At 58.4% G+C, this 57,671-nt stretch carries 51 protein-coding genes and 1 riboswitch (1 of these 52 running past the window's edge); of the genes, 27 read left to right on the top strand and 24 right to left on the bottom strand.

Features of this window, described 5'->3' with window-relative positions:
- Nucleotides 1-122: the beginning of a PTS sugar transporter subunit IIB gene (locus ACK5JN_RS06625; protein WP_416869427.1), read on the bottom strand. Its footprint begins 184 nt before the window's first position; 122 of the gene's 306 nt are visible here — the first part of the coding sequence; its start codon is at nt 120-122; its stop codon lies beyond the left edge, outside the window.
- Between the two features lie 253 nt (nt 123-375).
- On the opposite strand from ACK5JN_RS06625, the gene ACK5JN_RS06620 reads away from it, so the two are divergent.
- On the top strand, nt 376-1,464 hold the full coding sequence (locus ACK5JN_RS06620; protein ID WP_416869426.1) for a MurR/RpiR family transcriptional regulator: 1,089 nt from the start codon (nt 376-378) through the stop codon (nt 1,462-1,464).
- A gap of 76 nt (nt 1,465-1,540) precedes the next feature.
- On the opposite strand, the gene ACK5JN_RS06615 is transcribed toward ACK5JN_RS06620, so the two are convergent.
- On the bottom strand, nt 1,541-2,761 hold the full coding sequence (locus ACK5JN_RS06615) for an amino acid deaminase (RefSeq protein ID WP_416869425.1): 1,221 nt from the start codon (nt 2,759-2,761) through the stop codon (nt 1,541-1,543).
- A 200-nt stretch (nt 2,762-2,961) separates the two neighbouring features.
- Here ACK5JN_RS06615 and ACK5JN_RS06610 point away from each other — a divergent pair, with 200 nt between their 5' ends.
- From ACK5JN_RS06610 to ACK5JN_RS06590, 5 genes are all read left to right on the top strand, one after another.
- On the top strand, nt 2,962-4,401 hold the full coding sequence (locus tag ACK5JN_RS06610; protein ID WP_416869424.1) for an N-acyl-D-amino-acid deacylase family protein: 1,440 nt from the start codon (nt 2,962-2,964) through the stop codon (nt 4,399-4,401).
- Nucleotides 4,402-4,414: 13 nt separating this feature from the next.
- Nucleotides 4,415-4,810, top strand: a complete 396-nt coding sequence (locus ACK5JN_RS06605; RefSeq protein ID WP_416869423.1) for a RidA family protein — start codon at nt 4,415-4,417, stop codon at nt 4,808-4,810.
- Nucleotides 4,811-4,994: 184 nt separating this feature from the next.
- Nucleotides 4,995-6,485: a sodium:solute symporter family protein gene (locus ACK5JN_RS06600; RefSeq protein WP_416869422.1), complete on the top strand. Its 1,491-nt coding sequence runs from the start codon at nt 4,995-4,997 to the stop codon at nt 6,483-6,485.
- Nucleotides 6,482-7,357, top strand: a complete 876-nt coding sequence (locus ACK5JN_RS06595) for a 2-dehydro-3-deoxygalactonokinase (RefSeq protein ID WP_416869421.1) — start codon at nt 6,482-6,484, stop codon at nt 7,355-7,357. Before ACK5JN_RS06600 ends, ACK5JN_RS06595 begins: the two co-directional genes overlap by 4 nt.
- Nucleotides 7,344-7,952: a 2-dehydro-3-deoxy-6-phosphogalactonate aldolase gene (locus tag ACK5JN_RS06590; RefSeq protein WP_416869420.1), complete on the top strand. Its 609-nt coding sequence runs from the start codon at nt 7,344-7,346 to the stop codon at nt 7,950-7,952. The genes ACK5JN_RS06595 and ACK5JN_RS06590 overlap by 14 nt, the downstream gene beginning before the upstream one ends.
- Here the strand turns inward: ACK5JN_RS06590 and ACK5JN_RS06585 are convergent.
- Complete coding sequence (locus ACK5JN_RS06585) at nt 7,949-8,812, bottom strand: MurR/RpiR family transcriptional regulator (protein WP_416869419.1); 864 nt, start codon at nt 8,810-8,812, stop codon at nt 7,949-7,951. The two genes, ACK5JN_RS06590 and ACK5JN_RS06585, sit on opposite strands and share 4 nt — an antisense overlap.
- A gap of 165 nt (nt 8,813-8,977) precedes the next feature.
- Here ACK5JN_RS06585 and ACK5JN_RS06580 point away from each other — a divergent pair, with 165 nt between their 5' ends.
- The 5 genes from ACK5JN_RS06580 (at nt 8,978) to folA (ending at nt 13,427) form a co-directional block, all read left to right on the top strand.
- The gene (locus ACK5JN_RS06580) at nt 8,978-9,862 is read left to right on the top strand and encodes an ROK family protein (protein ID WP_416869418.1); all 885 of its coding nucleotides are present in this window, start codon (nt 8,978-8,980) and stop codon (nt 9,860-9,862) included.
- 105 nt (nt 9,863-9,967) lie between these two features.
- Nucleotides 9,968-10,201 (top strand): YgdI/YgdR family lipoprotein, encoded by a 234-nt coding sequence (locus ACK5JN_RS06575; RefSeq protein WP_416869435.1) that lies wholly within the window; start codon nt 9,968-9,970, stop codon nt 10,199-10,201.
- A gap of 196 nt (nt 10,202-10,397) precedes the next feature.
- The gene (kefF, locus tag ACK5JN_RS06570) at nt 10,398-10,931 is read left to right on the top strand and encodes a glutathione-regulated potassium-efflux system oxidoreductase KefF (protein WP_416869417.1); all 534 of its coding nucleotides are present in this window, start codon (nt 10,398-10,400) and stop codon (nt 10,929-10,931) included.
- Nucleotides 10,924-12,795: a glutathione-regulated potassium-efflux system protein KefC gene (kefC, locus tag ACK5JN_RS06565; protein WP_416869416.1), complete on the top strand. Its 1,872-nt coding sequence runs from the start codon at nt 10,924-10,926 to the stop codon at nt 12,793-12,795. The genes kefF and kefC overlap by 8 nt, the downstream gene beginning before the upstream one ends.
- Before the next feature lie 152 nt (nt 12,796-12,947).
- Entirely contained in the window at nt 12,948-13,427 is a 480-nt protein-coding gene (gene folA, locus ACK5JN_RS06560; protein ID WP_182934518.1) for a type 3 dihydrofolate reductase, read from the top strand.
- Between the two features lie 128 nt (nt 13,428-13,555).
- Here the strand turns inward: folA and apaH are convergent, their stop codons facing one another.
- From apaH to lptD, 6 genes are read right to left on the bottom strand one after another with little or no spacing between them, the layout of a single operon-like run.
- Entirely contained in the window at nt 13,556-14,404 is an 849-nt protein-coding gene (gene apaH, locus ACK5JN_RS06555; protein ID WP_416869415.1) for a bis(5'-nucleosyl)-tetraphosphatase (symmetrical) ApaH, read from the bottom strand.
- A 1-nt stretch (nt 14,405) separates the two neighbouring features.
- Nucleotides 14,406-14,783 (bottom strand): Co2+/Mg2+ efflux protein ApaG, encoded by a 378-nt coding sequence (gene apaG / locus ACK5JN_RS06550; protein WP_416869414.1) that lies wholly within the window; start codon nt 14,781-14,783, stop codon nt 14,406-14,408.
- A gap of 3 nt (nt 14,784-14,786) precedes the next feature.
- Complete coding sequence (gene rsmA, locus ACK5JN_RS06545; RefSeq protein WP_416869413.1) at nt 14,787-15,608, bottom strand: 16S rRNA (adenine(1518)-N(6)/adenine(1519)-N(6))-dimethyltransferase RsmA; 822 nt, start codon at nt 15,606-15,608, stop codon at nt 14,787-14,789.
- Nucleotides 15,601-16,590: a 4-hydroxythreonine-4-phosphate dehydrogenase PdxA gene (pdxA, locus tag ACK5JN_RS06540; protein ID WP_416869412.1), complete on the bottom strand. Its 990-nt coding sequence runs from the start codon at nt 16,588-16,590 to the stop codon at nt 15,601-15,603. The genes rsmA and pdxA overlap by 8 nt, the downstream gene beginning before the upstream one ends.
- Nucleotides 16,590-17,876 (bottom strand): peptidylprolyl isomerase SurA, encoded by a 1,287-nt coding sequence (gene surA / locus ACK5JN_RS06535; RefSeq protein WP_416869411.1) that lies wholly within the window; start codon nt 17,874-17,876, stop codon nt 16,590-16,592. Before surA ends, pdxA begins: the two co-directional genes overlap by 1 nt.
- A 53-nt stretch (nt 17,877-17,929) precedes the next feature.
- On the bottom strand, nt 17,930-20,290 hold the full coding sequence (gene lptD / locus ACK5JN_RS06530; RefSeq protein ID WP_416869410.1) for an LPS assembly protein LptD: 2,361 nt from the start codon (nt 20,288-20,290) through the stop codon (nt 17,930-17,932).
- A 183-nt stretch (nt 20,291-20,473) separates the two neighbouring features.
- On the opposite strand from lptD, the gene djlA reads away from it, so the two are divergent.
- Nucleotides 20,474-21,298, top strand: coding sequence for a co-chaperone DjlA (djlA, locus tag ACK5JN_RS06525; RefSeq protein ID WP_416869409.1), 825 nt, complete (start codon nt 20,474-20,476; stop codon nt 21,296-21,298).
- A gap of 109 nt (nt 21,299-21,407) precedes the next feature.
- Here the strand turns inward: djlA and rluA are convergent, their stop codons facing one another.
- The 6 genes from rluA to araB all read right to left on the bottom strand — a co-directional run bounded on the left by rluA (nt 21,408) and on the right by araB (nt 31,650).
- Nucleotides 21,408-22,067, bottom strand: a complete 660-nt coding sequence (gene rluA, locus ACK5JN_RS06520) for a bifunctional tRNA pseudouridine(32) synthase/23S rRNA pseudouridine(746) synthase RluA (protein ID WP_416869408.1) — start codon at nt 22,065-22,067, stop codon at nt 21,408-21,410.
- A gap of 12 nt (nt 22,068-22,079) precedes the next feature.
- On the bottom strand, nt 22,080-24,986 hold the full coding sequence (gene rapA, locus ACK5JN_RS06515; protein WP_416869407.1) for an RNA polymerase-associated protein RapA: 2,907 nt from the start codon (nt 24,984-24,986) through the stop codon (nt 22,080-22,082).
- A gap of 130 nt (nt 24,987-25,116) precedes the next feature.
- Nucleotides 25,117-27,474: a DNA polymerase II gene (polB, locus tag ACK5JN_RS06510; RefSeq protein ID WP_416869406.1), complete on the bottom strand. Its 2,358-nt coding sequence runs from the start codon at nt 27,472-27,474 to the stop codon at nt 25,117-25,119.
- A 116-nt stretch (nt 27,475-27,590) separates the two neighbouring features.
- Nucleotides 27,591-28,286: an L-ribulose-5-phosphate 4-epimerase gene (araD, locus tag ACK5JN_RS06505; RefSeq protein ID WP_416869405.1), complete on the bottom strand. Its 696-nt coding sequence runs from the start codon at nt 28,284-28,286 to the stop codon at nt 27,591-27,593.
- Between the two features lie 143 nt (nt 28,287-28,429).
- Nucleotides 28,430-29,932 (bottom strand): L-arabinose isomerase, encoded by a 1,503-nt coding sequence (gene araA / locus ACK5JN_RS06500; RefSeq protein ID WP_416869404.1) that lies wholly within the window; start codon nt 29,930-29,932, stop codon nt 28,430-28,432.
- Between the two features lie 11 nt (nt 29,933-29,943).
- Nucleotides 29,944-31,650: a ribulokinase gene (gene araB / locus ACK5JN_RS06495; protein ID WP_416869403.1), complete on the bottom strand. Its 1,707-nt coding sequence runs from the start codon at nt 31,648-31,650 to the stop codon at nt 29,944-29,946.
- Nucleotides 31,651-31,988: 338 nt separating this feature from the next.
- On the opposite strand from araB, the gene araC reads away from it, so the two are divergent.
- Both araC and ACK5JN_RS06485 read left to right on the top strand, forming a co-directional pair.
- A complete protein-coding gene (araC, locus tag ACK5JN_RS06490) occupies nt 31,989-32,834 on the top strand; it encodes an arabinose operon transcriptional regulator AraC (RefSeq protein ID WP_416869402.1) in 846 nt (281 codons plus the stop codon).
- 129 nt (nt 32,835-32,963) lie between these two features.
- Complete coding sequence (locus tag ACK5JN_RS06485; RefSeq protein WP_416869401.1) at nt 32,964-33,731, top strand: DedA family protein; 768 nt, start codon at nt 32,964-32,966, stop codon at nt 33,729-33,731.
- 22 nt (nt 33,732-33,753) lie between these two features.
- Here ACK5JN_RS06485 and thiQ read toward each other — a convergent pair whose 3' ends face one another.
- From thiQ to sgrR, 4 genes are all read right to left on the bottom strand, one after another.
- The gene (gene thiQ / locus ACK5JN_RS06480; protein ID WP_416869400.1) at nt 33,754-34,452 is read right to left on the bottom strand and encodes a thiamine ABC transporter ATP-binding protein ThiQ; all 699 of its coding nucleotides are present in this window, start codon (nt 34,450-34,452) and stop codon (nt 33,754-33,756) included.
- The gene (gene thiP / locus ACK5JN_RS06475; protein WP_416869399.1) at nt 34,436-36,046 is read right to left on the bottom strand and encodes a thiamine/thiamine pyrophosphate ABC transporter permease ThiP; all 1,611 of its coding nucleotides are present in this window, start codon (nt 36,044-36,046) and stop codon (nt 34,436-34,438) included. Before thiP ends, thiQ begins: the two co-directional genes overlap by 17 nt.
- The gene (thiB, locus tag ACK5JN_RS06470) at nt 36,022-37,005 is read right to left on the bottom strand and encodes a thiamine ABC transporter substrate binding subunit (RefSeq protein WP_416869398.1); all 984 of its coding nucleotides are present in this window, start codon (nt 37,003-37,005) and stop codon (nt 36,022-36,024) included. Before thiB ends, thiP begins: the two co-directional genes overlap by 25 nt.
- A gap of 30 nt (nt 37,006-37,035) precedes the next feature.
- Nucleotides 37,036-37,134, bottom strand: a riboswitch (TPP riboswitch).
- 35 nt (nt 37,135-37,169) lie between these two features.
- Complete coding sequence (sgrR, locus tag ACK5JN_RS06465) at nt 37,170-38,825, bottom strand: HTH-type transcriptional regulator SgrR (RefSeq protein WP_416869397.1); 1,656 nt, start codon at nt 38,823-38,825, stop codon at nt 37,170-37,172.
- A gap of 87 nt (nt 38,826-38,912) precedes the next feature.
- Here sgrR and sgrT point away from each other — a divergent pair, with 87 nt between their 5' ends.
- From sgrT to idnR, 5 genes are all read left to right on the top strand, one after another.
- Entirely contained in the window at nt 38,913-39,065 is a 153-nt protein-coding gene (sgrT, locus tag ACK5JN_RS06460) for a glucose uptake inhibitor SgrT (protein ID WP_416869396.1), read from the top strand.
- An 87-nt stretch (nt 39,066-39,152) separates the two neighbouring features.
- Nucleotides 39,153-40,331, top strand: coding sequence for a sugar efflux transporter (locus ACK5JN_RS06455; RefSeq protein ID WP_416869395.1), 1,179 nt, complete (start codon nt 39,153-39,155; stop codon nt 40,329-40,331).
- 198 nt (nt 40,332-40,529) lie between these two features.
- Entirely contained in the window at nt 40,530-41,294 is a 765-nt protein-coding gene (gene idnO, locus ACK5JN_RS06450) for a gluconate 5-dehydrogenase (protein WP_416869394.1), read from the top strand.
- Between the two features lie 58 nt (nt 41,295-41,352).
- Nucleotides 41,353-42,636, top strand: a complete 1,284-nt coding sequence (locus tag ACK5JN_RS06445) for an MFS transporter (protein WP_416869393.1) — start codon at nt 41,353-41,355, stop codon at nt 42,634-42,636.
- Between the two features lie 82 nt (nt 42,637-42,718).
- Nucleotides 42,719-43,711, top strand: a complete 993-nt coding sequence (gene idnR, locus ACK5JN_RS06440; RefSeq protein WP_416869392.1) for a DNA-binding transcriptional regulator IdnR — start codon at nt 42,719-42,721, stop codon at nt 43,709-43,711.
- A gap of 45 nt (nt 43,712-43,756) precedes the next feature.
- Here the strand turns inward: idnR and leuD are convergent, their stop codons facing one another.
- From leuD to leuL, 5 genes are all read right to left on the bottom strand, one after another.
- Complete coding sequence (gene leuD / locus ACK5JN_RS06435) at nt 43,757-44,362, bottom strand: 3-isopropylmalate dehydratase small subunit (protein WP_416869391.1); 606 nt, start codon at nt 44,360-44,362, stop codon at nt 43,757-43,759.
- Between the two features lie 10 nt (nt 44,363-44,372).
- Nucleotides 44,373-45,773, bottom strand: coding sequence for a 3-isopropylmalate dehydratase large subunit (leuC, locus tag ACK5JN_RS06430; RefSeq protein WP_416869390.1), 1,401 nt, complete (start codon nt 45,771-45,773; stop codon nt 44,373-44,375).
- 2 nt (nt 45,774-45,775) lie between these two features.
- Nucleotides 45,776-46,867: a 3-isopropylmalate dehydrogenase gene (gene leuB, locus ACK5JN_RS06425; protein WP_163448264.1), complete on the bottom strand. Its 1,092-nt coding sequence runs from the start codon at nt 46,865-46,867 to the stop codon at nt 45,776-45,778.
- Nucleotides 46,867-48,438, bottom strand: coding sequence for a 2-isopropylmalate synthase (gene leuA, locus ACK5JN_RS06420; RefSeq protein ID WP_416869389.1), 1,572 nt, complete (start codon nt 48,436-48,438; stop codon nt 46,867-46,869). Before leuA ends, leuB begins: the two co-directional genes overlap by 1 nt.
- 90 nt (nt 48,439-48,528) lie before the next feature.
- Complete coding sequence (leuL, locus tag ACK5JN_RS06415; protein WP_100249930.1) at nt 48,529-48,615, bottom strand: leu operon leader peptide; 87 nt, start codon at nt 48,613-48,615, stop codon at nt 48,529-48,531.
- A 602-nt stretch (nt 48,616-49,217) separates the two neighbouring features.
- On the opposite strand from leuL, the gene leuO reads away from it, so the two are divergent.
- The 8 genes from leuO to ftsI all read left to right on the top strand — a co-directional run.
- Nucleotides 49,218-50,189, top strand: coding sequence for a transcriptional regulator LeuO (gene leuO / locus ACK5JN_RS06410; protein WP_416869388.1), 972 nt, complete (start codon nt 49,218-49,220; stop codon nt 50,187-50,189).
- A gap of 389 nt (nt 50,190-50,578) precedes the next feature.
- Nucleotides 50,579-52,303, top strand: a complete 1,725-nt coding sequence (gene ilvI, locus ACK5JN_RS06405; RefSeq protein WP_416869387.1) for an acetolactate synthase 3 large subunit — start codon at nt 50,579-50,581, stop codon at nt 52,301-52,303.
- A gap of 2 nt (nt 52,304-52,305) precedes the next feature.
- Nucleotides 52,306-52,797, top strand: a complete 492-nt coding sequence (gene ilvN, locus ACK5JN_RS06400) for an acetolactate synthase small subunit (RefSeq protein WP_035893016.1) — start codon at nt 52,306-52,308, stop codon at nt 52,795-52,797.
- 252 nt (nt 52,798-53,049) lie between these two features.
- The gene (gene cra, locus ACK5JN_RS06395) at nt 53,050-54,054 is read left to right on the top strand and encodes a catabolite repressor/activator (protein ID WP_416869386.1); all 1,005 of its coding nucleotides are present in this window, start codon (nt 53,050-53,052) and stop codon (nt 54,052-54,054) included.
- Nucleotides 54,055-54,647: 593 nt separating this feature from the next.
- Nucleotides 54,648-55,106, top strand: a complete 459-nt coding sequence (mraZ, locus tag ACK5JN_RS06390; protein ID WP_416869385.1) for a division/cell wall cluster transcriptional repressor MraZ — start codon at nt 54,648-54,650, stop codon at nt 55,104-55,106.
- Nucleotides 55,107-55,108: 2 nt separating this feature from the next.
- On the top strand, nt 55,109-56,050 hold the full coding sequence (gene rsmH / locus ACK5JN_RS06385) for a 16S rRNA (cytosine(1402)-N(4))-methyltransferase RsmH (protein WP_416869384.1): 942 nt from the start codon (nt 55,109-55,111) through the stop codon (nt 56,048-56,050).
- Nucleotides 56,047-56,412 (top strand): cell division protein FtsL, encoded by a 366-nt coding sequence (gene ftsL, locus ACK5JN_RS06380; RefSeq protein ID WP_035893020.1) that lies wholly within the window; start codon nt 56,047-56,049, stop codon nt 56,410-56,412. The genes rsmH and ftsL overlap by 4 nt, the downstream gene beginning before the upstream one ends.
- A gap of 15 nt (nt 56,413-56,427) precedes the next feature.
- The coding region (gene ftsI, locus ACK5JN_RS06375; RefSeq protein ID WP_416869383.1) for a peptidoglycan glycosyltransferase FtsI at nt 56,428-57,671 on the top strand (1,244 nt) is incomplete at its 3' end.

Here is a 57,671-nt window from a genome sequence, read left to right as displayed (position 1 = left end):
TCGGCGACCGGATACGCGTTAATCTCGACCGCCAGCGCGCGCTTTTCGGCTTCGGTACGCATTTTCTGCACCAGCATGCTGGTGGACATCCCGGCGGCGCAGCACAACATGATCTTTTTCATGACAAAATTCCTCTCACTTGAAAACATATTTCACACATTAGCCGTTTTACGTAGCATGTATGAAAATTATTTTCATGAGTGTGATCGCGGTTAAACTCTTGCCTTATCGAATGAAAGAGGCATAAAAATGTGATCGCGATAAGATAAATGAATCTTTATCGCCTGACGCTTCGCCCATCGGCCGAATGAATTGAAAAATAATTTCAATAAATTATGATGTTTTTAATGAGCCGTATATGAGGACACTCTGGCGATGGATATTGTTTACCAACTGGTGCACGGGTTATCCGGGCTGCCCGCGCAGGAATCGCGGCTGGCGCGTTTTTTCCTCGATAATTTTGCCCAGATCCCCGAGGCGACGATTGAAGAGCTGGCGGCAAAGGCCGGCGTCAGCCCGGCGACGCTGCAACACTTCTCACGCAGCATCGGCTGCGCGGATATCAACGATTTTATTGGCCAGGTGCGCCACCAGCAGCAGGAGAGCCGCTTGAATAAAACCGCTGCGCCCATGCTTGGCGATGCGGCCTGGATGGATCCGCATACCCTGCAACAGCTGGCGAAAAATGCGGGAGTCGGTCGCGATGTGCTGGACCGTTTCTCTCATTCGATTGGCCGCGACAGCAGCGAGGATATCCTCAGCCTGATTCGCCAGCGGCTACAGGATTTCAGCCAGCAGGAGTCGCGCGTGGCGCAGACTATCCTCAGCGACGTGGGCTTTGCCGCTTCGGCGACCATCGAGCAGCTGGCGACGGCGGCGGGGGTCAGCCCGGCGACCATCACCCGTTTTGCGCGGGCCGCTGGCTGTGATGACATTCGCGACCTGCGCATGAAGCTGGCGCAGGCCAGCGCGCCGGTGACGACGGGTGATATGCCGGGGCCGTGGCGCGAGAGACTCGGCCAGATTCAGCAGTCGCTCAATACCCAGCTCAGCGAGCTGTCGCCCGCGGCGGTCGAGCGCGCGGCGAGCTTACTCAAGCAGGCCCGCGCGGTGCATATCTTTAGCGCCAGTACCGCCGACAGCCCCTTTGCCAGCCTGCTGCAGTATCGGCTGCTGACGCTCGGCTATCCGGCCAACGTCTGCCAGGATCCGGCGCTGATGGGTATCACCGCCTCAATGCTGGGGGCCGGGCAGGTGCTGGTGGTGTTTGCCGGCAGCCCGGCGGGCAGCGCGCTGGTGGCCGCCGTGCATCAGGCGCGGTGGGCCGGGGCGGAGATCGTCATTATCGGCCAGCAGGAGAGCGCGCTGAGCCATCAGCAAAACGTCACGCTACCGCTCAACGACCCGCGCTACGGATCGCTATTGGTGATTGATTTGCTCTGCGACGGCATGGCGCATCGATAACGTCCCGGCGTCGGCGCCTCGGCCGGGCTACGCCGAAAATCATCGCCCGGCCGAACGCAGTGACGCCGGGATCAAATCAGAACCCCGTTTCCAGCGTTTCCAGTACGTTATAGCTGTCATCAACCAGCAGCAGCGCTTTCCACTTATCAAACGTCAGGCACGGGTGCGAGGTGCTGAATACCAGAATATCGCCCACCTTCACGTCGGTTCCCGGCGCCAGCTTCAGCATGGCGTGTTGGTCCATAATTCCGGTCGTTTCAATGCTTTTCTCTGCCAGTTCCCGTGATTTTCCCGCACGATAATGCGCAATTGGCTGCGGTAGTCCCGCGTCGAAGGCGCTATCGCGCTTGCCGAAATTGACGATGGCGCGATCGCTTTCCGGCACCGACTGCACCATCGCCACCAGCTCCAGCGCCGACGCTAAATCGCCGCCGAGATCGCAGGCGGTTTTATCCCGCGCGAGGATCGCGTTCTGCGCCTCCAGATAAATCCCCTCATCGTGGGTGATATAGCAGCCCGGACGAATCACCAGCCGACAGTTGGCCGGTTTTGGTGCCTCCAGCCAGACGTTACAGACCACGTCATACCAGACCGACCCCGCGCCGGTGAGGATAAACTCCCCGTCGACGTAGCGTTCCAGCTCACAGGCGAGCGCCGCGGCATCGCGCAGCAGCGCTTCCACCTTCGGCTGCGGGTTGTCGCCGTGCAGCACCCCTTCATATAGCTCCAGCCCGCGCAGGCGAAGCGCCGGAAGCCGGGCAATCTCTTCGGCGAGCGTCAGCGCTTGCGCGGTGGTGCGGCAACCGCAGCGCCCGCCCGGAACCCCCAGCTCCAGCAGAATATCCAGCGTCTGGTTACGGGCGGCAAAGAAGGCCGACAGCGCGCGCGCGTTATCAAGGCTATCGACGCAGCAGAAATACTCCACCGCCGGGTAGGCGCTCTTGAGCTGGGAAATCAGCTGCATATTGGCCTTGCCGACCAGCTGATTCACCATCAGCACGCGACGGATCCCGCTCGCCATCGCCACGCTGGCCTGCCACGCGCTGCCGACGCCAATCGCCCAGGCGCCCGCCGCCTGCTGTTGCTGAAAAATCCACGGCGTCATGCTGGTTTTGCCGTGCGGAGCCAGCGAAACGCCGCGCGCGTCGGCATAGCGCTGCATCCATTGGATATTGTTTTCTAACGCCGTTTTCTTGATCACGGCGGCCGGTAGGCACACGTCTTCGTTGAGGATATTGGCGGGGGTAAACAGCGGTGCAGATTTGTGAGGTACGAGGTCACTGCTCTGGTATTTCATAACATAATTCCTTGGGGTTAGAGTTTTATATCATGATGCGTTTCATTTTTAACTTGCTGTAAATTATGTATTTTTAGTAAATTTTTATGGTTTTATGAATTAAAGTATCATTAATTCGTATGTGATTTGCGTAGTCTTTCACTGTTTTTCACGCTTGTAAATGGTTAACTTAAGCCAGAACATTAGGGGGTACGGAAGCGATGAAGTTTGATTATCTATTCAGGAATGTCACGGTGATTGACGGCAGCGGCGGCCCGCAGTATCGCGCCGACGTGGCGGTACAGGGCGATCGCATTGCGCAGATTGCTCCTGCCATTGATGCGCAGGCCGAGCATGACATTGACGGTAGCGGCAAGGTACTGGCGCCGGGGTTTATCGACGTCCATACCCACGACGACATTAACGTGATTCGGATGCCGGAGTACCTGCCAAAAATCAGCCAGGGGATCACCACCGTCATTGTCGGTAACTGCGGGATCAGCGCGGCCATGGCGACGATCAAAAACGACGTGCCCGATCCGATGAACCTGCTCGGTGAGGCGGAACATTTTAAGTATCCGACGGTCGATGCCTATGCTCACGCAGTGGAGCAGGCCTGCCCGGCGGTCAATGTCGGCACGCTGATTGGTCACACCGCGCTGCGCAATAACCAGATGGACGACCTTTTCCGTCCCGCAAATCACGATGAAATTCAGGCCATGCGCCAGCAGCTACGACTGGCGCTGGAGCAGGGGGCGCTGGGGCTGAGCACCGGGCTGGCCTATGCCAGCGCGTTCCAGTCGACCACGGAAGAGGTGATGGCGCTGGCGGAAGAGCTGGCGGCAGGGAAGGGCATCTATACCACCCATCTGCGCTCCGAATTCGAGCCGATTCTCGACGCGCTGGATGAAGCGTTTCGCATCGGTCGCCACGGTAAAGTGCCGGTGGTGGTCTCCCACCATAAATGCGCGGGAGCCAGCAACTGGGGGCGCACGGTAGAAACCCTGAAATTATTCGATAAAGTCCGCCAGCAGCAGGACGTCTCCTGCGACTGCTACCCCTATTCCGCCAGCTCATCGACGCTGGATATGAAGCAGATCACCGCCGATTTCGACATCATCATCACCTGGTCCACGCCGCACCCGGAAGTGGCCGGGCAGACGTTGAAGCAGATCGCCGACGGCTGGTCGATGACGCTGGAGGAAGCGGGGGCGAAGCTGATGCCTGCCGGGGCTATCTACTACAACATGGACGAACGTGACGTTCGTCGCGTGCTGAGCTATCCGCTGACGATGATTGGTTCAGACGGTTTGCCGAACGATCCGATGCCGCATCCGCGGCTGTGGGGCGCGTTTCCCCGCGTGCTCGGCCACTACAGCCGCGACGAGCAGCTGTTCCCGCTGACGGTAGCGGTACATAAGATGACCGGCATGTCGGCGGCCCGTTTCCAGCTGGCCGATCGCGGGCTGGTGAAATGCGGCTACTATGCGGATCTGGTGCTTTTCGACCCGCAAACCGTGCGGGACGTCGCCAGCTTCAGCGACCCGCAGCGTCCCGCCGCCGGTATTGAGGCGGTGATGGTTAACGGCGTGATGAGCTATGGTCAAAATAATAAGGTAATCGGGCGTGCCGGGCGGTTCTTACGCCATCAGGCCCAATAAGAAAGGAGCAACAATGAGTATTAAACGTTATGGCGTAGGCGGCAGTACCGGTACCGGCGGGCAGCATTTGCCGTTTGCGAAGGCGGTGGAAGCGGGCGGTTGGCTGTACGTTTCCGGCCAGACGCCGATGAAAGACGGCGAAGTGGTGGAAGGCGGGATTATCGAGCAATCGCGCCTGGCGATTCAGAACTGCGTCGACATTATGCAGGACGCGGGCTATACGCTGGCGGATGTGGTGCACGTTAAGGTTTACCTGACCGATGCGCGCTATTTCCAGTCGTTTAACAAAGTGTTCCGTGAATTCTTTGCCGACCATCCGCCCGCGCGCGTCTGCTGCGTGGCCGACCTGGTGGTGGATTGTAAAGTTGAGGTGGATCTCACCTGCTATAACAGCGAACGCGCTAAATAAGTTTCTGCGCTCTATCTCTTTTAAACGGTGGGCATAACGCGCCCACCGAAATAACTATGAAATTCAGCTACGCCCTTACGAGCGGCTACGCATTTTTGTATCGCTCATTTAATTAGATAATTTTCCCTGACCCCGAATGATTTATTTAAATCGTTCGGTGGCCATATTTTTACCGGAGCGAGTCATGAGTAATCATATTTTTCTAATCGGCTTTATTATTTATGCCATCGCCATGATTTGGCTTGGTTGGTACGTTTCGCGTAATCAAAAAAGCGGCGAGGATTTTCTCCTTGGCGGCCGCTCCCTGCCTATGTTTTTGACCCTCGGTTCCACGGTGGCAACGATGGTGGGCACCGGCTCCAGCATGGGCGCGGTGGGATTTGGTTACAGCAACGGCTGGGCCGGCATGCTGTACGGCCTGGGCGGCGCGGTTGGTATTTTACTGGTGGCCTGGTGGTTTGCGCCGGTGCGTAAGCTGCGCTTTATGACCATGAGTGAAGAATTATCATATTATACTGGCGGCAGTCATATTATTAAAAACGTCGTCGGGATTCTGATATTTATTGCTTCTATCGGTTGGTTAGGGGCGCATGTACTCGGCGGAAGTTTATATTTATCGTGGGCCACGGGGATTGATTTAACGGTTGCCAAACTTATTATTGCGCTGGCATTCGCTATTTATGTAGTGATCGGCGGATATTCCGCGGTGGTCTGGACGGATACCATTCAGGCGCTGATTTTATTCTTCGGCTTTATTCTGATGGCGATTCTGGCGGTAGTGCACGTCGGCGGCTGGGACGCCATCCAGCAGGCGATGGACCCGAAAGCGATGAGCTTCCTGGCGGTGGATAAACTGGGCGCGATCCCGGCGCTGTCGCTGGCGATGGTGATCGGCGTTGGCGTACTGGCGACTCCCTCTTATCGTCAACGAATCTACTCCGGCAAAGATGTCTCTTCTGTGCGCCGTTCCTTCGTTTATACCGGCGTGCTGTATCTGTTCTTCTCCATCCTGCCGGCGATTATCGGTATGGCGGCATACACCATGAACCCGTCGCTGGAAAATACCAACTACGCCTTCCTGTTCGCCACCAGCTTCCTGCCGAGTATTCTGGGGCTGGTGGTGCTGATTGCCGGGCTTTCCGCCACCATGTCGTCGGCCAGTTCCGACGCGATTGCCGCGGTGGCGATTATGATGCGTGACCTCTACACCATCGTGATGGGCCGCATGCCGCCGGAACACAAAGCCATTACTCTCTCGCGCTGGATGCTGGTGTTGGTGATCGGGCTGGCGCTGGTGTTCGCCCTGACCTCCAACGACATCATCAGCTATATCACCAAAATGATTGCGACGCTGATGTCCGGCCTGTTTGTCTGCTCTATTCTCGGGCGCTTCTGGCAGCGTTTTAACTGGCAGGGGGCGCTGACGGCGCTGATTGGCGGCGCGGTGGTGTCGATTGCGGTGCTGATTAACGACAGCTGGCTGGCCTTCTGGGGCAACCCGTGCATCCCATCGGTACTGGCCAGCCTGGTCAGCGCGGTGGTGGTGACGGTCCTGACGCCCGCGAATAAGTTCAGCCGTGAAGAGGCGCTGGAGATGATCACCCGCGAGCGCGAAAGCCAGCCGGAAGCGGCCGCTGCGCCGGTCGGTCAACGGGCCACGGGAGACGCGCAATGAGCGAGCGCTTTATCGCCGTCGACTGGGGTTCCACCCATCTGCGCGCCTGGCTTTACCGCGACGGCGAATGCATCGCGCAGCAACAGCAGCCTTTGGGGGTGAGCCGCCTGACCGACGTATCGCCGCGTGAAGTCTTTGAGCAGTACATTGCGCCGTGGCGCCAACAGGCGCAGACACCGGTGGTGATGGCCGGGATGATTGGCAGTGACGCCGGTTGGCTGCCGGTGCCTTATCTGCCCTGCCCGGTGGCATTACATCAGCTTAGCGCCCGGCTGTCGGAAGTTGCCGAGCAGGTCTGGATTGTGCCGGGCCTGATGCAGCAGGCCAACGGTCACCACAGCGTGATGCGCGGCGAGGAAACCCAACTGCTTGGCGCCATGGCGCTGGCCCCGGCCAGCTGCTACGTCATGCCGGGCACCCACAGCAAATGGGTACGTACCGCCAACGACGCCGTGCAGCAGTTTGCCACCGCGATGACCGGCGAACTGCACCATCTGCTGATGAGCCAGTCGCTGATTGGTAAAGGGCTGCCCGCCCAGCAGGAGAATGCGGGCGCGTTTCAGGAGGGCCTGCAAAGCGGGCTGGATTCACCCTCGCTGGTGACCCGGCTGTTCGACGCGCGCGCCGGGCGGCTGCTCGGCCATCTGCCCGCAGCACACGTCAGCGAATGGCTATCCGGCTTGCTGATCGGCGCGGAGGTGGCGGCGATGCTGGCCGAACATCCGGTCACCGAGATCGCGCTGGTGGGCAGCGAATCGCTGTGCCGTCGTTACCGTCAGGCGCTGGACATGAAGGGCGTCGCGGCCCATGAAGTGGCGGGCGACACCGCTTTCTTGCACGGCATAAGGAGAATTATCGATGCCAGAAGTTAGAACCTTAATCGCGATTTTACGCGGCATTCGGCCTGATGAAGCCAGCGGCCATATTGAAGCCTTACTGGACGCCGGTTTTCGTCATATTGAAATACCGCTGAACTCGCCGGACTGGCAGCAGAGTATTCCGCAGATGGTCAGCCGCTACGGAGACCAGGCGAAAATCGGCGCCGGAACCGTATTGCAGGTGGAACAGGTCGATTTTCTGGCGCAAACGGGGGCCTCGCTGATTGTGACGCCGAATACCAACCCGGCGGTGATTCGCCGCGCCGTCGAGGCGGGGATGCAGGTTTATGCCGGCTGCGCGACCGCCAGTGAAGCGTTCAGCGCGCTGGAGGCAGGGGCGCAGTGCCTGAAAATCTTCCCTGCGTCGGCGTTTGGCCCGGCCTATATCGCCGCGTTAAAGGCGGTTATACCGCCGACCGTACCGGTGCTGGCCGTCGGCGGCGTCACGCCGGACAACCTGGCGGATTATCTCCGCGCCGGGTGCGCGGGGGCCGGGCTCGGCAGCGACTTATATCGCGCCGGGCAGAGCGTCGAAGTGACCCGCACGCAGGCCCGACGGTTTATGGCGGCGCTCGCTGCCGCGGACTAATCGCCGAGCGGCTGTCGATCCACGCCGCCGCGATGGCTGTCGAGCGCCAGCTTGATACGGCGCAGACGGTCTTTTGCCTGGTTCTTGTTGGCCATCGCCAGTTCGGTGGCCAGCACGTCCACCATCGCCAGCATGGCGTAGCGTGAGGTGCTGGGCTTAAAGATATAGTCGTTTTCCCGTACGATCAGCGGCAGCACCTCATCGGCGTTCTCCGCCAGCGGCGTTCCCTCCGGCGTAATCGCAATCACCTTCGCGCCGTACTGACGGGCGATCGCCGCGCTCTCCACCACTTCCGGCGTATAGCCGCCGAGCGACAGCGCCAGCACCACGTCGTGGGGCGCGACCGAAGAACACATCATCCTCACCAGCAGACCGTCGCTCTGGCTAACCACCGGCAGGCCCAGACGGAACAGGCGGAACTGCACCTCCTGCGCGCAGATCGTGGAGCCGCCGCCCATGCCGATCGCCAGGATCTGGCGCGCGCCGCTCAGCCATTCGACGGCGCGTTTCAGCGTGTCGGGATTGAGCGCCCGACGGTTGATCTCCAGTACGTTGATGATTGTTTCATAGATTCCCTGCACACCTTCCAGATCCGGCACGTCGAGAATAAAGCGCTGCCCCACCGCCAGCGACTGCGCCAGCTTCACCTTCAGCTCGCGCACGTCTTTACAGCCAATCGCCCGGGCAAAGCGGGTGATGGAGGCCTGGCTGGTCTCGGTGAGCCGCGCCATCTCGGCGATGGGTAACGTCGTCGCCGTCTGCACGTCATCGAGAATAAACTGCGCGATGCGCTTCTCGGTGGCGGTCAGCTCGACGAAACGGTCGGTAATGCAGGAAATGATGTCGATGGAAACGGACATGGTAAGCCCCTGAAAATAAATAACTGGTACTTTGTACCATAAAAATCCCACGCTGCGGCTATACGTCAGGTTCATTGTTGCGAGCACGCGCAAGTTTCGGCACCGATCCCCCCGGCATAATGGCCCAATTTCTGACGCCGATAATGAGTTAACGAAGGGATATCTATGGCTATTTTATTGTTTGATTGGGGCGGCACGTCGATTAAATACGGCGTATGGACGCAGGAGACGCTGGCGGAGACCGCGTCGGTCAAAACGCCGGACAGCTGGGAAAAGATGAAAACGCAGCTGCTGGCGATTGTTGACGGCTATCGCCAGCGCTACGACATTCGCGGCGTGGCGGTCAGCGCCCCCGGCAACGTCGACCCAGAGCGCGGTGAAATTGGCGGGCTGAGCGCCATTCCGTACATCCACCGATTCCCGATCGTCGAGGAGCTGACGGCGCTGTTTGGGCTGCCGGTCAGCATTGAAAACGACGCTAACGCCGCAGGTATTGCCGAAGCGGCGATGGGGGCGGGGAAAGCGTACCGTCACGTACTGTTTATTATCGTCGGGTCCGGCGTCGGCGGGGCGATTGTGGAAGATAAGATCCTACGCCGCGGCAGCCATCGTTATGCCGGTGAGTTTGGCCTGATGACGCTGGATAACGGGCAGACCTTCAGCGAGCTGGGTACCGCAGTGGCCATGGCCAGACGCTATACGCGGCGCATGTCGCTGGCAGAAGGGAGCATCTCTGGCGCTGACGTTTTCCGTCTTGCCGAGCAGGGCGATGCCGTGGCGCGTGAGGAGGTGGAACAATTTTACCACTGGATGGCGGTGGGGCTGCTGAATCTCCAGGTGTGCTACGACCCGGACTGCCTGGTGATCGGCGGCGGGATTTCCGCCAATGAGGCGATCTTCGCCGGTATTCAGGCGCGGCTGACCGCGCTGGTGAACGAAAGACGGCTGACGGAATTTATGCCGACGCTGCTGCTTTGCCAGTACCGCAACGACGCCAACCTGCTCGGCGCGGCGGAAAGCTTCCGGCAGACATTCGGCGAAAATAGCTAATAACGCCGCTTCGGAGCTTTCTGGTTTCCCTCCCGCTTTCTGGCCGCTAACCTAAAATGGTTAGAGTGATAACGAATTTTGGCTGAAAAGCAGGAGGGAAACATGATGCAATATAAGCGACTTACCGCAGCGATTCTGACGGCCGGTGCGCTCTTTACCGTTGCTGGCTGTTCATCCAACCAGGCGCTGAAGACCACCGATGGCAAGACTATTGTGACCGACGGCAAACCTCAGGTGGATGAGGATACCGGCCTGGTGTCGTATAAAAATGCCGAAACCGGGCAGACTGAACAGATTAACCGCGATCAGGTTCAGTCGATGAACGAGCTCGACAACTAAACGTTATCCGTGGCCCCGTACCGCGCCCGCGAACGGGGCCAGCGTATAACGCTTATCGCGGCGGATGCGCAGCCGCAAATCTCTTCCTTGCGGGGCGTCCGCCCCCATTTCCTGCGGTTGTGTTAACTGATCCTGTAAGTGTCATCATTAACTGTCTAAACTCAGGAATACAATAATGAAGTAAGACAGGCTAATCATGATTCTGATTGTTTATGCGCACCCGTATCCGCATCACTCGCATGCGAATAAACGGATGCTTGAGCAGGTAAGGACGCTCGACGGAGTGGAAATCCGTTCTCTCTATCACCTCTATCCCGATTTTAATATCGACGTTGCCGCCGAACAGGAGGCGCTGTCTCGTGCCGATCTGGTCATTTTGCAGCACCCGATGCAGTGGTACAGCACGCCGCCGCTGCTCAAGCTGTGGCTGGATAAAGTGCTGGCGCACGGCTGGGCCTACGGCCACGGCGGTACGGCGCTGCACGGTAAAAGCATGATGTGGGCGGTGACCACCGGCGGCGGTGAAAGTCATTTTGAGATCGGCTCCCATCCGGGGTTTGAGGTGCTGGGCCAGCCACTGGAGGCCACCGCCGTCTACTGCGGCATGAAATGGCTGCCGCCGTTTGCCGTGCACTGCACGTTTATCTGCGACGAAGAGACGCTGCAGGCGAAGGCGCGTCACTATAAACAACGGCTGCTGGGCTGGCAGGAGGAGCACAATAATGGATAGTCATACGCTGATACAGGCGCTGATTTACCTCGGCTCGGCGGCGCTGATTGTACCGATCGCCGTGCGTCTGGGCCTTGGCTCGGTGCTGGGCTACCTGATTGCCGGCTGCATTATCGGCCCATGGGGGCTGCGGCTGGTCACCGACGCGGAATCTATTCTGCACTTTGCCGAAATTGGCGTGGTGCTGATGCTGTTTGTTATCGGCCTCGAGCTGGATCCGCAGCGCTTGTGGAAGCTGCGCGCATCGGTATTCGGCGGCGGCCTGCTGCAAATGGTGCTGTGTGGGGCGCTGATCGGCGCATTCTGCATCTTCCTCGGCCTGCGCTGGCAGGTGGCGGAACTGATTGGCATGACGCTGGCGCTCTCTTCGACCGCCATCGCCATGCAGGCGATGAACGAGCGTAACCTGACGGTGACGCAGGTGGGTCGCAGCGCGTTCGCGGTGCTGTTGTTCCAGGATATCGCGGCGATCCCGTTGGTGGCGATGATCCCGCTGCTGGCAACCAGCGGCGGCACGACCACCCTGGGCGCGTTCGCGTTTTCAGCGCTGAAGGTGGCCGGCGCGCTGGCGCTGGTGGTGGTGCTGGGGCGCTACGTCACGCGCCCGCTGCTGCGCTTTGTCGCCCGCTCCGGCCTGCGTGAAGTGTTCAGCGCCGTGGCCCTGTTCCTGGTGTTTGGCTTCGGGCTGCTGCTGGAAGAGGTTGGGCTGTCGATGGCGATGGGGGCATTCCTCGCCGGGGTGCTGCTGGCAAGCTCCGAGTATCGCCACGCGCTGGAGAGCGATATCGAGCCGTTCAAAGGGCTGCTGCTGGGGCTGTTCTTTATCGGCGTCGGCATGTCTATCGACTTCGGTACGCTGATCAACAACCCGCTGCGGATTATTACCCTGCTGGTCGGTTTCCTGGTGATTAAATCGCTGCTGCTGTGGCTGATTGCTAAACCGCTACAGGTGCCACGTTCGCAGCGTCTGTGGTTTGCGGCGCTGCTGGGGCAGGGCAGTGAATTTGCCTTCGTGGTCTTCGGTGCGGCGCAGATGGCGAACGTGCTGGACGTCGAGTGGGCAAAAGCGCTGACGCTGGCGGTGGCGCTGTCGATGGCGGCCACGCCGGTGCTGCTGGTGCTGCTGACGCGTCTGGAAAAACGCGCCAGCGCCGGGGACTCGCGTGAAGCGGATGAAATTGACGAAGAGCAGCCACGGGTGATTATCGCGGGCTTCGGGCGCTTCGGCCAGATTGCCGGCCGTCTGCTGCTCTCGAGCGGCGTGAAAATGGTGGTCCTCGATCACGATCCGGACCATGTCGATACGCTGCGTAAATTCGACATGAAGGTATTTTACGGTGACGCCACCCGCGCCGACCTGCTGGAATCAGCCGGGGCGGAAAAAGCGGAGGTGTTGATTAACGCTATCGACGATCCGCAGGCCAGCCTTGAGCTGACCGAGCTGGCGAAAGAGCATTTCCCGAATCTGACGATTATCGCTCGCGCCCGCGACGTCGAGCACTATATCAAGCTGCGCCAGGCTGGCGTCAGCGCGCCGGAGCGTGAAACCTTCGAGGCGGCGCTGAAGTCGGGCCGCCAGGCGCTGGAGTCATTAGGGCTGGGGGCGTACGAAGCGCGTGAGCGCGCCGATCTGTTCCGTCGCTTTAACGTGCAGCTGATGGAAGAGATGGTGGAAATGGCCGAAAACGACGCCACCTCGCGGGCGGCGGCGTTTAAGCGCACCAGCGCGATGCTGACCGAAATCATCAACGAAGACCGTAATCATCTGTCGGTGATTCAGCGCCACGGCTGGCAGGGCACGGAAGAGGGCAAGCACAGCGGGAATCCACAAGACGAGCCGGAAGTAAAGCCGACGCTGTCATGATGTAAAGAGTGTAATGCTGGCTGTCCACTTTGCCTTCGTGGGCTTGCCAGCAAATCTGAAAATTTTCGTATTCTTTACCTGGCTGCCAGTCGACGAAAGATTAAGCTTTCCGTATAGTGGCGACAATTTTTTTCGTATCTGGGACACACTCAATGATCAGTCTGATTGCTGCGCTAGCGGTCGATCGCGTCATCGGCATGGAAAACGCCATGCCATGGGACCTGCCGGCCGATCTGGCCTGGTTTAAACGCAACACGTTAAACAAACCTGTCGTTATGGGCCGTCTGACCTGGGAATCCATCGGGCGTCCGCTGCCGGGTCGTAAGAACATTGTGATCAGCAGCCAGCCGGGCACCGATGACCGCGTACAGTGGGTGAAGTCGGTCGATGAAGCCATTGCCGCCTGCGGCGACGCGGAAGAAATTATGGTTATCGGCGGCGGTCGCGTGTACGAGCAGTTCCTGCCGAAAGCGCAGAAGCTGTATCTGACGCACATTGACGCCGAAGTGGAAGGCGATACCCATTTCCCGGATTACGATCCGGACCAGTGGGAGTCGGTGTTCAGCGAGTTCCACGATGCGGACGAGCAGAACTCCCATAGCTACTGCTTTGAAGTGCTGGAGCGTCGTTAAGTTTTGAGCCGTCCCGGCGTCGCGTTGCTCGGCCGGGCTACCAAACAAAAAACGCCGGATACTATCCGGCGTTTTTATTGAATCATATGTAGCCCGGCCAAGCGAAGCGCCGCCGGGGATGCACCAAACTACGAAGCCACCGCCTCGCTCTCGCCCGGTGCCAGACGCCGGTTCGACGGCTGCACAAAATACGTTTTATCTTCCCAGCGCAGGCAGGTGAGATTGCCGCCCCAGCAGCAGCCGGTATCCAGCGCGTAGATATTCTCCGGCGTGCCTTTGCCTTCCAGCGACGCCCAGTGGCCAAACGCCACGCTGTACTTTTCGGTGATCGGCCCCGGCAGCATAAACCATGGCTTCAGCGGCGCGGCGACGTTCTCCGGCGACTCTTTGCTGTACATATCCAGCTGGCCGTTGGGGAAACAGTAGCGCATGCGGGTGAAGGCGTTGGTAATAAAGCGCAGGCGCGCCAGACCGGTCAGATCCCGCGACCAGTTGTTCGGCATATCGCCGTACATCGCGTCGAGGAAGAACGGATAGGAGTCGCTTGAAAGCACCGCTTCCACGTCGCGCGCGCACTGCTTCGCCGTTTCAAGATCCCACTGCGGCGTGATGCCCGCGTGCGCCATCACCAGCTTTTTCTCTTCATCCACCTGCATCAGCGGCTGACGACGCAGCCAGTTGAGCAGCTCATCGGCATCGGCGGCTTCCAGCAGCGGATTTAAGCGATCTTTCGGCTTATTGCGGCTGATCCCAGCAAACACCGCCAGCAGGTGCAGGTCATGGTTGCCCAGCACAATTTTGACGCTGTCGCCCAGCGATTTAACGTAGCGCAGCACGTCCAGCGAGCCGGGGCCGCGCGCAACCAGATCGCCCGTCAACCACAGGGTATCTTTGCCCGGCGTGAATTCCACCTGCTGCAAAAGGGCGATTAATTCATCATAGCAACCGTGAATGTCGCCAATAAGGTATGTAGACATATTAATGAATCAGCGTGGGAACAAAGAGACGGAAAACAGGAACGTCGATGGAAAACGGCACGCCGTCGACATCGACCATATCATAGTGGCCCTGCATGGTGCCGAGCGGGGTTTCCAGCACGGCGCCGCTGGTGTACTGATACTCTTCGCCAGGTTCGATGTGCGGCTGGACGCCAACCACCCCTTCGCCCTGGACTTCGGTCTCGCGGCCGTTACCGTTGGTGATAAGCCAGTAACGGCCCAGAAGCTGAACCGCGCTTCGCCCGAGATTGCGAATGGTAACCGTGTAAGCAAAGACGTAACGATCTTCTTCCGGCTGGGAGTGCGTCTCAATGTAGACGCTCTGTACCTGGACGCAAACTCGTGGCGAATCGATCATGGTTTAGCTCTCCTTGGAGGGCGCATTTTCTGACAGATAGTTGGCCATCTGGCAGTACTGCGCAACAGAGATATTTTCTGCTCGCATCGCCGGGTCAATGCCCAGCTCCGTCAACACCTCGACGCTGAACAGGTTGCCGAGGCTGTTGCGGACGGTCTTACGACGCTGGTTGAACGCCTCGGTCGTAATACGGCTCAGGACGCGAACGTCTTTTACCGGGTACGGCATGGTGCTGTGCGGCACCAGGCGAACCACGGCGGAATCGACTTTAGGCGGCGGTGTGAAAGCGCTCGGCGGCACTTCAAGAACCGGAATCACGTTGCAGTAATACTGCGCCATGACGCTCAGGCGGCCATAGGCTTTACTGTTCGGCCCGGCAACCAGACGGTTAACCACCTCTTTTTGCAGCATGAAGTGCATGTCTGCAATGGCATTAGTATAGCTAAACAGATGGAACATCAGCGGCGTGGAGATGTTATACGGCAGGTTGCCGAACACGCGCAGCGGCTGGCCCAGCGTCTGGGAAAGCTCGCCGAAGTTCATGGTCATGGCGTCCTGCTGATAAATCGTCAGCTTCGGCCCGAGGAACGGGTGCGTTTTCAGGCGCGCGGCCAGATCGCGGTCAAGCTCGATGACGGTCAGTTCGTCAAGGCGCTCGCCAACCGGCTCGGTCAGCGCGGCGAGACCCGGGCCGATTTCAACCATGGCCTGGCCTTTTTGCGGATTGATGGCCGCGACAATGCTGTCGATCACGAACTGATCGTTGAGAAAGTTTTGCCCGAAGCGTTTACGGGCTAAGTGGCCCTGATGGACTCGATTATTCATTAGAGTTAACAATCATTTTGATGGCGAGATTAAGCGCCGTAATAAAACTGCCGACGTCCGCTTTCCCATGGCCTGCCAGTTCAAGGGCGGTACCGTGGTCAACGGAGGTGCGAATAAAGGGTAAACCGAGCGTAATGTTCACGCCGCGGCCAAAGCCCTGGTATTTTAGCACGGGAAGGCCCTGATCGTGGTACATTGCCAGCACCGCATCGGCGTGGTCAAGATACTTCGGCTGAAAAAGGGTGTCGGCAGGCAGCGGCCCGCTCAGATTCATCCCTTTCGCCCGCATCTCTTCCAGCACCGGAATGAGGGTGTCGATCTCTTCCGTTCCCATGTGGCCGCCTTCGCCCGCGTGAGGGTTCAGGCCGCAGACCAGTACGTGTGGTTCTGCGAGACCAAACTTATTCCGCAAATCATCGTGCAGGATGGTAATTACCTCCCGCAGCAGATCCTGCGTGATGGCGTCGCTCACCGCCTTCAGCGGCAGGTGCGTGGTCGCCAGCGCGACGCGCAGTTCTTCGGTCGCCAGCATCATCACCACTTTCGCCGCGCCCGAACGCTCCTCAAAGAACTCGGTATGCCCGGTAAACGGGATGCCTGCGTCGTTAATAATGCCTTTGTGCACCGGACCGGTGACCAGCGCGGCAAATTCACCGCTCAGGCAGCCGTCACAGGCGCGCGCCAGCGTCTCGACAACGTAGCGACCGTTCTCCACGTTTAACTCACCCGGCGTCACCGGCGCATGCAGCGCAACCGGTAGCAGCGTCAGCGTACCGGCGCGTTGCGGTTTTGCTGGCTGTTCGGGGGCATAGGGGAGAAGCGTAAGGGGAAGACCAAGAAGTTTCGCCCGCTCGGTGAGCAGGCTGGCATCAGCGCAAACGACCAGTTCAAGCGGCCAGTCGCGCTGGGCCAGTTGGATCGCGAGATCCGGACCAATCCCGGCGGGTTCGCCGGGAGTGATAACGACACGGTGTTGAGTCATTAGTTGCTCAGAATTTTAACGTAAGCGCTGGCGCGCTGTTCCTGCATCCAGGTGGCCGCTTCTTCGGAGAACTTACGGTTCATCAGCATACGATAGGCGCGATCTTTTTGCGCCGCGTCGGTGCGGTCAACGTTACGGGTGTCCAGCTGCTGAATCAGGTGCCAGCCGAAGGAGGAGTGAATCGGCTCGCTAAGCTGGCCTTTGTTCAGCTTCATCAGCGCGTCACGGAACGACGGATCGTAAATATCCGGCGTAGCCCAGCCTAAATCACCGCCCTGGTTGGCAGAGCCCGGGTCCTGAGACAGCTCACGCGCCGCTTTCTCGAAGGTGGTTTTGCCACTGCGGATATCCGCGGCAACCTGTTCCAGCTTCTCACGCGCCTGGGCGTCGGTCATCACCGGCGACGGCTTAAGCAGAATGTGGCGCGCGTGGGTTTCGGTCACCGAAATGTTCTGCGTCTGGCCGCGCATGTCGTTGATTTTCAGGATGTGGAAGCCAACGCCGGAACGGATCGGGCCGACGATGTCGCCTTTCTTCGCGGTGCTCAGCGCCTGCGCGAAAATAGCCGGCAGCTCCTGAATACGGCCCCAGCCCATCTGGCCGCCTTTCAGCGCCTGCTGGTCTGCGGAATAGGTGATAGCAAGCTTACCGAAGTCGGCGCCGTTACGGGCCTGATCGACGATCGATTCCGCCTGGCTCTGCGCTTCGTTCACCTGATCGGAGGTCGGGTTTTCCGGCAGCGCTACCAGGATGTGGCTGAGGTTCAGCTCGGTGCTGGCGTCGTTCTGGTTACCAATCTGGTTAGCCAGCGCGTCCACTTCCTGCGGCAGAACGGTAATGCGGCGACGCACTTCGTTGTTGCGCACTTCGGAGATCAGCATCTCTTTGCGGATCTGATTACGATAGGTGTTGTAGTTCATACCATCGTAAGCCAGACGGCTGCGCATCTGATCCATGGTCATGTTGTTCTGTTTGGCGATATTAGCGATGGCCGCGTCTAGCTGCTCATCGGACACTTTGACGCCCATTTTCTGCCCCATCTGCAGGATAATCTGATCCATGATCAGACGCTCCAGAATCTGGTGACGAAGGGTCGCATCATCCGGCAGCTGCTGGCCAGCCTGGCCAGAGTTCATCTTAACGGACTGCATCAGGCCATCGACGTCGCTCTCGAGGACAACGCCATTATTTACGACGGCTGCTACTTTATCGACAACCTGTGGGGCGGCGAAGCTGGTATTCGCAACTAAGGCGATACCGAGAAGCAGCGTTTTCCAGTTCTTCATACTTTTTCCATTTCAATTAACCGCAGTGCGGATGATGTGTCTAACCAGTTACCTTACAGCGAACTCTGGTACGGCATGATATTGGAACGCAGCATCTGCTGGGTACCCAGGCCGTAGTTAGAGCTCAGACCACGCAGCTCAATGTTGAAGCTGATGGAGTTATCATATTTTGACTGGCCGCCGGTCGTACTGTTGTAATCCCAGCCGTTGAGCTTACGCTCATAACCGACGCGAATCGCGTAGCAGCAGGAGTTGTACTGCACGCCCAGCATCTGATCGGCAGGGTTGTGCGTGTTGGTGTCAAAGTAGTAGGCACCCACCACGGACCAGCGATCGACGATCGGCCAGCTTGCCGTTGCCCCAACCTGAGAAATCCCTTCACGGTATTGCTCGGCAGTCGAGTAACTCGGCAGCGTCGCCTGGATATATTCCGGGCTGGCGTAACGGTAGTTCAGCTGCACCAGACGATCGTCGTCCTGGCGATATTCAATGGTTGAGTTACTGGTGGCGATGTTGTTCAGACGCGTATCGTACTGAATACCGCCGCGCAGGCCCCACTTGTCGCTGATGCGCCAGTAGGTGTCGCCCGCCCATACCAGTGAGCCCGTTTTGTTGTCTTTCTCCCAGTTAATGTTGTCATCACCGGTACGAGACTCGGTGAAATAGTAGATTTGACCAACAGAAACGTTAAAACGTTCAATGGCGGCGTCATCATAAATACGTGATGTGACGCCGGTCGTTATCTGGTTCGCCGAAGCAATGCGGTCGAGGCCGCTGTAGGTACGGTCGCGGAACAGGCCGGTATAGTCGGACTGCAGCAGCGTCGAGTCGTAGTTGTTGATTTTGCTCTGATCGCGATACGGTACATACAGGTACTGCATGCGCGGTTCCAGCGTCTGGGTATAGCCCGGATTCAGCGTCATATCACGCTCAAACACCATCTTACCGTCGATTTTCAGCTGCGGCATGGTGCGGCTGACGGAGCTGGCGAGTTGGGCATCGCTGTGGCTGGCGTTATATTTATCGATGTTGGTCTGGTCGTAATGCGTCGCCAGCAGCTTGGCTTCTGTGGTGATGCTCCCCCAGCGGTTGCCCAGCGGCAGGCTGATGGTCGGCTCGAGGTGAACGCGCGTCGCCTCAGGCAGGCTGCCGTTGGTGTTGACGAACTTCACCGCCTGGCCGTAGACGTGGGTATCAAACGGGCCCACATCGTTCTGATAGAAGTTCACGTCGAGCTGTGGCTCGGCGGAATAGGAGTTGCTGCTGCTGCGGTCGAAGACCTGGAACTGCTTGGTCGACACCGTGGCATCGAAGTTCTGCACCGCATAGCCGACGCTCAGCTTCTGCGTGGCGTAGCCGTCGGTACTGGAACCGTACTTCGAGTCGAAGTCGTTAAAGTAGTCCGGATCGCTGACCTTGGTGTAGTCGACGTTAAAGCGCCACACCTGGTCCATTACGCCTCCGTGACGCCAGTAGAACAGCCAGCGGCGGCTGTTATCGTCGTTAGGATGATCGTTGGAGTAGACGCGGTCCGAAGGCAGATAGTCTAATTCAAAGAGGCCGCTGCCCGCCTGGGACAGATAGCGGAATTCGTTTTCCCACATCACGCCGCCACGCTTATCCATATAGTGCGGCGTGATCGTCGCATCCATGTTTGGCGCGATGTTCCAGTAGTACGGCAGCATAAATTCAAAGCCGTTTGAACTACCGTACTTGGCGTTAGGGATCAGGAAGCCAGAACGGCGCTTATCGCCCACCGGCAGCTGCAGATACGGGCTGTAGAAGATGGGGACCGGGCCGACTTTAAAACGCGCGTTCCAGATCTCCGCCACCTGCTCTTCGCGGTCGTGGATAACTTCGCTACCGACCACGCTCCAGGTGTTGGAACCCGGCAGGCAGGAGGTGAAAGTACCGTTCTCAAGAACGGTATAGCGGTTTTCACCGCGCTGTTTCATGACATCTGCGGTGCCGCGGCCCTGACGGCCAACCATCTGGTAGTCGCCTTCCCAGACGTTCGTATCTTTGGTATTCAGGTTTGACCAGGCTTTTGGCCCTTTCAGAATCACCTGATTATCGTCATAGTGGACGTTGCCGAGCGCATCGACGGTACGTACCGGCACGGCTTGACCATCGGCCTGTTTTTGATGCAGCTGGACTTCATCAGCCAGCAGGCGGCTATTACCCTGATTAATATCGACGTTGCCTTTAAAGGTGGCGTTATCCGGGTAGTTACCGTCGGCGTGGTCGGCCGTAATGGTTACCGGCTGCTCGTTTGTCGGGCCGCTCACCAACGGGCGATCGTAGCTCGGTACGCCAAGCATACATTGAGAGGCGAGATCGGCTGCCATTCCCTGTTGGCTGTACAAGGCGCTGGCGATCATGGTCGCGAGGAGAGTGGGAATACGTTTTTTCATACGTTGTATTTGTTGTTCCGTCATCTATAGCATTGCGGCATGCAAACGGTCAGAGACTAACGTACTCATCGTTATGACGCTAGTTTTATCCTGCCCGTTCTCGCCAGAGGTGTTATGCACGGCATTGAATGACAGGTATGATAATGCATATTTTAGCCGCTGGCATGACGATTTGGGGAGTATATGCAGTATTGGGGAAAAGTGATTGGTGTGGCGGTTGCCCTGATGATGGGCGGCGGGTTCTGGGGCGTGGTCCTCGGGCTGCTTGTGGGCCATATGTTTGATAAGGCGCGCAGCCGTCGCGTGAACTGGTTTGCTAACCAACAGCAGCGTCAGTCGCTGTTTTTTGCGACTACCTTTGAAGTGATGGGGCACCTGACCAAATCGAAAGGGCGCGTGACGGAGGCGGATATTCATATTGCGAGTCTGTTTATGGACCGTATGAATCTGCACGGCGAGTCGCGTTCGGCGGCACAGCAGGCGTTTCGCGTCGGCAAGTCGGACAACTATCCGCTGCGCGAGAAGATGCGTCAGTTCCGCAGCGTGTGCTTCGGGCGTTTTGACCTGATTCGGATGTTTCTTGAGATCCAGATCCAGGCGGCGTTTGCCGACGGCTCGCTGCACCCTAACGAGCGCGACGTGCTGTACATTATTGCCGAAGAGCTGGGTATCTCCCGCGAGCAGTTCGATCAGTTTCTGCGCATGATGCAGGGCGGCGCGCAGTTTGGCGGCGGCTATCAGCAGCAGTCTCAGGGCGGCCACGGTGGCGGCTGGCAGCAGGCGCAGCGCGGGCCGACGCTGGAGGATGCATGCAACGTGCTGGGCGTGAAGTCGAGCGACGATGCGACGACCATCAAACGCGCATACCGTAAGTTAATGAGCGAACATCACCCGGATAAGCTGGTGGCCAAAGGGCTGCCGCCGGAAATGATGGAGATGGCCAAGCAGAAGGCGCAGGAAATTCAGAAAGCGTACGAGCTGATTAAAGAGCAGAAAGGGTTTAAGTAAGGTGCTGTAAACCCGGCGGCGCTACGCTTGGCCGGGCTACATGTGTGCAATATTTACATTTGGTGTAGCCCGGGCGAGCGCAAGCGACCCCGGGAAACGTTGGCCCAATTCAAAAATCCACCGGCGCCTTAAACGTCATGCTATTGCCAAACTTTGGATGCGTAATGGTTAACGTCTCGGCGTGCAGCTGCAAACGCGGCGCCATTGCTAACGCCTCGTCGTGGGCGTAGAAGCGGTCGCCGAGAATCGGGTGGCCCAGCGCCAGCATGTGTACGCGCAGCTGGTGCGAGCGCCCGGTAATCGGTTTGAGCTGTACCCGCGCGGTGTTATCCGCCGCGTACTCCAGCACTTCATACTCCGTCTGCGCGGCCTTGCCGGTTTCATAACACACCTTCTGCTTTGGCCGGTTTGGCCAGTCGCAAATCAGCGGTAAATCCACCAGCCCTTCCGCCGGCTGCGGATGCCCCCATACGCGCGCCACGTACTGCTTCTTCGGCTCGCGCTCGCGGAACTGGCGTTTCAGCTCCCGTTCCGCGGCTTTGGTCAGGGCCACTACGATCACGCCGCTGGTCGCCATATCGAGGCGGTGTACCGACTCCGCCTGCGGATAGTCGCGCTGCACGCGGGTCATGACGCTGTCTTTATGCTCCTCAAGACGGCCCGGCACGGACAACAGGCCGCTCGGCTTATTGACCACCATAATGTGCTCATCCTGATAGAGAATAACCAGCCACGGATCCTGCGGCGGATGGTAGTTTTCCATTCCCATAGCGGGCTCCTGTTACTGGTGAGTGACGACGATCAGACGCAGCGCGTCCAGACGCCATCCCGCCTGCGACAGGCTTTCCATCACCTGCTGACGGTTGCTTTCAATCGCTGAAAGCTCATCGTCACGGATGTTCGGGTTCACCGCTTTCAGCGCTTCCAGACGCGACAGCTCGGCGCTCAGTTTCTCGTCCGCTTCTTCACGGGCCGCGGCAATCAGCGCCTGCGCCGCTTTCTCAATCTGCATTTCGCCTTTTTGCAGAATGGTGTGCACATCCTGCTGTACCGCGTTCACCAGCTTGCTGCCGGTATGCCGGTTCACTGCGCTGAGCTGACGGTTGAAGGTTTCAAACTCGACCTGCGCGGCGAGGTTGGTGCCGTTCTTGTCCAGCAGCATACGTACCGGCGTCGGCGGCAGGAAGCGGTTGAGCTGCAGCTGCTTCGGCGCCTGCGCTTCTACCACGTAGATCAGCTCCAGCAGCAGCGTACCGACCGGCAGCGCCTTGCTTTTCAGCAGCGAAAGGGTGCTGCTGCCGGTATCGCCGGAGAGGATCAGATCCAGGCCGTTGTGAATCAGCGGATGTTCCCAGGTCAGGAACTGCGCGTCTTCACGGGACAGCGCGATATCACGCTCGAAGGTCACGGTGCAGCCATCTTCCGGCAGGCCCGGGAAGTCAGGTACCAGCATATGGTCGGACGGCGTCAGCACGATCAGGTTCTCGCCGCGGTCGTCCTGGTTAATGCCAACGATATCGAACAGGTTCATAGCGAAGGCGATCAGGTTGGTGTCGTCATCCTGCTCTTCAATGCTTTCTGCCAGCTTCTGCGCCTTTTCGCCGCCGTTGGAGTGGATCTCCAGCAGACGGTCGCGGCCCTGCTCCAGCTGTGCCTTCAGGGCGTCATGCTGCTCGCGGCTGGCTTTGATCAGATCGTCGAAGCCATCGGTGGTTTCCGGCGCGGCCAGATAGGTAATCAGCTGGTCGTGGACGCTGTCATAAATGGTGCGGCCGGTCGGGCAGGTGTGCTCGAACGCGTCCAGACCTTCGTGATACCAGCGCACCAGTACCGACTGCGCGGTTTTCTCTAAATAAGGCACGTGGATCTGAATATCGTGCGCCTGGCCGATACGGTCGAGACGGCCAATACGCTGCTCCAGCAGGTCCGGGTTGAACGGCAGATCGAACATCACCAGGTTGCTGGCGAACTGGAAGTTACGGCCTTCAGAACCGATTTCCGAGCACAGCAGCACCTGCGCGCCGCTGTCTTCTTCGCCAAACCAGGCGGCGGCGCGATCGCGTTCAATAATCGACATGCCTTCATGGAACACGGCGGCGCGGATGCCTTCACGCTCGCGCAGCACCTGCTCCAGCTGGAGCGCGGTGGCGGCTTTGGCGCAGATCACCAGCACTTTCTGCGAGCGGTGGCTGGTCAGGTAGCCCATCAGCCATTCAACGCGCGGGTCGAAGTTCCACCAGGTACCGGTATCACCTTCAAATTCCTGATAAATCTGTTCCGGATAGAGCATGTCGCGGGCGCGCTCTTCCGCGCTTTTACGAGCGCCCATAATCCCGGAGACTTTAATCGCCGTCTGGTACTGCGCCGGCAGCGGCAGCTTGATGGTGTGCAGCTCGCGCTTCGGGAAGCCCTTCACGCCGTTACGGGTGTTGCGGAACAGCACGCGGCTGGTGCCGTGGCGGTCCATCAGCATGCTAATCAGTTCCTGGCGCGCGGCTTCAGCGCCGTCGCGATCGCTATTGGCGGTTTGCAGCAGCGCTTCGATATCCTGCTCGCCAATCAGCTCGCCCAGCATGTTCAGCTCGTCGTTGCTGAGCTTATTGCCAGCCAGCAGCAGCGCGACGGCGTCGGCCACCGGACGATAGTTTTGCTGTTCTTCCACGAACTGCTCGAAATCGTGGAAACGGTTCGGGTCCAGCAGGCGCAGGCGGGCGAAGTGGCTTTCCATCCCCAGCTGTTCCGGGGTTGCGGTCAGCAGCAGAACGCCCGGCACGCGCTCGGCCAGCTCTTCAATGGCCAGATATTCGCGGCTTGGCGCGTCTTCGCTCCACACCAGGTGGTGGGCTTCGTCGACCACCATCAGGTCCCACTCAGCGTCGCACAGATGCTCCAGGCGCTGCTTGTTGCGGCGCACGAAGTCCAGCGAGCAGATCACCAGCTGTTCGGTTTCAAACGGGTTGTAGGCGTCGTGCTGGGCTTCGGCGTAGCGTTCGTCGTCGAACAGCGCGAAGCGCAGGTTGAAGCGGCGCAGCATTTCCACCAGCCACTGATGTTGCAGCGTTTCCGGTACGATAATCAGCACGCGCTGGGCGGCACCGGAGAGCAGCTGCTGGTGCAGGATCATCCCGGCTTCAATGGTTTTACCCAGACCCACTTCATCGGCCAGCAGCACGCGCGGCGCATGGCGGCGGCCGACGTCATGGGCGATGTTGAGCTGGTGCGGGATCAGGCTGGTACGCTGGCCGCGCAGGCCGCTCCACGGCATACGGTACTGCTCGCTCTGGTATTTACGCGCGCGGTAGCGCAGGGCGAAGCGGTCCATACGGTCGATTTGCCCGGCAAACAGGCGGTCCTGCGGTTTGCTGAACACCAGTTTGCTGTCGAGCAGCACTTCGCGCAGCATGACGTTGGCTTCTTCGGTGTCCTGGCGCGTTCCGATATACGCCAGCAGACCATTTTCTTCTTTTACTTCATCAACGAGCAGCTGCCAGCCTTCATGGCTTGTGATCGTGTCGCCGGGATTGAACATGACGCGGGTCACAGGGGAGTCGCTACGGGCGTACAGACGATTCTCTCCGGTTGCCGGAAAGAGCAGGGTGACGGTGCGTGCATCCATTGCAACAACAGTACCAAGTCCCAGTTCGCTTTCTGTATCGCTGATCCAACGTTGACCAAGTGTAAAAGGCATATGTGTTCGGCTCTATCTTTAATAAATTGCAGGCAATATTCAGCCACCACCTGAGAGGAGGCGGCGAGTGAATTTGGTCCAGGAATGGAAAGGGCGCTATGGTACTGGATGGCGGGACGTTAGTCACCTGTCAAAACAACCCCAGTTGCCCCGTCACTATTGTAGCAAAATCGTCGTCAACAAAGGGGAGAATTCCTTCGGCGACGGGGGCTAATTGTTTGGTGAGATAGTGATCGTAGTCGAGCGGCGACTGCTGATATGCCAGCGGCTCCGGGCCGTTGGTGGTCCAGACGTAGCGAATGCTGCCGCGCTGCTGGTACTGCTGCGGACGCCCTAACCGCACGTTCTGTTCATCAGCAAGGCGCGCAGCGCGCACGTGGGGCGGCACATTACGCTGATACTCTGCCAGTGGACGCCGCAGCTGCTTGCGATACACCAGCTGGTCGTCAAGCTCTCCGTTCATCAGCTTATCAATAGTTTCAAGGATAAAATCGCGGTACGGTTCGTTGCGGAAAATGCGCAGATACAGCGCCTGCTGGAACTGCTGCGCCAGCGGCGTCCAGTCGGTGCGCACGGTCTCCAGCCCTTTGTACAACATCCGCTGCGCGTCGCCCTCCTGAATCATCCCCGCATAGCGTTTCTTACTGCCGGTATCGGCGCCGCGGATGGTTGGCATCAGGAAGCGGCAGAAGTGGGTTTCAAACTCCAGCTCCAGCGTGCTGGTCAGGCCGCTTTTTTGCAGTTCATCGGCCCACCACTGGTTCACAAAATTCACCAGCGAGCGGCCAATCGTCGCCGCCTCTTCTTCACCGTGGGCACGTTTGAGCCAGACGAAGGTGGAGTCGGTGTCGCCGTAAATCACGTCATAGCCCTGAGACTCAATCAGCGCCCGGGTCTGGCGCATGATCGCGTGGCCGCGCATGGTGATCGACGATGCCAGCCGCGGATCGAAAAAGCGGCAGGCGCTGGTGCCCAGTACGCCATAGAAGGCGTTCATGATGATCTTCAGCGCCTGCGATAGCGGTTTGTTTTTATGCTGCTTGGCGTCATCGCGGGCGTGCCAGATCTGGCTGACGATCCCCGGCAGGCAGTGCTTATCGCGCGAAAACCAGGCGTCGAGGAAGCCTTCGGTGCTGTGTGCGGCGTCCGGATGCGCCATGCCTTCAATCAGCCCAACCGGGTCTATCAGGAACGAGCGGATGATCGACGGGTACAGGCTTTTGTAGTCGAGAACCAGTACGGAATCATACAGTCCGGGACGGGAGTCCATGACGTAGCCGCCGGGGCTGGCCTGCGGCGGCACTTCGCCCAGATTCGGCGCGACGTAGCCGAGGCGATGCATGCGCGGAAAATAGAGGTGGCTGAAGGCTGCCACCGAGCCGCCGTGCCGGTCTACCGCCAGCCCGTTGACCGTGGCGCGTTCAAGCAGGAACGGCATGATCTCGGTTTTGTGGAAAATGCGCGTGACCAGCTCGCAGTCTTTGAGGTTATAGGTGGCCAGCGCGGGCTTATCTTCGGCGAAACGGCGGTCAATTTCGTCCATCCGGTCCCACGGGTTATCGATGGCCTTACCTTCCCCCAGCAGCTTGCGGGCGACGTTTTCCAGCGAAAACGAAGTAAAGTTCCAGAAGGCGGATTTCAGCGCCTCGATACCGTCGATAATCAGCCGCCCTGTGGCCTGTGCGAAGAACACGCCGTTCTTAAAGCCGTGCTCGCGCCACTCCAGCTCGCTGCCGCCGCGGCCCAGCAGCAGCGGCACCTTATAGCGCTCGGCGCTTTTTTGCAGCACCCGCAGGTCAAACTGCACCACGTTCCAGCCAATCAGCACGTCCGGATCGTGCTGTGTAAACCAGGCGTTGAGCTTTTCCAGCAGCAGCGGGCGGCTGGCCACGTACTCAAGGTGAAAATCAACCGCCGGCGGCTGCTCCGGCGGGCTACCGAGCATATAGACGGTACGCTGCCCGCAGCCCTCCAGCCCGATGCAGTACAGTTCGCCGTGGCGGCTGGTTTCGATATCCAGCGACACCCATTTTAGCGGCGGGCGGTAATCCGGATTGGGCTTCATGCGGGCGTTCACCAGCGCGTTGCCGCGCGGCGTCCCCTCAACCCACACCGGTGCGGTGATAAAGCGCTCCATCAGGTAGCGCTCCGGCGGACGGATATCGGCTTCGTAGACGGTGACGCCGTTTTCGCGCAGCACTTTTTCCAGCCGCATCAGCTGGCGATGGGCGCGGCAGTACAGGCCGAAAACCGGCTGGCGGTGGAAGTCTTTGAGGGCGAGCGGTGCCAGGCGCACCCCGTTTTCGCCGTGCAGCAGGCGTTCAACCTGAGCGCGCTGGGCCTTGGGTATAAACGCCACCGACTCCTGCGGCGGCAGGGTAACCTGTAGCGGGCCGTTGTCAGTCGCTAGCCAGAACGTTAGCTCTGTACCTTGTGGGGTGTCCCGCCAGTGACGGGTGAGTAAGAAACCGGCTTGTGGCTGCGTCACGCGTGCTCTCATCAACAAAAAACCAGGCTTGAGTATAGCCTGGTTTTGATGTGAATGCTGGTGTTTTATACAGGTGTTGCCGGTAAGATCCCGGCGTCGGCTGCGCCTCGTCCGGGCTACTGCCCGTAATACGCTTTCGCGCCGTGCTTGCGTAAATAATGTTTGTCTAGCAGCGTCTGCTGCATCTCCGGTAACTGCGGCGCCAGTTGGCGGCAGAAGATGCCCATATAGGCGATCTCTTCCAGCACGATGGCGTTATGTACCGCGTCCTCGGCGTTTTTACCCCACGCAAACGGGCCGTGGGAGTGGACCAGCACGCCGGGCATCTGCGCCGGGTCGATACCGTTCTGGCGGAAGGTTTCGACGATCACCGCGCCGGTTTCCCATTCGTAGTCGCCGTTGATTTCCTCATCGGTCATCAGGCGCGTGCAGGGCACCGAGCCGTAAAAATAGTCGGCGTGGGTGGTACCGGTAGCGGGAATCGGCTGCCCGGCCTGCGCCCAGATGGTGGCGTGGCGCGAGTGGGTGTGCACAATGCCGCCGAGGGTCGGAAATGCCTGATACAGCAGACGGTGGGTGGGCGTATCGGAAGAGGGTTTTTTATTACCTTCCACGACTTCGCCGGTTTCGAGGCTGACCACCACCATATCTTCGGCGCTCATCACGCTGTAGTCGACGCCGGAGGGCTTAATCACCAGCACGCCGCGCTCGCGGTTGACGGCGCTGACGTTGCCCCAGGTCAGGGTGACCAGATTGTGTTTGGGCAGGGCCAGATTGGCTTCGAGTACCTGACGTTTAAGATCTTCTAGCATGTTAACTCCTGAATGCCGGATGGCGCTTCGCTTATCCGGCCTACGATGCTGGATTTCCCTCACCCCGGCCCTCTCCCGGAGGGAAAGGCGGGATCGGTTCCCTCTCCCCTGTGGGGAGAGGGTTAGGGTGAGGGGAAAGCGGCTTAGCGTTTAGACCCGTAATACACTTCGTTCCAGCGCAGCGCGTCTTTAAAGGCCGGCATGCGGGTGTCGTTGTCGATGACCGCAATCTCAATGTCGTGCAGCTCGGCGAACTGGCGCATATCGTCCAGCGTCAGCGCGTGGCTGAACACGGTGTGGTGCGCGCCGCCCGCCACAATCCACGCTTCAGAGGCGGTTTCGAGGCTCGGGTGCGCTTTCCACAGCGCGTTGGCCACCGGCAGCTTCGGCAGGTCGTGCGGGGTTTTCACGGTTTCGATGGTGTTAACCAGCAGACGATAGCGATCGCCAAGATCGATCATGCTGGCGACGATCGCCGGGCCGGTCTGGGTGTTGAAGATCAGACGCGCCGGATCGGCCTTGCCGCCGATGCCGAGGTGCTGGACGTCGAGCAGTGGTTTCTCTTCCACCGCGATAGACGGGCACACTTCCAGCATGTGCGAGCCGAGCACCAGGTCGTTACCCCCGTTGAAGTGGTAGGTATAGTCTTCCATAAAGGAGGTGCCGCCCTGTAGACCGGTCGACATCACTTTCATAATGCGAAGCAGGGCGGCGGTTTTCCAGTCGCCTTCGCCCGCAAAGCCGTAGCCCTGCTGCATCAGGCGCTGCACGGCGAGGCCCGGTAGCTGCTTCAGGCCGTGCAAATCTTCAAAGGTGGTGGTGAAGGCGTGGAAGCCGCCTTCTTCGAGGAAGCGTTTCATCCCCAGTTCGATACGCGCGGCGTCCAGCACGTTCTGGCGCTTGTCGCCGTTAACCTGGGTGGCTGCGGTGAAGCGGTAGCTGCTTTCGTACTCGTCGATCAGCGCGTTGATTTCGCCGTCGGTCACGGCGTTAACCACCTGCACCAGGTCGCCCACCGCCCAGGTGTTGACGGAGAAGCCGAATTTGATCTGCGCGGCGACTTTATCACCGTCGGTGACCGCCACTTCACGCATGTTGTCGCCAAAGCGGCACACTTTCAGCTGGCGGGTATCCAGTTTAGACACCGCCTGACGCATCCACGAACCGATACGCTCCTGCGCACGTTTGTCCTGCCAGTGGCCGGTGACCACGCTGTGCTGCTGACGCATGCGCGCGCCGATAAAGCCGAACTCGCGGCCGCCGTGCGCGGTCTGGTTCAGGTTCATGAAGTCCATATCGATGCTGTCCCACGGCAGGGAGGCGTTGAACTGGGTGTGGAACTGCAGCAGCGGTTTGTTGAGGATGGCCAGGCCGTTGATCCACATCTTCGCCGGGGAGAAGGTGTGCAGCCAGACGACCATACCGGCACACTTCTGGTCGTAGTTCGCGTCGCGGCAGATGGCGGTAATTTCATCCGGGCGGGTGCCCAGCGGCTTCAGCACCAGTTTGCACGGGAGCTTGCCTTCGGCGTTCAGCGCGTTAACCACGTGCTCCGCGTTTTGCGTCACCTGACGCAGCGTTTCCGGCCCATACAGGTGCTGGCTACCAATGACAAACCACACTTCATAATTATCAAAAACGGTCATATTCGTATCCTTTAATGAGTCAGGGCTGCGCGGGTAGCGGCGGTTTTTTCCGACGGAGCAGCAGGGAGATAATGGTGTTCGGCGCTTTCGGCCCATTGCTGGTAGCGCTGATAGAGTTCTTCAAAGCGTGCAGCCTGCGCCGGGCGCGGCTGTAAGGTGTGTTCGACGCGGCTGGCCATTTTGCCCTGCGCGGCCGGAATATCGGCGTAAACGTCAGCGGCGACGGCGGCGAAGATAGCAGCGCCCAACGCGCAGCACTGATCGGAGGCAACGATTTGCAGCGGGCGGTTTAATACGTCGCAGCAGGCCTGCATGATCACGCGGTTTTTACGCGCGATGCCGCCCAGCGCCATCACGTTGTTCACCGGAATACCCTGCTCGGTGAAGCACTCCATAATGGCGCGCGCGCCGAAGGCGGTGGCGGCAATCAGCCCGCCGAACAGCGCTGGCGCGTCGGTGGCGAGGTTCAGGTCGGTAATGACGCCTTTCAGACGCTGGTTGGCGTTCGGCGTGCGGCGGCCGTTAAACCAGTCGAGCACCACCGGCAGGTGGTCGAGCGACGGGTTAGCGGCCCAGGCTTCGGTCAACGCCGGTAGAAGCTGTTTCTGGCTAGCTTTGATCTGCTCTTTCAGCTCCGGATGCTGGGCGGCAAGCTGCTCCAGCGGCCAGCCAAGCACGCGGCCAAACCAGGCGTAGATATCGCCAAACGCGGACTGGCCCGCCTCCATGCCGATAAAGTTCGGCACCACGCTGCCGTCGACCTGGCCACAAATGCCTTTGACGGTGCGGTTGCCGACGCTCTGTTTGTCGGCAATCAGGATGTCGCAGGTTGAGGTGCCGATCACTTTCACCAGCGCATTAGGCTGCGCACCGGCGCCGACCGCGCCCATATGGCAGTCGAACGCGCCGCCGGAAATGGCGACCTGGGTGGAGAGGCCCAGACGTTCCGCCCATTCCGGCGTTAAGGTGCCGACCGGCACGTCGGCGGTCCAGGTTTCGGTAAACAGCGGGCAGGGCAGATGCTGGTTGAGGATCGGATCCAACTCGTCGAAGAACGATGCCGGCGGCAGGCCGCCCCAGCTTTCATGCCACAGGGATTTATGCCCGGCGCTACAGCGGCCGCGGCGGATATCCTGCGGGCGGGTGGTGCCGGACAGCAGCGCCGGAACCCAGTCGCACAGCTCAATCCACGAGGCGGCAGCCTGCGCCACGGCGCGGTCTTCGCGGGTGACGTGGAGAATTTTGGCCCAGAACCATTCGCTGGAGTAGATGCCGCCAATATAGCGGGAGTAGTCTTCTTTGCCCGGCTGGTGGCACAGGCGGGTGATGGCTTCCGCTTCTTCTACCGCAGTGTGATCTTTCCACAGCACGAACATGGCGTTCGGGTTGTCGGCGAACTCCTCTTTCAGCGCCAGCACGTTGCCGTCGGCGTCAATCGGCGCTGGGGTGGAGCCGGTACTGTCGACGCCAATCCCGACCACGTCCGCGCGCTGAGCGCTGGAAAGCTCGGCCAGCACACCCTTCAGCGCGGCTTCCATCGATTCAATATAGTCGCGCGGGTGGTGGCGGAAACGGTTGTTCGGCGCGTCGCAGAAACGCCCTTCCTGCCAGCGCGGATACCACTCAACGCTGGTCGCGATTTCTTCCCCCGTCGCGCAATCCACTGCCAGAGCGCGGACCGAGTCACTGCCAAAATCGAGGCCAATTGCGATTGCCATCGTGTTACTCCATCTCAAAGAATACGTGATAGTGAAACAGTAGATATCCCCGACAAAAACCGTCAGGCTGGAACCGCTAATCTTATGGACAATATTGCTGTGGCATCTCAAAGTGTGACGCCGTGCAAATAATCAATGTGGACTTTCCTGCCGTCTTTATAGACACTTCAGTTGTGGTTGTGAGTCGGTTTCTCTTGCGGGTTTGTTCTCTAAGTGCCTTGAAATAACAGAGTTGACAGCAGCACCGGTTCTGTTATTGATTGAGCGCGGCTGCCGTACCGATTAAAAGCCGAATATGGATAATTGGTTTCTTTAGATATCAGTGAGAGCGTGCAGAAATGGCTGAAATGCAAAACGATCCCCTGCTGCCTGGTTATTCCTTTAACGCCCACCTGGTGGCGGGGCTAACGCCGATTGAAGCCGGTGGCTACCTGGACTTTTTTATCGACCGGCCGCTGGGCATGAAAGGCTTCATTCTGAACCTGACGGTGCGTGGGGAAGGGGTGATTGAAAACCAGGGCAAACAGTTTGTCTGCCGTCAGGGCGATATGCTGCTGTTTCCGCCGGGTGAGATTCACCACTATGGCCGTCATCCGGACGCCAGCGAGTGGTATCACCAGTGGGTCTATTTCCGCCCGCGCGCCTACTGGCACGAGTGGCTGAACTGGCCCGCTATCGTGGCGCAAACCGGCTTTTATCGCCCGGATGAAGCGCACCAGGCGGAAATCTCCGAGCTGTTCGGCAAGATTATTGACGCCGGGCAGGGGGTCGGGCGCTATTCCGAACTGCTGGCGATTAATCTGCTTGAGCAACTGCTGCTGCGACGCATGGAAGCCATTAACGAATCGCTGCATCCGCCGATGGACAACCGCGTGCGCGACGCCTGCCAGTACATCAGCGATCACCTCTCCGATAGCCAGTTTGATATCGCCAGCGTTGCCCAGCACGTGTGCCTGTCGCCGTCGCGCCTGTCGCACCTTTTCCGCCAGCAGCTTGGGGTGAGCGTACTGAGCTGGCGCGAGGATCAGCGCATCAGCCAGGCCAAGCTGCTGCTCAGCACCACGCGAATGCCGATCGCCACCGTTGGGCGCAACGTCGGCTTTGAAGATCAGCTCTATTTCTCGCGGGTATTTAAAAAATGCACCGGTGCCAGCCCCAGCGAATTCCGCGCCGGGTGTGAATAAAAAGTAAAGAAAAGGAAATGCTGTGTGTCGGCTTTTGTCTTTGCCAGTAAACTATTTAGACAATTGATGGCTTGACGATGCAGAGGACGCTCTGGAGAATCCCTGCTTCGTTTTCAAACCGGGCACACTATGCAAGCATTTCTGGAACACTTTATTACGCAGTCCACCACCTATTCGCTGATTGCGGTGGCGCTGGTGGCGTTTCTGGAATCACTGGCGTTAGTGGGGCTGATTCTGCCGGGCACCGTGATGATGGCTGGCCTTGGCGCGCTTATCGGCAGCGGCGAGGTGAACTTCTGGCAGGCGTGGCTGGCGGGGATTGCGGGCTGTCTGCTGGGCGACTGGATCTCCTTCTGGCTGGGCTGGCGCTTTAAGAAGCCGCTGCATCGCTGGTCGTTTATGAAGAAAAACAAGGCACTGCTGGATAAAACCGAGCACGCGCTGCACCAGCACAGCATGTTTACCATTCTGGTTGGCCGCTTCGTCGGGCCGACGCGCCCGCTGGTGCCGATGGTCGCGGGTATGCTCGACCTGCCGGTGGCAAAATTTATTACCCCCAATATCATCGGCTGCCTGCTGTGGCCGCCGCTGTACTTCCTGCCGGGGATTCTGGCCGGGGCGGCGATTGATATTCCCGCCGATGAGAACAGCGCCAGCTTTAAGTGGCTGCTGCTGGCCGCGGCGCTGCTGCTGTGGCTGGGCGCGTGGCTAGGCTGGCGGCTATGGCGCAGCGCGAAGGAGAATCACGATCGCCTTAGCGCGCTGCTCACCCGCGGGCGTCTGCTCTGGCTGGCGCCGCTGATTCTGGGCATCGGCATGGTGGCGCTGGTCAGCGTGATTCGTCATCCGCTGATGCCGGTGTATATCGATATTTTGCGTAAGGTGGTGGGGCTGTAATGTGCCGTTATCCGGCATAACATTACGCACGAATGCCGAGCAGCGCGGACGCGCTGGCTTTCCCGCTTAATAACTGCTGCGTATCGCCATCCCAGGCGATACGCCCTTCCGCCACCACCATCGCCCGCTCCGCAATTCGCGCCGCGTCTTCAACGCTGTGCGACACCATCAGCAGCGTCAGATTCTGGCGCTGGCACACGTCGTCTACCAGCAGCAGCATCTCCTGACGCAGCGCCGGGTCGAGCGCGGAAAAGGGCTCATCAAGCAGCAGAATAGGCTGCTGACGCACCAGGCAGCGGGCCAGCGCGGCGCGCTGCCGCTGGCCGCCGGAGAGTTCGCCCGGCAGCCGCTCCAGCATCGATTCAATCCCCATCTGCCCGGCGATGACCTGTAGCCTGCGCTGCTGGTCGGCGTTGAGCTTCAGGCGCGGGCTCATCCCCAGTCCGATATTCTGGCGCACCGTCAGGTGGCTGAAGAGATTGTTTTCCTGAAACAGCATCGACACCGGGCGCTGCGACGGCGGCGTGGTGGTGTGTACGCGGCCTTCCAGCATGATGGTGCCGCTGTCCGGCGTTAAAAAACCGGCGATTAAATTCAGCAGCGTGGATTTACCCGCGCCGCTCGGGCCGAGGACCGCGATTTTTTCGCCCTGCGCAATCGTGGCGCTAAAGCGCATCGGCAGGTGCTGATACAGCCAGGTCACATCATTCAGTTTTAGCATGGCGTCCGGGTAACTTTTCAATCACGGTAAATAACAGGAAGCAGAGCAGCAGCAGAATCAGCGCGGTCACCGCGCCGTCCTGGCTGCGGTAGGCGCCAATCTGCTGGTAGAGATAAAACGGCAGGGTGCGGAAATTCTCGTTGCCGAACAGCGCCACCACGCCGAAATCGCCGATCGACAGCACGCAGGCAAAGGCCAGCGCCTGCGCCAGCGGGCGCTTCAGGGCGCGCAGTTCCACCACCCGCAGGCGGTTAAAACCGGAGAGCCCGAGTGAATCACACAGCGTGCTGTAGCGCGCGGTAATATCGCGCATCGGCGTTTCCAGCACCTTCAGCGCGTAGGGCACCGCCATCAGCGCGTTGGTGAAGATCACGATCCCGTCAGCGGAGTCGGGCAGGCCGACGGTGTTGTTAAGCAGCAGGAAGAAGCCGGTGGCCAGCACGATGCCCGGCATGGCAAGAATCAGCATCCCGCTCAGCTCCATCGTCTGCCCAGCCAGCGGCTGGTTGCGGGCCCGCAGCTCGCGGCTGCTCCACAGCAGCATCATGGTCAGCATAACGCAAAGCAACCCGGCGGCGAGAGCAATACGCAGCGACGTACCCAGCGCCTGCCATAAAATCGGCTGGCGAAAGACGGAGAGCATCGACGGATGAATGCCGTCCACCACCACCGCCAGCAGCGGCGGCAGCAGTAACAGCAGCGTTAGTAGGATCAGCGCGGCGTCGGCGATGCGGCTGTGCCAGCGATCGTCCGGGTCGCGCCAGCCCTGAACCTGGGTATTGCCGACGGCGATGGCGCGACTCATGCGCTGGCTAAGCAGCACCAGCGCCAGGCAGCAGGTCATCTGAATCAGCGCCAGCATCGCCGCTCGCGCCGGATCGTAGTCGAAGTTCAGCGCCTGGTAGATCGCCAGCTCAATGGTGGTGGCGGAAGGCCCGCCCCCCAGCGACAGCACGGTGGCGAAGCTGGCGAAGCACAGCATGAAAATCAGCGTGGCGATGGGCAGAATCTGTCGCCGCATCCACGGCCATTCCACGTAGCGGAAAAACGGATAGCCGCGCATCCCAAGCTGGGCGGCCAGCTGGCGCTGCTCGCCGGGGATCTGTTCCAGCGCCTGCAACAGCAGGCGGGTGGCCATCGGCATGTTGAAAAAGACGTGCGCCAGCAAAATGCCCTGCAGGCCGTAGGGGGAAAACGTCCACTGCCAGCCGAGCCAGGCGTACAGCTGCGCCAGCCATCCCTGACGACCGTAAACGGTAAGAATGCCAAATACCGCGACCAGCACCGGCAGGATCAGCGTCATGGCGCACAGGCGCAGCAGCAGCTGACGGCCGGGGAAACGCCGTCGGTACAGCGCGCGGGCGAGAAAAATCGCCGGTATGACCGACAGCAGCGCCGAGAGAAACGCCTGCCAGAAGGAGAAGCGCACCACGTGCCACAGGTAGCTATCGCCGAGCAGCGTTGACCACGACGTTTCGGGTGCGTTGAGCCACAGCGCCAGAAATGCCGCCAGGGCGACGGCCACCATCAGCGCGGTGGCCGTCAGCCCTGGGTAGAGCCAACCGGGGATTAGCGGCTGGCGGCGCGGAGCCATGTATTAATCCAGTTTTGACGTTCGCTGGCGACCTGCTGCGGCGTGAACTCGAGCGCGGTCTGCGGTTTCACCAAGCCGTTAAAGCCTTCCGGCAGGGTGACCTGAGTGACCGGATACATCCAGTTGCCGGTGGCGATAGTGTTCTGGAAACCCGGAGAAACCATAAAGTTGAGGAACTGGTCCGCCAGCTTTTGCTGCTTGCTGGCGGCGGTTTTCGCCGCCACTTCCACCTGCTGGTAGTGGCCTTCGGCAAACGGCGCCGCCGCGTAGTTGTCTTTCTTCTCTTCGATGATGTGATAGGCCGGCGAGGTGGTGTAGCTCAGCACCAGGTCACCTTCGCCTTTCAGGAACAGGCCGTAGGCTTCGCTCCAGCCTTTGGTGACGGTAACGGTTTTTGCCGCCAGTTTCTGCCAGGCTTCCGGCGCTTTATCGCCGTACACTTTTTGCATCCACAGCAGCAGGCCCAGGCCCGGCGTACTGGTGCGCGGATCCTGGTAGATAACGCGCCATTTTTGAGCGCTTTCAACCAGCTCTTTCAGGCTTTTCGGCGGGTTTTTCAGCTTGTTTTTGTCGTAGACGAAGGCGAAGTAGCCGTAGTCGAACGGCACGAAGGTGTCGTTGGTCCAGCCGCCCGGCACGTTCACCGCGCTGGCCGGTACGTTGCTTTTGGCAAACAGTTTGGTGTCGGTCGCCGCCTGCAGCAGGTTGTTATCCAGCCCCAGCACCACGTCCGCTTTGCTGTTTTTCCCTTCCATCCGCAGACGGTTGAGCAACGAGACGCCGTCTTCCAGCGCCACGAACTTCAGCTCGCAGCCGCAGTCGGCTTCAAACGCTTTTTTCACCGCCGGGCCTGGGCCCCAGTCGGCGGCGAAGGAGTCGTAGGTGTAGACCGTCAGGACGGGTTTAGCGAACGCTGGCGCGGCAGCCAGCACCAGCAGGGGAAGTAATTTTTTGAGCACTTTGCACCTCAGTAAATGGGTGGCAAAGGATTTTGAGATAGCCTCAAATCCCTTCGCCGGGATTATCCGGATCAGGTTCGACGGGTCTCTCTCAGCCACGCATTTCACGCAGCACCCCGTTGAGAACGGCACATTGTAATGATTACGTGAATAAATCAAAAGCCCTATGGATTCGGCGGCGCAAACCACGCGGATTTAAAGTCAAACCAGCCCAGCGTATTCATCCGCACTCCGCGCATACTGCGCTGGCCTTGCAGCATCAGCCAGTGGTGAATCAGCGGCACGACGCACTGATTGGCCAGCAGCTGCTGGCACCAGTCGGCCTGCGGCAGGTCGCCCGCTCGCCAGCGCTGCGCGTCCTGCTCCCAGTCGATAGGAATACAGTGGCGAATCAGCGGTACTTCATACAGATAGGCGAACAGCGAAAAATCCAGCGGCAGGGTGAAGTTGGCGCTGTTGAGCCAGATATCGCTGACCTCCTCGCCGCGGTGCCATTCGTCGTAGTCCACTTCCTGAATGTTGAGTTTGACATGATGTTCGGCCAGCAGGGCTTCCATAATCTGGCCGATGGTCCGGTGCTCGACGTGATCCCGATAATAGGTGAGGGTGACGGACTCCAGCCCGGCCGGTTTTTCACAGGCGCGGCTGCGCGCGTGGTGCCAGCGCGGCAGCAGGCCGTAGGCCGGGAACCAGTGGCTCTGATGCTGCTCGCCCGCGCGGTACAGCAGATTATTGGGATGAAACACGTGGCTCAGCCACTGGCGTACCGTCGGGTTGCTGCCCAGCCTGCTGCGGGCATCGAACAGCAGGTAGTAGCAGCCTTCTTCCAGCCGGCTCTCGACCGCTTTTTCGCTCTGGGTCGACCCCTCCAGCGTCAAGCCGCCGTTCGGCTCCTCGCTGATTTCCGGCAGTACCCAGACGTTAACTTCGTCAATCAGCGCCCGGAAGCCAAAATAATCGTCAAAAGCGAGGATCTTCAGCTGGTTAAGGTTGTTGCGCGCGACCGCGTACGGCCCGGTGCCCACCGGCATGCGCGAGAAATCAGGCAGCGTTTGCCACTCACGCGGCAGGATCATCGCCGACACCTGGCTCAGCAGCCACGGCAGCCAGCGGTCGGCTTCCGCCAGATGCACGTCCAGCACCCAGGCGGTGGGAGAGTGGATCTGCGTGATGTTGGAAAACAGCGGCAGCGTCATGCTGCGCTCCAGCGAGGTGATGACGTCTTCCATCTCCAGTTCGCGTCCGTGATGAAAATGGATGCCGGGACGCAAATAAAATCGCCAGTGTAAGGGGGAAATTTCCTGCCAATGGTGTGCAATATCGGCTTCCAGTTCCCCATTTGCCTCATTTACCCGCGTTAAGGCGTTGAAAATCTGCCGGGCGATGTGGGTTTCCGAGCGCCGGAGCGCGGTTCCCGGCAGCAGGTTGTGCATCGGGCGATAGTAAAGCACCCGCAGAATGTGCCGCCCCTGGCGGAAACTGCGCCCGAGATGCGACACCAGCATCTGGCGTACCGCCGCTTTATCGCCGACCAGCTGGACCAGCTGATCGATCCGATCCTGCTCCAGCAGATCCTCCGCACGCTGCTGCTGTAGCGCCAGCCCGGTATAGAGGAACGTGAGCCTGGAACGCTTGCCGCGCCCGGCCTCCGCCTCCCAGGTGAGCCAGCCGCGCGCCTCCATGGTGTTGAGTAATGTCCGCATATGGCGGCGTGAACAGCTCAGCAGCGCCGCCAGATCGTTAAGCGTCGTCTCCTGCGATTTTCCCTCGCAGCACTGCCATAAACGGATGAACTGCTGCTGTAGGCGACCTGAAGGCATAAAAGGGGAACTCCTGATAAAAACTCAGCAATTTATTAATCCCTATATTAGGCCAATAATGGATTTCGATGAAGCGAGGAGGTGTCTATGACGAGGTCTACCATCCATCAGTTTTACCAGCGTTATTTCGCAGCGACCAAAAATGTTTCCTGGCTGGCCCGCCAGGCGACGGCACAGCGGCTTGAAGTGCTGAACTCTCTGATGCAGTGGGAAGTTACGAAATCGGCCTCTGAGCATTAATTCGCCTAATCATGTGTGACTGAGTATTTGCCAGCAGGTATTATCTGCTGGCTTTTTTTATTCTTTCGCGTGCTTAAAGGATTTCACATGCTCTGGTTAATGACGATGGGACGACGTCTCAACGGTGTATACGCCGCTTTTATGCTGGTGGCATTTATGATGGGCGTAGCGGGAGCGCTACAGGCGCCGACGCTGAGCCTGTTTCTCAGCCGTGAAGTGGGCGTCCAGCCGTTCTGGGTCGGCCTGTTTTACACCGTTAACGCGATCGCCGGGATTGCGGGAAGCCTGGCGCTGGCCAGGCGATCCGACAGCCGGGGCGACCGACGCAAGCTGATCATGTTTTGCTGCCTGATGGCGGTAGGTAACGCGCTGCTGTTTGCCTTCAACCGCCACTACCTGACGCTGATTACCTGCGGCGTGATGCTGGCATCCATCGCCAACGCCGCGATGCCGCAGCTGTTTGCGCTCGCCCGTGAGTACGCCGACAGCTCGGCGCGCGAGGTGGTGATGTTTAGCTCGGTGATGCGTGCCCAGCTGTCGCTGGCGTGGGTGATTGGCCCGCCGCTGGCGTTTATGCTGGCGCTGAACTACGGCTTTACCGCCATGTTTGCCATCGCGGCGGGCATTTTCGCCATCAGCCTGACGCTGATTGCGCTCACGCTCCCTTCGGTGGCGCGGGTCGAGCAGCCCGCGGACGTCGTGCAGAATCAGATTAGCGGCTGGAAAGACGGCAACGTGCGGATGCTGTTTATCGCTTCAACGCTGATGTGGACCTGTAACACCATGTATATCATCGACATGCCGCTGTGGATCAGCAGCGATCTCGGCCTGCCTGACAGCCTGGCGGGGATCCTGATGGGCACCGCCGCCGGGCTGGAAATTCCGGCGATGATCCTGGCGGGCTACTACGTGAAGCACTTTGGTAAGCGCCGGATGATGGTCACCGCGGTGGCCGCCGGGGTGCTGTTCTACGTCGGGCTGATCTTCTTCCACAGCCATACCGCGCTGCTGATATTACAGCTGTTTAACGCGGTGTTTATCGGTATCGTCGCCGGGATTGGCATGCTGTGGTTCCAGGATCTGATGCCGGGTCGCGCCGGGGCGGCGACCACGCTGTTTACCAACAGCATTTCGACCGGGGTGATCCTGGCCGGGATTGTGCAGGGCGCGCTGGCGCAGAGCTTTGGCCACTTCTCGGTGTACTGGGTGATTGCCGGGATTTCGGTGGTAACGCTGGCGATGACGGCGCGGGTTAAGGACGTCTAACACGCGCTGAGGCTTTTTCGGCATCATTGTGCCTGGCTGGGCTACGTGCCTGGCCAGCGCTGTTCCTCTCTTTCTCATCTTGCAAGTAAATGCAAACCTGATCACATAACGATCATTTTCCCCTTCCAGGATCTTCTTTTTTCTACTGTTACGCGCATACAGTTACGCGTAACAGTTATCAAAAAAAGGAGTTTTTTAATGAAAAACCTATTCGACCTGAGCGGTAAACGCGCGCTGATTACCGGCTCCGCGCAGGGTATTGGCAACCTGCTGGCCAGCGGTCTGGCGGCGCACGGCGCGGAAATTGTGATTAATGACATCACCCAGCAGCGGGCGCAGGCGGCGGCGGACAAGCTGGTGGCCGAGGGCTATCGCGCGGTTGGTTACGGTTTTGACGTCACTAATGGGGAAGAGGTGGCGCGCGCCATCGCGCAAATCGAAAGGGAAGTGGGTGCCATTGATATTTTGATTAACAACGCCGGTATCCAGCGTCGTTATCCTTTCACTGAATTCCCGGAAGCGGAGTGGGACAAAGTGATTGATGTAAACCAGAAATCGGTCTTTCTGGTGTCACAGCAGGTTTCCCGCTACATGGTGCAACGCCGCCGCGGGAAGATTATTAATATCTGCTCGATGCAGAGCGAGTTAGGCCGCAAAACCATTACTCCGTACGCGGCGTCAAAAGGCGCGGTCAAAATGTTAACCCGTGGGATGTGCGTGGAACTGGCGGAATACAATATTCAGGTCAACGGCATTGCCCCCGGTTATTTCGCCACGGAGATGACCACCGCGCTGGTCAACGATGAGGCGTTCTCCGCCTGGCTGTTCCAGCGCACGCCCGCCGCCCGCTGGGGTAATCCGGAAGAGCTGATTGGCGCGGCGGTGTATCTTGCCGCACCGGCCTCTGACTTTGTTAATGGACATCTTCTGTTTGTCGACGGCGGCATGCTGGCCGCGGTCTGAACCATAATGGGCCGCAACGCGCGGCCTGAAAGATAAAACAATAATCCAAGGAGTGAGTATGAATATGCTCGCAAAACTGCCGGCGCGTCGCTGGTGGTATTTAATGCCGATTATTTTTATTACCTACAGCTTAGCTTATCTCGACCGCGCCAATTACGGCTTTGCAGCTGCCGCCGGTATTGAACATGATTTAGGAATTACTCAGGGAACCGCATCGTTAATTGGCGCGCTGTTCTTCCTGGGCTATTTCTTCTTCCAGGTGCCGGGCGCGATGTATGCCGTCAAGCATAGCGTGCGCAAAATGATCTTTTGCAGCCTGATCCTTTGGGGGCTCTGCGCCGCGGCGACCGGTTTTGTGAGTAACATTCCCACGCTGATGGCGATCCGCTTTATTCTTGGGATCGTCGAGGCGGCGGTGATGCCCGCGATGCTGATTTATATCAGCAACTGGTTTACCAAAACCGAACGTTCGCGCGCCAATACCTTTTTGATCCTCGGTAACCCGGTGACGGTGCTGTGGATGTCGATTGTCTCCGGCTATCTGATTGAAGCCTGGGGCTGGCGTGAAATGTTTATTTTCGAAGGCATTCCGGCGGTGATTTGGGCGTTCTGCTGGGTGATTCTGGTGCGTGATAAACCGGCGGATGCCGGTTGGTTAAGCGCGCAGGAGAAAGAGGCGTTACAGCAGGCGATGGATCGTGAGCAGCGCGATATCAAGCCGATGCGTAACTACGGTGAAGCAATGCGTTCACGCAGCGTGATTATGCTCTGCGCGGTGCATGCGCTGTGGAGCATCGGCGTGTATGGCTTCATGATGTGGATGCCGTCGATTCTGAAAAACGCAGCGCAGATGGATATCGTGGCGGTCGGCTGGCTGGCGGCGGTGCCGTATCTGGCGGCAATCTGCCTGATGCTGACCGTCTCCTGGCTGTCCGATAAGTTCCAGAACCGTAAGCTGTTTATCTGGCCGCTGCTGTTGATTGCCGCTATTGCCTTCTTTGCTTCGTGGATGTTGGGTAATCAGTCTTTCTGGCTCTCCTACGCGCTGCTGGTCGTGGCTGCCGCCTGTATGTATGCGCCTTACGGGCCGTTCTTCGCGCTGATCCCTGAACTGTTGCCGCGCAACGTCTCCGGCGTGTCGATGGGGATGATCAACAGCTTCGGCGCGCTGGGCGCATTCCTCGGCGCGTGGCTGGTGGGTTATCTCAACGGCGTGACCGGCGGGCCGGGCGTCTCCTACACCTTTATGGCGATTGCCCTGCTGGCATCGGTGGTGCTGATGTACTGCGTTCGCGCGCAAAATGAAACCATGTCGCCGTCGGCTGAGATGGCTACGCGTTAAGGTTGAGCGAGGAGTGCAGTCGCTAACCGGCTGTGATAAGGTTCTCTGCGAGCATAATGGGCTGTTGGTCGTAGAGAACCTCATGAAAAACAATCGGATGACATTACAGGATATTGCCGCGCTGGCCGGGCTGAATAAGATGACGGTCAGCCGTTATCTGCGCGACCCCAATCAGGTGTCGCAGCGTAGCCGTGAATTGATTTCGAAAGTCATGGAAGAGAACAACTACATTCCCAACCGCGCCCCGGAAATTCTGCTCAACGCCCGCAGCAAAACCATCGGCGTGCTGATCCCTTCGTTCCGTAATCAGATCTTTGCCGACGTGCTGGCGGGGATTGAATCCGTCACCTCGGCCAGCCAGTACCAGACGCTGATCGCCAACTACGAATATGACGCCGAGCGTGAAGAGCGCGAGGTGCTGAATCTGCTCTCCTACAATATCGACGGTCTGATCCTCACGGGAAAACTGCATACCGAACGGATGGTGCAGTACGTGCGCGCCAGCGGCGTTCCGGTGGCAGAACTGATGGATATTAGCGGCCAGTATCTGGATATCCAGGTGGGCTTTGATAACGAAAAAGCGGCGTACGAAATGACGCAGGCCTTTATCGACAGCGGTAAACGCAGCATTGCGTTCTTTGGTTCGATGGATGACCCCCGCGACCTTAGCCGTTATCGTGGCGCCGAGAAGGCGCTGGCGGCACAGGGGCTTGAAGCCTATCATCTGGCGCCGAAAACCATCTCTTCGGTGGCACTGGGGCGCAAAATGTTCCAGCAGGCGATGGCGGAAAAACCGGAGATTGACGCTATTTTCTGCACCAACGATGACCTGGCGGTTGGCGTGCTGCTGGAGTGTCAGGCGCAGCAGTTCGACGTGCCGGGGAAAATGGCGATTGCCGGTTTCCACGGGCTGGAAATAGGCCGCGCACGGCTGCAAAAAATTGCCAGCGTGATTACGCCGCGCTTTGAGATTGGCAAAACGGCAGCGGATATTCTGATTAAGCGTTTGAACGGTAAAGATGCGCCGGGCAGCGTTAACCTCGGTTACCAAATCTATTACGGCGATACGCTGTAGGCGGGAAGAAGAGGCTGGCCACCGTGCGGTGACCAGCGGGAGAGATTACTGCATAAACGCCGGCTGTTTATTCTCGTAGGCCGAGATAGCGTCTTCGTGCTGCAAGGTCAGGCCGATGCTGTCCAGCCCGTTGAGCATGCAGTGGCGGCGGAAGTCGTCGATTTTAAAGCTGTACGACTTATCGCCTGCTTTCACCACCTGGGCTTCCAGATCCACTTCAAATTTAATGCCCGGGTTGGCTTTCACCAGCGCGAACATTTCATCCACCTGCGCATCGCTCAGGGTCACCGGCAGCAGCTGGTTGTTGAAGCTGTTGCCGTAGAAGATATCGGCGAAGCTTGGGGCAATGACCACTTTAAAACCGTAGTCGGTCAGCGCCCACGGCGCGTGCTCACGGGATGAGCCGCAGCCGAAGTTTTCACGCGCCAGCAGAATGGACGCCCCTTTGTATTCCGGGAAGTTCAGTACGAACGCCGGGTTCGGCTGCTCGCCTTTATCGTCGAGGAAGCGCCAGTCGTTAAACAGGTGCGCGCCAAAGCCGGTGCGGGTCACTTTCTGCAAAAACTGTTTCGGGATGATGGCATCGGTATCGACGTTCGCGGCATCCAGCGGCACCACCAGTCCCGTATGTTGGGTAAATTTCTCTGCCATGATGGTTTCCTTATTTGATGCTACGAATGTCGGCGAAATGGCCGGTGACCGCGGCCGCTGCCGCCATCGCCGGGCTGACCAGGTGCGTACGGCCACCGCGGCCCTGACGGCCTTCAAAGTTACGGTTGCTGGTGGACGCGCAGCGCTCGCCCGGCTCTAAGCGGTCGTTGTTCATCGCCAGGCACATGGAGCAGCCCGGCAGACGCCATTCAAAACCGGCTTCGATAAAGATCTTATCCAGACCTTCAGCTTCCGCCTGCGCTTTCACCGGGCCGGAGCCTGGCACCACCAGCGCCTGCACGCCCGGCGCCACTTTACGGCCCTTGGCGATTTCCGCCGCCGCGCGCAGATCTTCGATACGCGAGTTGGTACAGGATCCGATAAACACTTTGTCGATCGCCACGTCGGTCAGCGGGATCCCCGGCGTCAGGCCCATATAGGCCAACGCTTTTTCGGCGCTGGCGCGTTCAACCGGATCGCTGAAGGACGCCGGATCCGGAATGTTGTCATTCACGGAGATAACCTGGCCCGGGTTGGTGCCCCAGGTGACCTGCGGCGCAATCTCTTCCGCTTGCAGAGTGACAACGCTATCAAAGGTCGCACCGTCGTCGGTTTTCAGGGTTTTCCAGTACGCTACCGCATCGGTAAAATCTTTGCCCTTCGGCGCGTGCAGACGGCCTTCCACATAGTTGAAGGTGGTTTCGTCCGGCGCGACCAGGCCCGCTTTCGCGCCCAGTTCAATCGCCATGTTGCACAGGGTCATGCGGCCTTCCATGCTCAGGTCGCGAATCGCCTGGCCGCAGAACTCCACCACGTGCCCGGTGCCGCCGGCGCTGCCGGTTTTACCGATAATCGCCAGCACGATGTCTTTAGCGGTGATGCCCGGCGCGGCTTTGCCGTTCACTTCAATCTTCATGGTTTTGGCACGGCCCTGTTTCAGGGTCTGGGTCGCCAGCACGTGCTCCACTTCAGAGGTGCCGATACCGAACGCCAGCGCGCCAAACGCGCCGTGGGTGGCGGTGTGGGAGTCGCCGCAGACGATGGTCATCCCCGGCAGGGTGACGCCCTGTTCCGGTCCCATCACGTGCACGATGCCCTGGTACGGGTGGTTCAGGTCATACAGCTCAACGCCAAACTCGTTGCAGTTCTTAATCAGCTCCTGCATCTGGATACGCGCCATCTCGCCGGAGGCGTTGATGTCTTTGGTCTGCGTGGAGACGTTGTGATCCATGGTGGCGAAGGTTTTACCCGGCTGACGTACCGGGCGGTTGTGCGCGCGCAGGCCGTCAAACGCCTGCGGCGAGGTGACTTCGTGCACCAGATGGCGGTCGATGTACAGCAGCGGCGTTTCGTTCGGCGCTTCATAGACCACGTGGGCATCAAACAACTTTTCGTATAAGGTCTTCGCCATGGTTACACCCCTTCGGCAACATAGCGGGCAATGATATCGCCCATTTCATCGGTGCTGACCGCCGCGCCGCCGCGGGCTAAATCACTGGTACGTACGCCTTCTTCCAGCGCGCGGTTGATGGCGCTTTCAATGGCGGTGGCCGCGTCGTTGGCGTCCAGGCTGTAGCGCAGTAACAGCGCCAGCGACAGGATCTGCGCCACCGGGTTGGCGATATTCTTGCCGGCGATATCCGGCGCGGAGCCGCCCGCAGGTTCATACAGGCCAAAGCCTTCTTCGTTCAGGCTGGCGGACGGCAGCATGCCCATCGAGCCGGTGATCATCGCGCACTCGTCGGAGAGGATGTCGCCGAACAGGTTCGAACACAGTACGACGTCAAACTGCGATGGGTCTTTAATCAGCTGCATGGTGGCGTTGTCGATGTACATGTGCGCCAGCTCAACGTCCGCATACTCTTTACCAATTTCGCTGACGATTTCACGCCACAGAATGGACGATTGCAGCACGTTGGATTTATCAATCGAGGTCACTTTGTGACGACGCTTGCGTGCGGATTCAAAGGCGATGCGAGCAATACGCTCGATCTCAAAGCGATGATACACCTCGGTATCAAACGCTTTCTCGTGCTGGCCGCTGCCTTCGCGGCCCTTCGGCTGTCCGAAGTAGATGCCGCCGGTCAGTTCGCGGACGCACAGGATGTCGAAGCCGTTAGCCGCGATGTCCGCGCGCAGCGGGCAGAACTCTTCCAGCCCCTGGTACAGCTTCGCCGGACGCAGGTTGCTGAACAGCTTGAAGTGTTTACGCAGCGGCAGCAGCGCGCCGCGCTCCGGCTGCTGGTTCGGCGGCAGGTTTTCCCATTTCGGGCCGCCGACGGAGCCAAACAGAATGGCATCGGCCTGGTCGCAGCCGTCTACCGTTGCCTGCGGCAGCGGTTCGCCGTGGCGGTCGATAGCAATGCCGCCGACGTCGTAGTGGCTGGTGGTAATGCGCATATCAAAACGTTGACGCACGGCTTCCAGGACTTTCAATGCCTGTGCCATCACTTCCGGGCCAATACCGTCACCTGGTAACACAGCAATATGATAATTCTTCGACATCACACGGTTTCCTTGTTGTTTTCTTTATTCTTAGTTTTGCGTTGCAATTCTTTTTCAACTTCGGCAGCGCGCCAGATGTTGTTCAGCACGTGCACCATCGCTTTGGCGGAGGATTCGACGATATCCGTCGCCAGGCCCACGCCGTGGAAGCGGCGGCCGTTGTAGTTCACCACGATATCCACCTGGCCCAGCGCGTCTTTGCCCTGGCCTTTGGCGTTCAGATCGTATTTGACCAGTTCGACGTCATAGCCGGTGATACGGTTAATGGCCTGGTAGATGGCGTCGACCGGGCCGTTACCGTTCGCTGCTTCGGCTTTGGTTTCTTCACCGCAGGCCAGCTTCACGGACGCAGTGGCGATATCGCTGGAGCCGGACTGCACGCTGAAGTAGTCCAGACGGAAATGCTCCGGCTCTTCCTGCTGCTTGTTGATGAACGCCAGCGCTTCCAGGTCGTAATCGAATACCTGGCCTTTTTTGTCCGCCAGCTTCAGGAACGCGTCGTACAGGTGGTCCATGTTGTAATCGGTATCTTTGTAGCCCATCTCTTCCATACGGTGCTTCACGGCAGCGCGGCCAGAACGGGAGGTCAGGTTCAACTGCACCTGGTTCAGGCCGATAGATTCCGGTGTCATGATTTCGTAGTTTTCGCGGTTCTTCAGCACGCCGTCCTGGTGGATACCGGAAGAGTGGGCGAAAGCGCCGGTACCGACGATGGCTTTGTTAGCCGGGATCGGCATGTTGCAGATCTGACTGACGGTCTGACTGGTACGCCAGATTTCGTTGTGGTTGATGCGCGTCTGCACGTTCATGATGTCTTTGCGCACTTTGATCGCCATGATGACTTCTTCCAGCGAGCAGTTACCCGCGCGCTCGCCGATGCCGTTCATCGCGCCTTCCACCTGGCGTGCGCCTGCGTGGACCGCGGCCAGCGAGTTACCCACCGCCATGCCCAGGTCGTCGTGGGTGTGAACGGAGATAATCGCTTTGTCGATATTCGGCACGCGTTCATACAGGCCGGTAATGATGTTGGAGAACTCGAACGGCAGGGTATAGCCGACGGTGTCCGGGATGTTGATGGTGGTGGCGCCCGCGTTGATGGCGGCTTCGACCACGCGCGCCAGCTGATCGATTGGCGTACGGCCGGCATCTTCACAGGAGAACTCGACGTCGTCGGTGTAGTTACGCGCCCGCTTCACCATATAGACCGCACGCTCAATCACTTCGTCCAGGGTGCTGCGCAGCTTGGTGGCGATGTGCATCGGCGAGGTGGCAATAAAGGTATGAATACGGAAGGCCTCCGCCACTTTCAGCGATTCGGCCGCGACATCGATATCCTGCTCTACGCAGCGAGCCAGCGCGCAGACGCGGCTGTTTTTAATGTTGCGCGCGATGGTCTGTACGGATTCGAAATCGCCCGGAGAAGAGACCGGAAACCCGACTTCCATCACGTCAACGCCCATACGCTCGAGGGCGAAAGCAATCTGCAGCTTCTCTTTAACGCTCAGGCTTGCCTGTAATGCCTGTTCACCATCACGTAAGGTCGTATCAAAAATAATGACTTGCTGGCTCATGGTTTAGGTCCTTGGTTAACTTGGGGCGCCTTGCAACGAGCATAAAAAAACCCGCGCAGTGGCGCGGGTTTATAGTTTTACTGATGATGACTAACGCTGAACGTCGCACACCAGCCTACCGCGCACAGAAGAGGCGTTTAGTAGTAGTAGGCCGTTGAAGCGAGTGGTGCGGAACATGTCATCATTCTCCAGATGAATTCGATATGCTTTTAGTGGTACTGGATATGCTTTCTGATGTCAACCCTGAAGGGAGAAAAGAGGACGCTTTGGTCAGGCAGAATGACCGAGTGAATTAGCTAATTGTGCTGACGAATGTCTCACTTTATAGTTGAACGTGCGTTTTGCTAATTCACGATTTTAATATTTTGTCGCATTTAAACACGAATCATCGTAAACGTTCATGCCTTTGTCACTTCTGAATGCGACATCTATCATTATGATAATATTGGATTAATTTTTTAATGCACCTGCGCCTGTGAATATAAAATGACGAATGCTGATGCAAAAATGTTAATTCTTGAATGGTGGGAAATAAAACAATTTTATAAAACCTCTTTTTTTCGGTCTTTTTCTGTCTGTTGTGTATTCGTACGATCTATGGGTAAACTATATGTCATTAGTTTGGTGATATAAATGAGAGCGACTTTTATTCTATAAAAGACTCTCTTCTGCATCTTTATATATTCCTATTTTTATTGAATTCTCTTTCTTGGATTTTATATGCATGGTAAATCATATAGCTTCAACATATTATTGCGAAGTCGCAAAGGGAGTTTTGTATGACAATGGAGTCTGAGAACGTTATTAGCGCGCCGGAGAAGCAGCGAGTATCAACGAATGAAACAACCAAACCGCAGCTGCGAATGGTTGATTTAAATTTATTGACCGTATTCGATGCGGTGATGCAGGAGCAAAATATTACCCGCGCCGCGCATATGCTGGGGATGTCACAGCCGGCGGTCAGCAATGCCGTAGCCCGTCTGAAGGTGATGTTTAACGACGAACTGTTTGTTCGTTACGGTCGCGGCATCCAGCCTACCGCCCGCGCGTTCCAGCTGTTTGGCTCCATTCGTCAGGCGCTACAGCTGGTGCAAAATGAACTGCCAGGCTCAGGTTTTGAACCGTTAAGCAGCGAGCGGGTATTTAATCTGTGCGTTTGCAGCCCGCTGGATAATTATCTGACCTCTATCATCTTAAATAAGGTGAATGAAGTCGCGCCACATATTCACATGGTGTTTAAGTCATCCTTAAATCAGAATACAGAACATCAGCTGCGTTATCAGGAAATTGAGTTTGTCCTGGGCTATGAAGAGTTCCGTCGCCCGGAATTTGCCTGCGTCCCATTATTTAATGACGAAATGGTTCTGGTGGCCAGTAAGAATCATCCGCGAATGTGTGGTCTGGTTTCGGAATCGGAACTTTATAAGGAAGAGCACGCGGTGGTTTCATTGGATCGCTACGCTTCATTTAGCCAGCCGTGGTACGACTCGGTGGATAAACAAAGCCGCATTGCCTATCAGGGGATGGCGCTGGTCAGCGTATTAAATGTGGTTTCCCAGACCAATCTGGTCGCCATTGCGCCTCGCCGTTTAGCGGAGGAGTTTTCCGAGCAGCTTAGCCTGCAGGTATTACCGCTGCCGATGAAGCTAAATAGCCGTACCTGCTATCTTTCCTGGCATGAAGCGGCGGGCCGCGATAAAGGCCATCAGTGGATGGAAGAGCTGCTGGTGAATGCCTGCCGTCAGCAATAAGGCGTAGCGATAAACAGGATGCATTAGCATCCTGTTTATTTTGTAAATTTGATAAAATTTAAAATATTCTACTATTATACGGTGGCTGTATCCGCACGGATAAAATGAAAAATGCAGGTTTTGCTGTAATGCCGCCATTCCCCCGAGTATCTACGCTCTCCTTTTCTTATCGTTGAAGTAATCCTCCATCATTTTCCCTTTTCGCTTTAGTTTTTCTCTTTTAGGGACTGCGCCTACGCTGGATGGGTGAATTGCCTGCCTGGTGGCGAGCGGTTATGTTAGGTCGTGACCTTAATTCAGCGCCGGTGGATAGCAGACGCGCCGTCGACGCATGACCGCCGGAAAATGAGTTCCCCGGTCATCAAGAAAGAGAAGCCTGGAGGCAAATCATGGAGATGTTGTCAGGAGCCGAGATGGTCGTCCGATCGTTAATCGATCAGGGCGTAAAGCAGGTATTTGGCTACCCGGGGGGTGCGGTCCTCGATATTTATGACGCGCTGCATACGGTCGGCGGCATCGATCACGTGCTGGTTCGCCACGAACAGGCGGCGGTGCATATGGCGGATGGCCTGGCGCGCGCCACCGGCGAAGTGGGCGTGGTGCTGGTGACCTCCGGCCCGGGCGCGACCAACGCCATTACCGGGATTGCAACGGCCTATATGGACTCTATCCCGCTGGTGGTGCTTTCCGGCCAGGTTGCTACCTCGCTGATTGGCTACGACGCGTTTCAGGAGTGCGACATGGTCGGGATCTCCCGCCCGGTGGTCAAGCACAGCTTCCTGGTGAAACAGACCGAAGATATTCCAGGGGTGTTGAAGAAAGCCTTCTGGCTGGCGGCCAGCGGCCGTCCGGGGCCGGTGGTTGTCGATCTGCCGAAAGATATCCTCAGCCCGGCGAACAAACTGCCGTACGTCTGGCCGGATGCGGTCAGCATGCGCTCTTACAACCCGACCACCACCGGTCACAAAGGACAGATTAAGCGCGCGCTGCAAACGCTGATCGCCGCGAAAAAGCCGGTCGTTTACGTCGGTGGCGGGGTGGTGAATGCAGAATGTCACCCGCAGCTACGTACGTTGATTGAAAAACTGAACCTGCCGGTGGCCTCCTCGTTAATGGGGCTGGGCGGCTTCCCGGCCACCCACCGTCAGGCACTGGGCATGCTGGGCATGCACGGTACCTATGAAGCCAACATGACCATGCATCATTCCGACGTGATCTTTGCCGTCGGCGTGCGCTTTGACGATCGCACCACCAACAATCTGGCGAAGTACTGCCCGGACGCCACGGTGCTGCATATAGATATCGATCCCACGTCGATCTCCAAAACCGTTCCGGCGGATATTCCGATCGTCGGCGATGCCGGTCTGGTGCTCGATCAAATGCTGGAACTGTTGGATCAGGAAAGCGCCGCGCAGCCGCTGGACGACATTCGCGACTGGTGGCAGCAGATCGAACAGTGGCGCGCTCGTCACTGCCTGAAGTACGACGATAAGAGCGAGCAAATTAAGCCGCAGGCGGTGGTGGAGACCATCTGGAAGCTCACCGGCGGCGACGCCTACGTGACCTCCGACGTCGGTCAGCATCAGATGTTTGCCGCGCTGTACTACCCGTTTGATAAGCCACGCCGCTGGATCAACTCCGGCGGGCTGGGCACCATGGGCTTCGGCCTGCCCGCCGCGCTGGGGGTGAAAATGGCGCTGCCGCAGGAGACGGTGATTTGTGTGACCGGCGATGGCAGCATCCAGATGAATATTCAGGAGCTCTCCACCGCGCTGCAGTACGAGCTACCGGTGCTGGTGCTGAACCTGAATAATGGCTATCTGGGGATGGTGAAACAGTGGCAGGACATGATTTACTCCGGCCGCCATTCGCAGTCCTATATGCAGTCGCTGCCGGATTTTGTGCGCCTGGCGGAAGCCTATGGTCACGTCGGTATTCGAATTACCCGCCCGGACGAGCTGGAGAGCAAGCTGGCCGAGGCGCTGGAGCAGGTGCGCAATAACCGCCTGGTGTTTGTCGATGTCGCCGTCGACGGGAGCGAGCACGTTTACCCGATGCAGATTCGCGGCGGGGCAATGGACGAGATGTGGCTGAGCAAAACGGAGAGAACCTGATTATGCGCCGGATATTATCTGTACTGCTGGAAAACGAGTCCGGGGCGCTGTCGCGCGTGATTGGGCTTTTTTCCCAACGTGGCTACAACATTGAGAGCCTGACCGTCGCGCCAACCGACGACCCGACGCTGTCGCGCATGACCATTCAGACGGTCGGCGACGAGAAGACCATCGAGCAGATCGAAAAGCAGCTGCATAAGCTGGTGGACGTGCTGCGGGTGAACGAGCTGGGGCAGGGGGCGCACGTTGAACGCGAAATTATGCTGGTGAAGGTGCAGGCCAGCGGCTATGGCCGTGACGAGGTCAAACGCAACACGGAGATCTTCCGTGGGCAGATTATTGACGTCACGCCGTCGCTTTATACCGTCCAGCTGGCGGGCACCAGCGATAAGCTGGATGCCTTCCTCGCGTCGCTGCGCGACGTGGCCAGAATTGTTGAGGTGGCGCGCTCCGGCGTGGTGGGGCTGTCGCGCGGCGACAAGATAATGCGTTAATCGTGTTGTCCTGAAGCCGTAACCAGCAACGGTGGGCCGGATAAGGCGTTTACGCCGCCATCCGGCAACTTGCGCGGTTCTGCCGGATGGCGCTTCGCTTATCCGGCCTACAACTCATCGCTTAATCGTAGCCCGGCCCAATGTCGGGCTTTTTTTTGCGAAATCAGCAATAAGTGCGAACAAAACCTATTGCCGATCGGATCATTCTGCGTTTAGATGTTACGGATTATACTTATAAAGCAAGGGGTAATTGTGAAACTGGATGAGATCGCCCGGCTTGCCGGTGTTTCCCGAACCACCGCCAGCTATGTGATTAACGGCAAAGCGAAGCAGTACCGCGTCAGTGACAAAACGGTCGAAAAAGTGATGGCCGTGGTGCGCGAGCACAACTACCATCCCAACGCGGTCGCCGCCGGGCTGCGTGCAGGACGCACGCGTTCCATCGGGTTAGTCATCCCGGATCTGGAAAACACCAGCTATACCCGCATCGCCAACTATCTTGAGCGCCAGGCGCGCCAGCGCGGCTATCAGCTGCTGATTGCCTGCTCAGAAGATCAGCCGGATAACGAGATGCGCTGCATTGAGCATCTGCTGCAGCGTCAGGTTGATGCGATCATTGTCTCTACCTCGCTGCCGCCGGAGCACCCGTTCTATCAGCGCTGGGCCAACGATTCGTTCCCGATTGTCGCGCTGGATCGCGCGCTGGATCGCGAGCACTTCACCAGCGTCGTGGGCGCCGACCAGGACGACGCGGAAATGCTCGCCGCCGAGCTGCGTACCTTCCCGGCGGAAACCGTCCTTTACCTCGGTGCGTTACCGGAGCTGTCAGTCAGCTATCTGCGTGAGCAGGGCTTCCGCACCGCCTGGAAAGACGATCCGCGTGATGTGCACTTCCTCTACGCCAATAGCTATGAACGCGAAGCCTCGGCGCTGCTGTTCGAGAAATGGCTGGAGACGCACCCGATGCCGCAGGCGCTGTTTACCACCTCGTTTGCGCTGCTACAGGGCGTGATGGACGTTACGCTGCGTCGTGAGGGTAAGCTGCCGACCGATCTGGCGATTGCCACCTTCGGCGACAACGAACTGCTCGATTTCCTGCAGTGCCCGGTGCTGGCGGTAGCGCAGCGTCACCGCGATGTGGCCGAACGCGTGCTGGAGATTGTGCTGGCAAGCCTGGATGAACCGCGCAAGCCGAAACCGGGCCTGAGCCGTATTCGTCGTAATCTGTACCGTCGCGGTAGCCTCAGCCGTCGATAATTTTTGCGATGGGGGCGGCGAAATGTCGCCTTCATCGACTAAAACATTATTCTGGTGTGGATATTCAGATAATTCCTCATTATGGTTAGCTTTCTATTAAATAGCGCTCATTTCGACTCTCTCCAGCTCTTATTATTGTGAACGCAAAGTAAAAATATATTGTTCGTGTATTATTTTGTTACATTCGAAGCGCGGATTGCCGAAATAACAAACACTTCTCAACCCCTCTACCAGAATGGGCGAGCCGCTGTGTTGCCATTCCCCTCCAGGGCGCGCCACAGAGGACTGTTAACGCGCATCATAATGTCCTAAAATGCCGCTCGCGTCGCAAACTGACACTTTATATATTCTTTTGATGATATTTAGTCGCGTTAACGTGATGTGAAACCCTTTGTATTTTTCTTGCGGGTATTCATGACGTTAATTTGCCTCGTCTGTTGGGTGATTTTTAATCAGAGCTATTGTCGGCCTTAAATAGCGGTATTTTGGGCTCCGTTGGCATTCATGCTGGCTTGACAAGCTTTTCCTCTGCTCCGTAAACTCCTTTGAGTGGGAATTTGTGGGTTAAAGTGGTAATAAGGGGTGAGGCTGGCATGTTCCGAGGGGCAACGTTAGTCAATCTCGACAGCAAAGGGCGTTTAGCCGTCCCTGTCCGATATCGGGACACGCTGATCGAGAGTGCTACCGGTCAAATGGTTTGTACCATTGACATCCATCACCCCTGCCTGCTGCTTTATCCTCTGCCCGAATGGGAAATTATCGAGCAAAAGCTATCGCGTTTGTCGAGCATGAATCCCGTCGAGCGCCGCGTGCAGCGGCTGCTGTTAGGGCATGCCAGCGAATGTCAGATGGATAATGCCGGGCGGTTGTTAATCGCGCCGGTTTTACGGCAACACGCCGGATTGACCAAAGAAGTGATGCTGGTCGGGCAGTTCAACAAGTTTGAACTGTGGGATGAGACGGCCTGGTATCAACGGGTCAAGGAAGATATCGACGCTGAGCAATCTGCTTCAGGGGCGCTGTCGGAGCGATTGCAGGATTTGTCCTTATAAATATGATGGAAAACTTTAAACACACCACGGTACTGCTGGACGAGGCCGTTAACGGCCTGAATATCCGTCCTGACGGTATCTATATTGACGGCACCTTTGGCCGCGGCGGTCACTCGCGCCTGATCCTCTCGCAGCTTGGCGAGCTGGGGCGCCTGATCGCTATCGATCGCGATCCTGAAGCGATTGCGGTGGCGAAGACCATCGACGATCCGCGTTTTTCCATCGTGCATGGCCCTTTCTCTGCGCTGGCGGACTACGTCGCCGAGCGCGATCTCGTTGGCAAGATCGACGGGATTCTTCTCGATCTTGGCGTTTCTTCCCCGCAGCTTGACGACGCCGAGCGCGGCTTTTCGTTTATGCGCGATGGCCCGCTGGACATGCGTATGGACCCAACTCGCGGCCAGTCTGCCGCTGAATGGCTGCAAACGGCGGAAGAAGCGGATATCGCCTGGGTGATTAAAACCTTTGGCGAAGAGCGTTTTGGCAAGCGTATTGCCCGCGCCATCGTTGAGCGCAACCGCGTTGAGCCGATGACCCGCACCAAAGAGCTGGCGGAAGTGATCGCCGCCGCTATGCCGGTGAAAGACAAATTCAAACACCCCGCGACCCGTACCTTCCAGGCGGTGCGCATTTGGGTGAATAGTGAGCTGGAGGAGATAGAGCAGGCGCTAAAAAGCTCGCTTGGCGTGCTGGCCCCGGGTGGGCGGCTTTCCATCATCAGCTTCCATTCGCTGGAAGACCGCATCGTGAAGCGCTTTATGCGCGAGCAGAGCCGCGGTCCACAGGTTCCGGCGGGGATCCCGATGACCGAAGAGCAACTCAGGAAACTGGGTGGCCGTCATTTACGAGCGTTAGGCAAGTTGATGCCGGGCGAAGAAGAAGTGGCTGAGAACCCACGAGCTCGTAGTTCAGTTCTGCGAATCGCAGAGAGGACGAACGCATGATCGGCAGAGTGACAGAGGCCCTAAGCAAAGTAACCGGGTCGTTAGGAAATGGCGAACGTCATGCCTTGCCTGGCGTTATTCGCGACGACCTTTTGCAGTTCGGGAAGCTGCCACTCTGTCTGTTCATTTGCATTATTGTTACGGCGGTCACGGTGGTCACCACCGCGCACCATACCCGCCTGTTAACGGCCCAACGAGAACAGTTGGTGCTGGAGCGTGATGCATTAGACATTGAATGGCGAAATCTGATCCTCGAAGAGAATGCTCTCGGCGATCACAGCCGCGTCGAACGTATCGCAACAGAAAAGTTGCAGATGCAACATGTTGATCCATCAAAAGAAAACATTGTTGTTCAGAAATAAGGATTATTGCAACGCATGAAACCGGCGGCAAAAACGCTTAAGCCAAAACGTCAGGAAGAACAGGCCAACTTTATCAGTTGGCGTTTTGCGTTGCTTTGCGGCTGTATTTTTATGGCGCTCGCGTTCCTGCTGGGGCGCGCGGCCTGGTTGCAAATTATTGCCCCTGATAAGCTGGTGCGCGAAGGCGACATGCGCTCTCTACGCGTCCAGCAGGTCTCAACGTCTCGTGGTCTGATTACCGACCGCTCTGGCCGCCCGCTGGCGGTGAGCGTGCCGGTGAAAGCCATCTGGGCCGACCCGAAAGAGCTGCACGAAGCGGGCGGCGTGGTGCTGAATAACCGCTGGAAGGCGCTGGCCGATGCGCTGAACATGCCGCTGGATCAGCTGGCGAACCGCATCAACTCCAACCCGCGCATGCGCTTCATCTATCTGGCGCGTCAGGTGAACCCTGATATGGCCGACTACATCAAAAAGCTGAAGCTTCCCGGCATTCACCTGCGCGAAGAATCGCGTCGTTACTATCCGTCAGGCGAAGTAACCGCTCACCTCATTGGCTTCACCAACGTTGACAGCCAGGGGATTGAAGGGGTTGAAAAAAGCTTCGATAAATGGCTTACCGGCCAGCCGGGCGAGCGTATCGTACGTAAAGACCGCTATGGCCGGGTGATTGAAGATATCTCCTCCACCGACAGCCAGGCGGCGCATAACCTCGCGCTGAGCATCGACGAACGCCTGCAGGCGCTGGTTTACCGCGAGCTGAACAACGCCGTGGCGTTTAACAAAGCGGAGTCCGGCAGCGCCGTGCTGGTTGACGTCAGCACCGGTGAAGTGCTGGCGATGGCCAACAGCCCGTCCTACAACCCGAACAACTTCACCGGCACGGCCAAAGACACCATGCGTAACCGGGCGATTACCGACGTCTTCGAACCGGGTTCAACCGTCAAACCGATGGTGGTGATGACCGCGCTGCAGCGCGGTGTGGTGCGTGAAAACACCGTGCTGAATACCATTCCCTACCGTATTAACGGCCACGAAATCAAAGACGTGGCGCGCTACAGCGAATTGACCCTGACCGGGGTACTACAGAAGTCGAGTAACGTCGGTGTTTCCAAGCTGGCGTTAGCGATGCCGTCCTCAGCGTTAGTAGATACTTACTCACGTTTTGGGCTGGGAAAAGCGACCAATTTGGGGTTGGTCGGAGAACGCAGTGGCTTATATCCTCAAAAACAACGGTGGTCTGACATAGAGAGGGCCACCTT

It is taken from the genome of Kluyvera sp. (assembly GCF_047971185.1).
Lineage (GTDB): Bacteria > Pseudomonadota > Gammaproteobacteria > Enterobacterales > Enterobacteriaceae > Kluyvera.
This window is presented reverse-complemented; position numbering and strand designations above follow the sequence as displayed.

Coding starts and splice junctions, on each gene's coding strand:
- rluA (WP_416869408.1), bottom strand. CDS start 22,067: ATGGGAATGGAAAACTACCATCCGCCGCAGGATCCGTGGCTGGTTATT.
- ACK5JN_RS06585 (WP_416869419.1), bottom strand. CDS start 8,812: ATGTCCGTTTCCATCGACATCATTTCCTGCATTACCGACCGTTTCGTC.
- araC (WP_416869402.1), top strand. CDS start 31,989: ATGGCTGAAATGCAAAACGATCCCCTGCTGCCTGGTTATTCCTTTAAC.
- pdxA (WP_416869412.1), bottom strand. CDS start 16,590: ATGACTCAACACCGTGTCGTTATCACTCCCGGCGAACCCGCCGGGATT.
- araB (WP_416869403.1), bottom strand. CDS start 31,650: ATGGCAATCGCAATTGGCCTCGATTTTGGCAGTGACTCGGTCCGCGCT.
- ACK5JN_RS06455 (WP_416869395.1), top strand. CDS start 39,153: ATGCTCTGGTTAATGACGATGGGACGACGTCTCAACGGTGTATACGCC.
- apaH (WP_416869415.1), bottom strand. CDS start 14,404: ATGTCTACATACCTTATTGGCGACATTCACGGTTGCTATGATGAATTA.
- djlA (WP_416869409.1), top strand. CDS start 20,474: ATGCAGTATTGGGGAAAAGTGATTGGTGTGGCGGTTGCCCTGATGATG.
- ACK5JN_RS06445 (WP_416869393.1), top strand. CDS start 41,353: ATGAATATGCTCGCAAAACTGCCGGCGCGTCGCTGGTGGTATTTAATG.
- idnR (WP_416869392.1), top strand. CDS start 42,719: ATGAAAAACAATCGGATGACATTACAGGATATTGCCGCGCTGGCCGGG.
- ftsL (WP_035893020.1), top strand. CDS start 56,047: ATGATCGGCAGAGTGACAGAGGCCCTAAGCAAAGTAACCGGGTCGTTA.
- idnO (WP_416869394.1), top strand. CDS start 40,530: ATGAAAAACCTATTCGACCTGAGCGGTAAACGCGCGCTGATTACCGGC.
- ACK5JN_RS06620 (WP_416869426.1), top strand. CDS start 376: ATGGATATTGTTTACCAACTGGTGCACGGGTTATCCGGGCTGCCCGCG.
- leuO (WP_416869388.1), top strand. CDS start 49,218: ATGACAATGGAGTCTGAGAACGTTATTAGCGCGCCGGAGAAGCAGCGA.
- folA (WP_182934518.1), top strand. CDS start 12,948: ATGATCAGTCTGATTGCTGCGCTAGCGGTCGATCGCGTCATCGGCATG.
- ACK5JN_RS06590 (WP_416869420.1), top strand. CDS start 7,344: ATGCCAGAAGTTAGAACCTTAATCGCGATTTTACGCGGCATTCGGCCT.
- thiQ (WP_416869400.1), bottom strand. CDS start 34,452: ATGCTAAAACTGAATGATGTGACCTGGCTGTATCAGCACCTGCCGATG.
- surA (WP_416869411.1), bottom strand. CDS start 17,876: ATGAAGAACTGGAAAACGCTGCTTCTCGGTATCGCCTTAGTTGCGAAT.
- apaG (WP_416869414.1), bottom strand. CDS start 14,783: ATGATCGATTCGCCACGAGTTTGCGTCCAGGTACAGAGCGTCTACATT.
- ACK5JN_RS06605 (WP_416869423.1), top strand. CDS start 4,415: ATGAGTATTAAACGTTATGGCGTAGGCGGCAGTACCGGTACCGGCGGG.
- ACK5JN_RS06485 (WP_416869401.1), top strand. CDS start 32,964: ATGCAAGCATTTCTGGAACACTTTATTACGCAGTCCACCACCTATTCG.
- leuL (WP_100249930.1), bottom strand. CDS start 48,615: ATGTTCCGCACCACTCGCTTCAACGGCCTACTACTACTAAACGCCTCT.
- araD (WP_416869405.1), bottom strand. CDS start 28,286: ATGCTAGAAGATCTTAAACGTCAGGTACTCGAAGCCAATCTGGCCCTG.
- mraZ (WP_416869385.1), top strand. CDS start 54,648: ATGTTCCGAGGGGCAACGTTAGTCAATCTCGACAGCAAAGGGCGTTTA.
- ilvI (WP_416869387.1), top strand. CDS start 50,579: ATGGAGATGTTGTCAGGAGCCGAGATGGTCGTCCGATCGTTAATCGAT.
- leuC (WP_416869390.1), bottom strand. CDS start 45,773: ATGGCGAAGACCTTATACGAAAAGTTGTTTGATGCCCACGTGGTCTAT.
- araA (WP_416869404.1), bottom strand. CDS start 29,932: ATGACCGTTTTTGATAATTATGAAGTGTGGTTTGTCATTGGTAGCCAG.
- ACK5JN_RS06580 (WP_416869418.1), top strand. CDS start 8,978: ATGGCTATTTTATTGTTTGATTGGGGCGGCACGTCGATTAAATACGGC.
- ACK5JN_RS06600 (WP_416869422.1), top strand. CDS start 4,995: ATGAGTAATCATATTTTTCTAATCGGCTTTATTATTTATGCCATCGCC.
- ACK5JN_RS06615 (WP_416869425.1), bottom strand. CDS start 2,761: ATGAAATACCAGAGCAGTGACCTCGTACCTCACAAATCTGCACCGCTG.
- leuB (WP_163448264.1), bottom strand. CDS start 46,867: ATGTCGAAGAATTATCATATTGCTGTGTTACCAGGTGACGGTATTGGC.
- ACK5JN_RS06610 (WP_416869424.1), top strand. CDS start 2,962: ATGAAGTTTGATTATCTATTCAGGAATGTCACGGTGATTGACGGCAGC.
- rapA (WP_416869407.1), bottom strand. CDS start 24,986: ATGCCTTTTACACTTGGTCAACGTTGGATCAGCGATACAGAAAGCGAA.
- kefC (WP_416869416.1), top strand. CDS start 10,924: ATGGATAGTCATACGCTGATACAGGCGCTGATTTACCTCGGCTCGGCG.
- thiP (WP_416869399.1), bottom strand. CDS start 36,046: ATGGCTCCGCGCCGCCAGCCGCTAATCCCCGGTTGGCTCTACCCAGGG.
- sgrR (WP_416869397.1), bottom strand. CDS start 38,825: ATGCCTTCAGGTCGCCTACAGCAGCAGTTCATCCGTTTATGGCAGTGC.
- rsmA (WP_416869413.1), bottom strand. CDS start 15,608: ATGAATAATCGAGTCCATCAGGGCCACTTAGCCCGTAAACGCTTCGGG.
- sgrT (WP_416869396.1), top strand. CDS start 38,913: ATGACGAGGTCTACCATCCATCAGTTTTACCAGCGTTATTTCGCAGCG.
- kefF (WP_416869417.1), top strand. CDS start 10,398: ATGATTCTGATTGTTTATGCGCACCCGTATCCGCATCACTCGCATGCG.
- leuD (WP_416869391.1), bottom strand. CDS start 44,362: ATGGCAGAGAAATTTACCCAACATACGGGACTGGTGGTGCCGCTGGAT.
- lptD (WP_416869410.1), bottom strand. CDS start 20,290: ATGAAAAAACGTATTCCCACTCTCCTCGCGACCATGATCGCCAGCGCC.
- ilvN (WP_035893016.1), top strand. CDS start 52,306: ATGCGCCGGATATTATCTGTACTGCTGGAAAACGAGTCCGGGGCGCTG.
- rsmH (WP_416869384.1), top strand. CDS start 55,109: ATGATGGAAAACTTTAAACACACCACGGTACTGCTGGACGAGGCCGTT.
- leuA (WP_416869389.1), bottom strand. CDS start 48,438: ATGAGCCAGCAAGTCATTATTTTTGATACGACCTTACGTGATGGTGAA.
- ACK5JN_RS06575 (WP_416869435.1), top strand. CDS start 9,968: ATGCAATATAAGCGACTTACCGCAGCGATTCTGACGGCCGGTGCGCTC.
- ACK5JN_RS06595 (WP_416869421.1), top strand. CDS start 6,482: ATGAGCGAGCGCTTTATCGCCGTCGACTGGGGTTCCACCCATCTGCGC.